This window comes from Thermaerobacter sp. FW80 (assembly GCF_004634385.1).
Taxonomy (GTDB): domain Bacteria; phylum Bacillota; class Sulfobacillia; order Thermaerobacterales; family Thermaerobacteraceae; genus Thermaerobacter; species Thermaerobacter composti.
This window is the reverse complement of sequence record NZ_CP037895.1, coordinates 1-57,671: the sequence shown is the minus strand read 5'-3', so window position 1 is coordinate 57,671 and position 57,671 is coordinate 1. Positions and strand designations below refer to the sequence as shown.

General features: G+C 69.0%; 46 protein-coding genes and 4 pseudogenes (1 of these 50 running past the window's edge). 34 read left to right on the top strand and 16 right to left on the bottom strand.

Annotated elements, in window-relative coordinates:
• Positions 1 to 355, bottom strand: the beginning of a protein-coding gene (locus E1B22_RS00235) for an IS256 family transposase (protein WP_135225854.1). 869 nt of this gene lie to the left of the window's left edge; only the first 355 of its 1,224 coding nucleotides appear in the window; its start codon is at positions 353 to 355; the stop codon falls past the left edge of the window.
• A gap of 531 nt (positions 356 to 886) precedes the next feature.
• On the opposite strand from E1B22_RS00235, the gene E1B22_RS00230 reads away from it, so the two are divergent.
• The 3 genes from E1B22_RS00230 to E1B22_RS00220 all read left to right on the top strand — a co-directional run bounded on the left by E1B22_RS00230 (position 887) and on the right by E1B22_RS00220 (position 3,818).
• On the top strand, positions 887 to 1,843 hold the full coding sequence (locus tag E1B22_RS00230; RefSeq protein WP_135224105.1) for a hypothetical protein: 957 nt from the start codon (positions 887 to 889) through the stop codon (positions 1,841 to 1,843).
• Between the two features lie 98 nt (positions 1,844 to 1,941).
• Positions 1,942 to 3,228, top strand: coding sequence for an IS256 family transposase (locus E1B22_RS00225; RefSeq protein ID WP_135224104.1), 1,287 nt, complete (start codon positions 1,942 to 1,944; stop codon positions 3,226 to 3,228).
• A complete protein-coding gene (locus E1B22_RS00220; protein WP_135224103.1) occupies positions 3,225 to 3,818 on the top strand; it encodes a hypothetical protein in 594 nt (197 codons plus the stop codon). Before E1B22_RS00225 ends, E1B22_RS00220 begins: the two co-directional genes overlap by 4 nt.
• 333 nt (positions 3,819 to 4,151) lie before the next feature.
• Here the strand turns inward: E1B22_RS00220 and E1B22_RS00215 are convergent, their stop codons facing one another.
• Positions 4,152 to 4,634: a PaaI family thioesterase gene (locus tag E1B22_RS00215; RefSeq protein WP_167758798.1), complete on the bottom strand. Its 483-nt coding sequence runs from the start codon at positions 4,632 to 4,634 to the stop codon at positions 4,152 to 4,154.
• Between the two features lie 214 nt (positions 4,635 to 4,848).
• Between E1B22_RS00215 and E1B22_RS00210 the strand changes: the two genes are divergently transcribed.
• The 16 genes from E1B22_RS00210 (at position 4,849) to E1B22_RS00140 (ending at position 24,747) form a co-directional block, all read left to right on the top strand.
• On the top strand, positions 4,849 to 5,253 hold the full coding sequence (locus E1B22_RS00210; RefSeq protein ID WP_135224101.1) for an AMP-binding protein: 405 nt from the start codon (positions 4,849 to 4,851) through the stop codon (positions 5,251 to 5,253).
• On the top strand, positions 5,229 to 6,632 hold the full coding sequence (locus E1B22_RS00205; RefSeq protein WP_135224100.1) for a transposase: 1,404 nt from the start codon (positions 5,229 to 5,231) through the stop codon (positions 6,630 to 6,632). Before E1B22_RS00210 ends, E1B22_RS00205 begins: the two co-directional genes overlap by 25 nt.
• A 233-nt stretch (positions 6,633 to 6,865) precedes the next feature.
• Positions 6,866 to 7,183 (top strand): helix-turn-helix transcriptional regulator, encoded by a 318-nt coding sequence (locus E1B22_RS00200; protein WP_135224099.1) that lies wholly within the window; start codon positions 6,866 to 6,868, stop codon positions 7,181 to 7,183.
• Complete coding sequence (locus E1B22_RS00195) at positions 7,180 to 7,608, top strand: SRPBCC domain-containing protein (protein WP_135224098.1); 429 nt, start codon at positions 7,180 to 7,182, stop codon at positions 7,606 to 7,608. Before E1B22_RS00200 ends, E1B22_RS00195 begins: the two co-directional genes overlap by 4 nt.
• Before the next feature lie 624 nt (positions 7,609 to 8,232).
• Positions 8,233 to 9,405 carry a threonine synthase gene (thrC, locus tag E1B22_RS00190; RefSeq protein ID WP_135224097.1) on the top strand — a complete coding sequence of 391 codons (1,173 nt, stop codon included), beginning with the start codon at positions 8,233 to 8,235 and terminating at the stop codon, positions 9,403 to 9,405.
• 182 nt (positions 9,406 to 9,587) lie between these two features.
• Entirely contained in the window at positions 9,588 to 10,751 is a 1,164-nt protein-coding gene (gene thrB, locus E1B22_RS00185; RefSeq protein ID WP_135224096.1) for a homoserine kinase, read from the top strand.
• A gap of 330 nt (positions 10,752 to 11,081) precedes the next feature.
• Entirely contained in the window at positions 11,082 to 11,435 is a 354-nt protein-coding gene (locus E1B22_RS00180) for a PTS transporter subunit EIIC (protein WP_243123486.1), read from the top strand.
• 66 nt (positions 11,436 to 11,501) lie between these two features.
• Positions 11,502 to 11,912: a hypothetical protein gene (locus E1B22_RS00175; RefSeq protein WP_135224094.1), complete on the top strand. Its 411-nt coding sequence runs from the start codon at positions 11,502 to 11,504 to the stop codon at positions 11,910 to 11,912.
• Positions 11,913 to 12,028: 116 nt separating this feature from the next.
• Positions 12,029 to 12,487 (top strand): hypothetical protein, encoded by a 459-nt coding sequence (locus tag E1B22_RS00170; protein WP_167758797.1) that lies wholly within the window; start codon positions 12,029 to 12,031, stop codon positions 12,485 to 12,487.
• A gap of 98 nt (positions 12,488 to 12,585) precedes the next feature.
• Positions 12,586 to 12,912 carry a hypothetical protein gene (locus E1B22_RS12610; protein WP_167758796.1) on the top strand — a complete coding sequence of 109 codons (327 nt, stop codon included), beginning with the start codon at positions 12,586 to 12,588 and terminating at the stop codon, positions 12,910 to 12,912.
• A 331-nt stretch (positions 12,913 to 13,243) separates the two neighbouring features.
• Complete coding sequence (locus tag E1B22_RS12605) at positions 13,244 to 13,504, top strand: AbrB/MazE/SpoVT family DNA-binding domain-containing protein (protein ID WP_167758795.1); 261 nt, start codon at positions 13,244 to 13,246, stop codon at positions 13,502 to 13,504.
• Positions 13,497 to 13,895, top strand: coding sequence for a PIN domain-containing protein (locus tag E1B22_RS00160; RefSeq protein WP_135224091.1), 399 nt, complete (start codon positions 13,497 to 13,499; stop codon positions 13,893 to 13,895). Before E1B22_RS12605 ends, E1B22_RS00160 begins: the two co-directional genes overlap by 8 nt.
• Before the next feature lie 313 nt (positions 13,896 to 14,208).
• Positions 14,209 to 17,445, top strand: a complete 3,237-nt coding sequence (locus E1B22_RS00155) for a phosphoenolpyruvate carboxylase (RefSeq protein ID WP_135224090.1) — start codon at positions 14,209 to 14,211, stop codon at positions 17,443 to 17,445.
• A 711-nt stretch (positions 17,446 to 18,156) separates the two neighbouring features.
• Positions 18,157 to 19,860: an FMN-binding glutamate synthase family protein gene (locus E1B22_RS00150; protein ID WP_135224089.1), complete on the top strand. Its 1,704-nt coding sequence runs from the start codon at positions 18,157 to 18,159 to the stop codon at positions 19,858 to 19,860.
• Between the two features lie 73 nt (positions 19,861 to 19,933).
• Complete coding sequence (locus E1B22_RS00145; RefSeq protein WP_135224088.1) at positions 19,934 to 21,832, top strand: thiamine pyrophosphate-binding protein; 1,899 nt, start codon at positions 19,934 to 19,936, stop codon at positions 21,830 to 21,832.
• An 878-nt stretch (positions 21,833 to 22,710) separates the two neighbouring features.
• Positions 22,711 to 24,747 carry a M14 family metallopeptidase gene (locus tag E1B22_RS00140; RefSeq protein ID WP_135224087.1) on the top strand — a complete coding sequence of 679 codons (2,037 nt, stop codon included), beginning with the start codon at positions 22,711 to 22,713 and terminating at the stop codon, positions 24,745 to 24,747.
• Here E1B22_RS00140 and E1B22_RS00135 read toward each other — a convergent pair.
• Positions 24,678 to 25,964 carry an IS256 family transposase gene (locus E1B22_RS00135; protein ID WP_135224086.1) on the bottom strand — a complete coding sequence of 429 codons (1,287 nt, stop codon included), beginning with the start codon at positions 25,962 to 25,964 and terminating at the stop codon, positions 24,678 to 24,680. The genes E1B22_RS00140 and E1B22_RS00135 overlap by 70 nt on opposite strands.
• 123 nt (positions 25,965 to 26,087) lie before the next feature.
• Here E1B22_RS00135 and E1B22_RS00130 point away from each other — a divergent pair, with 123 nt between their 5' ends.
• The 6 genes and pseudogenes from E1B22_RS00130 to E1B22_RS00105 all read left to right on the top strand — a co-directional run.
• Positions 26,088 to 26,789: a chitobiase/beta-hexosaminidase C-terminal domain-containing protein gene (locus E1B22_RS00130; protein WP_135224085.1), complete on the top strand. Its 702-nt coding sequence runs from the start codon at positions 26,088 to 26,090 to the stop codon at positions 26,787 to 26,789.
• 247 nt (positions 26,790 to 27,036) lie between these two features.
• Entirely contained in the window at positions 27,037 to 28,266 is a 1,230-nt protein-coding gene (locus tag E1B22_RS00125) for an IS256 family transposase (protein ID WP_135224084.1), read from the top strand.
• A gap of 401 nt (positions 28,267 to 28,667) precedes the next feature.
• Entirely contained in the window at positions 28,668 to 30,284 is a 1,617-nt protein-coding gene (locus E1B22_RS00120; protein ID WP_135224083.1) for an IS1634 family transposase, read from the top strand.
• Positions 30,285 to 30,469: 185 nt separating this feature from the next.
• A complete protein-coding gene (locus E1B22_RS00115; protein WP_135224082.1) occupies positions 30,470 to 31,942 on the top strand; it encodes an IS1182 family transposase in 1,473 nt (490 codons plus the stop codon).
• 232 nt (positions 31,943 to 32,174) lie between these two features.
• Positions 32,175 to 33,647 (top strand): IS1182 family transposase, encoded by a 1,473-nt coding sequence (locus E1B22_RS00110; protein WP_135224081.1) that lies wholly within the window; start codon positions 32,175 to 32,177, stop codon positions 33,645 to 33,647.
• A 126-nt stretch (positions 33,648 to 33,773) separates the two neighbouring features.
• A pseudogene (locus tag E1B22_RS00105) lies at positions 33,774 to 34,022 on the top strand (ATP-binding protein); the annotation flags it as partial.
• 1,150 nt (positions 34,023 to 35,172) lie between these two features.
• Here the strand turns inward: E1B22_RS00105 and E1B22_RS00100 are convergent.
• Both E1B22_RS00100 and E1B22_RS00095 read right to left on the bottom strand, forming a co-directional pair.
• Positions 35,173 to 36,024, bottom strand: coding sequence for a hypothetical protein (locus tag E1B22_RS00100; RefSeq protein WP_135224080.1), 852 nt, complete (start codon positions 36,022 to 36,024; stop codon positions 35,173 to 35,175).
• Positions 36,021 to 36,701, bottom strand: coding sequence for an ABC transporter ATP-binding protein (locus tag E1B22_RS00095; RefSeq protein ID WP_256369290.1), 681 nt, complete (start codon positions 36,699 to 36,701; stop codon positions 36,021 to 36,023). Before E1B22_RS00095 ends, E1B22_RS00100 begins: the two co-directional genes overlap by 4 nt.
• 1,824 nt (positions 36,702 to 38,525) lie before the next feature.
• On the opposite strand from E1B22_RS00095, the pseudogene E1B22_RS12990 reads away from it, so the two are divergent.
• From E1B22_RS12990 to E1B22_RS00085, 3 genes and pseudogenes are all read left to right on the top strand, one after another.
• A pseudogene (locus E1B22_RS12990) lies at positions 38,526 to 38,987 on the top strand (transposase); the annotation flags it as partial.
• Positions 38,988 to 39,072: 85 nt separating this feature from the next.
• Positions 39,073 to 39,387 carry a hypothetical protein gene (locus E1B22_RS12985; protein ID WP_243123897.1) on the top strand — a complete coding sequence of 105 codons (315 nt, stop codon included), beginning with the start codon at positions 39,073 to 39,075 and terminating at the stop codon, positions 39,385 to 39,387.
• Between the two features lie 107 nt (positions 39,388 to 39,494).
• On the top strand, positions 39,495 to 40,325 hold the full coding sequence (locus tag E1B22_RS00085; protein WP_243123476.1) for a transposase: 831 nt from the start codon (positions 39,495 to 39,497) through the stop codon (positions 40,323 to 40,325).
• Positions 40,326 to 40,408: 83 nt separating this feature from the next.
• Here E1B22_RS00085 and E1B22_RS00080 read toward each other — a convergent pair whose 3' ends face one another.
• The 4 genes from E1B22_RS00080 to fadH form a co-directional block, all read right to left on the bottom strand.
• Positions 40,409 to 40,615 carry a hypothetical protein gene (locus E1B22_RS00080; RefSeq protein WP_135224079.1) on the bottom strand — a complete coding sequence of 69 codons (207 nt, stop codon included), beginning with the start codon at positions 40,613 to 40,615 and terminating at the stop codon, positions 40,409 to 40,411.
• Positions 40,616 to 40,647: 32 nt separating this feature from the next.
• Positions 40,648 to 43,341 carry a LutB/LldF family L-lactate oxidation iron-sulfur protein gene (locus E1B22_RS00075; protein ID WP_135224078.1) on the bottom strand — a complete coding sequence of 898 codons (2,694 nt, stop codon included), beginning with the start codon at positions 43,339 to 43,341 and terminating at the stop codon, positions 40,648 to 40,650.
• Positions 43,342 to 43,768: 427 nt separating this feature from the next.
• On the bottom strand, positions 43,769 to 44,521 hold the full coding sequence (locus tag E1B22_RS00070) for a (Fe-S)-binding protein (protein WP_135224077.1): 753 nt from the start codon (positions 44,519 to 44,521) through the stop codon (positions 43,769 to 43,771).
• A gap of 3 nt (positions 44,522 to 44,524) precedes the next feature.
• A complete protein-coding gene (fadH, locus tag E1B22_RS00065) occupies positions 44,525 to 45,319 on the bottom strand; it encodes a 2,4-dienoyl-CoA reductase (protein ID WP_207669882.1) in 795 nt (264 codons plus the stop codon).
• 200 nt (positions 45,320 to 45,519) lie between these two features.
• Between fadH and E1B22_RS00060 the strand changes: the two genes are divergently transcribed.
• Positions 45,520 to 45,768: a hypothetical protein gene (locus E1B22_RS00060; RefSeq protein ID WP_135224075.1), complete on the top strand. Its 249-nt coding sequence runs from the start codon at positions 45,520 to 45,522 to the stop codon at positions 45,766 to 45,768.
• Between the two features lie 165 nt (positions 45,769 to 45,933).
• Here the strand turns inward: E1B22_RS00060 and E1B22_RS00055 are convergent, their stop codons facing one another.
• Positions 45,934 to 47,334, bottom strand: a complete 1,401-nt coding sequence (locus E1B22_RS00055; RefSeq protein ID WP_135224074.1) for an NUDIX hydrolase — start codon at positions 47,332 to 47,334, stop codon at positions 45,934 to 45,936.
• A gap of 205 nt (positions 47,335 to 47,539) precedes the next feature.
• Positions 47,540 to 48,820: a serine--tRNA ligase gene (gene serS / locus E1B22_RS00050; protein WP_135224073.1), complete on the bottom strand. Its 1,281-nt coding sequence runs from the start codon at positions 48,818 to 48,820 to the stop codon at positions 47,540 to 47,542.
• 527 nt (positions 48,821 to 49,347) lie between these two features.
• On the opposite strand from serS, the gene E1B22_RS00045 reads away from it, so the two are divergent.
• The 4 genes and pseudogenes from E1B22_RS00045 (at position 49,348) to E1B22_RS00030 (ending at position 51,619) form a co-directional block, all read left to right on the top strand.
• The gene (locus E1B22_RS00045) at positions 49,348 to 49,863 is read left to right on the top strand and encodes a DUF1572 family protein (protein ID WP_135224072.1); all 516 of its coding nucleotides are present in this window, start codon (positions 49,348 to 49,350) and stop codon (positions 49,861 to 49,863) included.
• Positions 49,864 to 50,052: 189 nt separating this feature from the next.
• A complete protein-coding gene (locus E1B22_RS00040; RefSeq protein ID WP_243123474.1) occupies positions 50,053 to 50,667 on the top strand; it encodes a hypothetical protein in 615 nt (204 codons plus the stop codon).
• Positions 50,625 to 51,188, top strand: a pseudogene (locus E1B22_RS14000) (RNA polymerase sigma factor); the annotation flags it as partial. The gene E1B22_RS00040 and the pseudogene E1B22_RS14000, both read left to right, overlap by 43 nt.
• Before the next feature lie 122 nt (positions 51,189 to 51,310).
• Complete coding sequence (locus E1B22_RS00030; RefSeq protein ID WP_243123484.1) at positions 51,311 to 51,619, top strand: sigma factor-like helix-turn-helix DNA-binding protein; 309 nt, start codon at positions 51,311 to 51,313, stop codon at positions 51,617 to 51,619.
• Positions 51,620 to 53,636: 2,017 nt separating this feature from the next.
• Here E1B22_RS00030 and E1B22_RS12980 read toward each other — a convergent pair.
• From E1B22_RS12980 to E1B22_RS00015, 5 genes and pseudogenes are all read right to left on the bottom strand, one after another.
• Positions 53,637 to 53,804: an SdpI family protein gene (locus E1B22_RS12980; protein ID WP_243123893.1), complete on the bottom strand. Its 168-nt coding sequence runs from the start codon at positions 53,802 to 53,804 to the stop codon at positions 53,637 to 53,639.
• A gap of 80 nt (positions 53,805 to 53,884) precedes the next feature.
• Positions 53,885 to 54,109 (bottom strand): DUF1648 domain-containing protein, encoded by a 225-nt coding sequence (locus E1B22_RS13995; RefSeq protein ID WP_371413501.1) that lies wholly within the window; start codon positions 54,107 to 54,109, stop codon positions 53,885 to 53,887.
• Between the two features lie 265 nt (positions 54,110 to 54,374).
• A pseudogene (locus E1B22_RS12975) lies at positions 54,375 to 54,569 on the bottom strand (metalloregulator ArsR/SmtB family transcription factor); the annotation flags it as partial.
• Between the two features lie 120 nt (positions 54,570 to 54,689).
• On the bottom strand, positions 54,690 to 54,992 hold the full coding sequence (locus tag E1B22_RS12970; protein ID WP_243123892.1) for a PadR family transcriptional regulator: 303 nt from the start codon (positions 54,990 to 54,992) through the stop codon (positions 54,690 to 54,692).
• Positions 54,993 to 55,299: 307 nt separating this feature from the next.
• Complete coding sequence (locus tag E1B22_RS00015; RefSeq protein WP_243123482.1) at positions 55,300 to 55,926, bottom strand: hypothetical protein; 627 nt, start codon at positions 55,924 to 55,926, stop codon at positions 55,300 to 55,302.
• Positions 55,927 to 56,817: 891 nt separating this feature from the next.
• Here E1B22_RS00015 and E1B22_RS12965 point away from each other — a divergent pair.
• Positions 56,818 to 57,189, top strand: a complete 372-nt coding sequence (locus tag E1B22_RS12965; RefSeq protein WP_243123480.1) for a thermonuclease family protein — start codon at positions 56,818 to 56,820, stop codon at positions 57,187 to 57,189.
• The last annotated feature ends 482 nt before the right edge of the window (positions 57,190 to 57,671 follow it).

Genomic DNA, 57,671 nt, shown 5'->3' with positions numbered 1-57,671 from the left:
CCCGGACCAGGTCGTCGACCTTCCGGGTGCTGACCCCCTGCACATAAGCCTCCTGCACCACGGCGACCAGGGCCCGTTCCGCCCGCCGGCGTGGCTCCAGCAGGCTTGGGAAGTAGCTGCCCTGGCGGAGCTTTGGGATCCGCAGCTCGATGGTGCCCACGCGGGTATCCCAGGGCCGGGAGCGATAGCCGTTCCGGTAGGTCTTGCGCGTTTCCGTGCGCTCGTACCGCTGAGCGCCAACGAGTTCGCTCACCTCGAGCTCCATGAGCTGTTGGGCCAGCCAGCGTAGTCCTTCCCGCAGGGCATCGGCTTCCGGCTCCCCCTGGTGTTTGCGTAGAAGCTCGAGAAGTGCCATCCTGAAATCAGCGGTCACCGGTGAGCGGACCTCCCTTCATGGCGGTTCTTGTCCAACCCGAAGGGGAGCCACCGGTGACCTTTCTTGTCAAGGGCCACCAGGCTCGGGCCCTACAGCCCGGCGATTTCCACCACCACCTGGGACACTAACAAAGCAACACCCGTGCCAGCTGCTCCCGCTCGTTAGCAAGGGGCCACTGATACTGTCGTCGCGGCATTTTTCGGCTTCGGAGGGGGGAGGGATTCACCTCAGAGCTAGCCGGACATGTTTCAAGATGAGACACAACCCCGGCCACGTGGTTCACGATGGAACAGCCGTGTCTTGCATACGCCCTGGGGCGAGGGAAGCGGGTGCCGCATCGAGTGACGGAGGCAGGTTGTCTGGTTGAAGTTGAAAAGGATCGTCGGACGAGCGGCTGATTCCCGATTGGAGGAAAAGCTGTCCATACACAGAAACGAAAAAACGATTACCCATATACCCACCCATACCGGCTGGGGCGCCTACTAGGGTGGTCGTCGCGAGGGGGAGAGCATGGGCTTTGGGCTCCGTCAGGAGTTGCGTGCCTCCCAGCGTCTCGTGTTGACTCCTGCCCTTCGCGGGGCACTGGAGATTCTCGCCCTCCCGGTGTTGGAGCTGGAACAAATCGTGGTGCGCATCGCTTCGGAAAACCCCTTCCTCGAGCTCGAAAGCTGGCCCGAAGGGCCGGTGGTCGGGTGGGAGGATCTCCGGCAGGTGTCTGCGTACCAAGCGTCGGAAGCCGGTGAGGGCGAGGAGAACGAACAAGAGCGGGGTCCGCTGTTGCGAAGGCGGAGTTTGAACGAGATCGAAACGGGTGCAACCTGGCCCGATGCCGGGGCGGATACGGTGGATCCGGTGGCAGATATCCCGGCTCCCTGGCCATGTTCTCTTTACGCGTACCTCCACTGGCAATTAGACCTTGAGCCGTTGCCGGCGAGCGTCGTGATGCATGCCCGGATCATCATTGACGCCCTGGACCCCTGCGGGTTTCTCACGGAAGATATCGAACAAATCGCTGCACGGGCCAGGGTTGAGCCAAAGCATCTCGCGGAGGCTCTCGAAGTAGTGCGGCGCCTAGACCCGCCTGGGGTCGGCGCTAGGGACGCGCGGGAGTGCCTGCTCTTGCAACTGCGTCGCCGTCGCGAGGAGGCCCAGGCGGGAGGGAGCGCCTGGCGTGCGGGGTCGGCGGCGGACATCGCCGAACGGATACTGGCCGAATTCGCGGATCTGCTGGTGCAACGCCGGGGTAGCTTGCAGCGCCTGGCCCGGGAGTTACAGGTATCCCTTCACGACCTTGGTGCCGCCTTGGATCTGTTGCGAACCCTGCGCCCCTTTCCCGCCGCCGGGCTGGTCAGCGAGCCGGTCCCGGTGGCGCAACCCGATCTGACCGTCCAGCGTGCGGGGGACGGGAGTCTTAACGTGTGGGTCAACGGGGACGCACTGCCGAAGGTTCGCTTCAGGAGAGGGTGACGTCCTAAACTGTCTGTAAACGCGAAGCGGTCTGGGCTACCATCGGTGGCGTCGGAAAACTCGCCCCAGCTGGGGCACACCGAGGAGGACCCAGACCTATGTCCAGGATACCACCCAGCCAGCAGTTGGCGGAGCTGGCCCGGCAGCTGGCCGCGCAGGCCCGGGAGGGTACTGAGGTCGAGGACCTGACCCATGCCCTCGTCCGCCTGGGCGCCCGCAAGCTCATCCAGGAGCTGCTGGAGGCAGAGGTCACGGAGCTTTTGGGGCGCGGACGCTACGAGCGGCGCGAGCCTGGCCAGGAAGGCGCCCGCAACGGCTACAAGCCGCGGACGCTGCGTTGCGCCGAGGGGCGGCTCGAGATCGACGTCCCCCAGGTGCGGGGCATGGAGGGACTGTGCCAGCCCACGCTGTGGAGGGCCCTCAAGCGGCGGACGGACGTGCTGGAGCGCCTGGTGGTGGAGATGTACGCCCGGGGCCTCTCTACCCGGGACATCGAGGATGCGCTGGCGGAGCTGGCGGGCAGCGAAGCGCCGCTTTTGAGCCGGTCCACCGTGAGCCGGATCACCGAGGCGCTCCACGAGGAGTTCGAGGCCTTTGCCCAGCGGGACCTGTCAGGCCTCGACGTGGTGTACCTGTTCGCCGACGCCATCTACGAGTCGCTGCGCCGGCAGGCGGGCTGCCGTGAGGGCATCCTGGTCACCTGGGCCATCTTGAGCGACGGCAGCAAGGTGCTGGTGCACCTGAGCCTGGGCAACAAGGAGCGCTACGAGGACTGGCTGGAGCACTTCCGGGATCTGGTGCGCCGGGGGCTGAAGACGCCGCTGACGGTGACGACGGACGGGGCGCCGGGGCTGATCCAGGCGGTGGAAGCCATGTGGCCGGAGGCGGAGCGCATCCGCTGCTGGGTGCACAAGATGCGGAACGTGCTGGACAAGGTGCCGGAGGAGGCGCGGCCCGTGCTCAAGCCCTACCTGGAGGCGATCCGGGACGCACCGGATATCGAGCAGGGCCGGCGGCTGGTGGCCGAGGTGGTGGAGCGGTTCGGGCGGGAGTATCCCTCGGCCATGCGGAGCCTGCAGGAGGACCTGGAAGCGAGCCTGGCGCACCTGCGGCTACCCGCCGCCCACCGCAAGCATGTCCGGACCACCAACCTGGTGGAGCGCAGCTTCGAGGAGGAGCGGCGGCGCGCCAAGGTGATCCCGCGGTTTCGGAGCGAGCGGGAGTGCCTGAAGCTAGTCTTCGCCGTGCTGTGGCGGGCGAGTGAGCGCTGGCGGCGGGTGCAGTTCAGCGAGCACGAACGAAAGCAGCTGGAGCGCTACATCGAGGAGCGGCAACGGCAAAGAGCGGCGCAGAAAGAGGTTTCACCCGCTGCCACCGTGGCATGACCCAGACCGCTTTTACAGACAGTTCGGGACTTGACCTCAGGAGAGAGTATGCTCGGAGGGTGATGAGGGAGCTAACTGATCCTCGCGAGCGGGAGGCGGTCCGGAAGTGGCTGGAAGAGGCCCGTTGGGTGGAACAGGGCCTGATCCGAAGAAACTTGACACTCCAGCGACTGGGCGAGGTCCTGCTGGTCTTGCAGCCCGAATTCTTCGCGGCGGGCCCCCGGTACCTCCGACCGATGCGGCTCGATGACGTCGCCGCCCGATTGCACTTGCACAAATCGACGGTATCACGGGCCATCCGGGGCAAGTACATCCAGACTCCCCACGGCATGTTCCCACTGGCAAGCCTGTTCAGTGCCGGGCTGGACTCTCGCGGGGAGGAATCGGCCATTTCAGCGCGGGTGGTGAAGGAACGGATCCGTGCCCTCATCGCGGGAGAGGATTCCGCCCGGCCGTTCAGCGACGCTTTCCTCCAAAAGATTTTGGAGCGAGAGGGGGTGCGGATTTCGCGCCGCACTGTGGCCAAATACCGCGCGGAGCTGGGCATCCCGCCGTGCCACCGTCGCGTGGGGCGCGGTAAAAAAGGCTAATGTACCCGGTGAAACCGGTGGACAGAGTTACAGCTGGCTGACCAGAGCTCTGGCTTTGATGTCAATACGAACATCTTGTTCGGCACCCTTCGATCCTAGACGGTTGGGTTCCATCTTGCCGCTTTGCCAGCACGGCGGCAATCACATCCTCCCAAGTCCCTTGAGCGATGGTGTTCCAGTACTGGCCCCGACCGCCGTCGCGATCTGCCACCCCGACTGCGATGGTGTCCTGACGGACGTCCAGGCCCACGAACTTCGTGATATCCTCCACGCACCTGCGAAACGGGGCCGGCCTCGTTCATTGTGACTAGTCGGGCGAATCCAAACCCATTGTTAGGAAGCACTCGTGTCGCCGCCCCCGAGCCGCTGGTCCGCCGTTCCCACGGGTCTGGGGAAGATCCGATACGTCGAGATGGCCTTGGTGCACACCTCTCCCGCCGGGCCGCGGATCTCGGTTTCCACGGTTCCGATGGTCCTACCCCGGTCGAGAACACGACTTTCCGCGACGATGACGTCCCCATAGGCCGGTTTCAGGTACTGCACATGCATATTAATGGTGACCTGGGACCAGTCGGCTTCCGTCCACGTCGTCATCAGCGTCAACCCGGCGCTGATGTCCACCATGTAGGCGAGGATCCCGCCGTTGACGGCCGCGGTTCCCCCACCACCCCGGTGGTGGGGCGCCACGCTGAGCTCCATCCGGCTGTAGCCAGAACCTACTTCTGTAAACCGCAGGCCGGCCCACCGGATGTACGGCATCTCATTGATGACGTCCAGGGTTTCCCGGGTGAACTTCCTCAGGGGGAAGGCTCCCATGATCGGCTCCGACCTCCAAACCCACCCTCGCATGCCGGGAAGGGCAGGCGACCCGCGTAGGCCTGCCCGGCGTCCCGGTACAAGTCGGCTGACGTCATCGGACTTCGGCTAACCGAGGCCGAAAACCTGCCACTAATTCTTCCGACCGGTCGGTAGGAATGCTCCCGACGGCACCGAATATTTGCACCCAACACATTCTGGGGGTGTACCGTCCATGGGACGTACGGCTTCTGGAGCCGGAGAGGGGTTGGCCCTCAACCTGATCCAGCGCGTCTGTGTGGGCGACATCCTGACCCGCACGGCCCAGCGGTACCCGGACAAGGTGGCCATCGCCGACCTCGACGGGGGAGTGTCCCTGACCTACGCCGAGCTGAACCACCATGCCAACCGGGTCGCCCGCTCGCTGCTCGGGCTGGGGCTTCGTCATCAGGACATGGTGGCGATCATGTCCCGCAACACGTGGCAGTTCGTCGTCACCTACTTCGCGTGCGCCAAGGAGCCTGTTTCACGAACCCAGGTATTTCCGCAGGACTGCAGCCCCGGGAGGTTAAGTGAAAGCATCGGTTGGAATTCGCCATCGCCTGAGGTGTTCCTATGGCCTACAACTTCCGCCCGGTGAACCGCGACCAACTGTACCTGCTCCCACCGAGCCTTCGCGACTGGCTGCCCGAGGACCATCTGGCCTGGTTCCTGATCGACGCCGTCGAGCCGATGGACCTGCGGGCCTTTTACGAGAAGTACCGCGCCGACGGTTGGGGCGGAGAGAGTTACGACCCGACCATGATGGTGACGCTGCTGCTGTACGCCTACTGCGTCGGCGAGCGGTCCAGCCGGCGGATCGTGCGACTGTGCCTCGAGGACGTGGCCTTCCGGGTGATCACCGCCAACCAGAAGCCGGATCACGTGACCATCGCCCGCTTCCGCCAGCGCCATGCACGGGAGCTGGCCGCGCTGTTCACCCAGGTGCTGCGGCTGTGCCGCGAAGCGGGGCTGGGGAAGGTCGGCGTGGTGGCACTGGACGGGACGAAAGTCAAGGCCAACGCCTCGCTGGCGGCCAACCGAACGTATGATGTGATTCGCCAGGAAGTGGAGAAGATGCTCCGGGAGGCGGAGGCCACGGACCGGGAAGAAGATGCGCGGTACGGCCCCGGGCGCCGCGGGGATGAGTTGCCGGAGGAACTGCGCTCCCGCCAGAGCCGGCTGGAGCGGCTGAAGGCATGCAAGCGGCGGCTGGAGGACGAGGCGGCCCGGGAAGCGGCCCGGCAGCAGGCCCGCATCGACGAACGGAAAGCCCAGGAGCAGGCGACCGGCAAGAAGCGGCGGGGGCGGAAGCCGAAGGCGCCGGATGCCTCGGTGGATCCGGCGGCCAAGGCCAACGTGACGGATCCGGACAGCCGGATCCTCAAGACCCGGCAGGGCTTTGTGCAAGGGTACAACGCCCAGGCGGTGGTGACCGAAGACCAGCTCATCGTGGCGGCGGCGGTGACGCAGGACGCCAACGACGTGGGCCAACTGCACCCGATGCTCCAACAAGCGCAAGCCAACCTCCAGGCAGCAGGTGTGGACAAACCCATCCGCGCCGTGGTGGCCGACGCGGGGTACTGGAGCGAGGCGAACGTGAAGCAGGCGCCGGTCGAGGGGCCGGAACTTTTCCTGGCGACGAGCAAGGAGTGGAAGCAGCGCCAAGCCTGGAAGGACACACCCCCTCCGCGAGGCCGCATCCCCAAGGGGCTGAGCCTGCGGGAGCGGATGGAACGCAAGCTGCGGACCCGGCGAGGACAGGCGATCTACGCCAAGCGCAGCCAGACCGTGGAGCCGGTGTTTGGGCAGATCAAGACCGTGCGAGGCGCCGACCGGTTCCTCCGTCGGGGTCTGGCGGCGTGTGACAGCGAGTGGAAGCTGTTCTGCCTGACCCATAACTTGCTGAAGCTCTGGCGGAAGGTAACGAAGGGGTCCGCATCCTCACCCTTTGGTTGGATGGCGGCCGCGTTGGCGTAGAAGGGTAACGACCGGGCCGCCGGCCTACCCCGTCCTGACCGTCAGCCCACGGGACATGGCCGAATCGACCCGGTACGTTCCCACTAGGCCCGATCTCTCAGGGTCGGTGCAACAGGCTCATATGCGTGGCCGCATTGTAGCGTCGACAACATGCCCATTTCCGAAGTTGCGGTGGGGAAGGGTGAGATAAAGAGGTCTTGACCAATTGGTAACCAAGCGGTTACCATTGAGCCATGGATCTCGATCGCGCGTTCGCGGCCCTGGCGGACCCGACGCGGCGCCACATCGTCACCGTGCTCCGGTCGGGGCCGCAGGATGTGGGCACCCTGGCAAGACCGCTCCCCATCAGCCGGCCGGCGGTGTCGAAGCACCTGGCCGTCCTCGTGGCTGCGGGCTTGGTCGAGGTCGAAAAGTCGGGGCGGCGCCGGCTCTACTGCCTTCATCCGGAAGGGTTTGCCGAGGTGCGCAGGTGGCTGGACCAGGTGGCCAGGACCTGGGACGTCGCCCTGGAGCGCTTCCGCCGCCACGTCGAGGGGGACGGTGAGGGATGATTCGACGCACCGTTGTCGTCCGCAGGCCCGTGGAGGACGTCTTTGACCGCTTCACGGCCGGCATGGGGCACTGGTGGCCGCTGGAGCAGTTCTCCTACGGCGGCGACCGCGCCGGCGACCTGATCCTCGAAGGCCATGCCGGAGGCCGGTTCTACGAGCGGTTCCGGGACGGCGAAGAGCACGAGATCGGCCGGGTCCTGGTCTACGATCCGCCCCACCGGGTGGTGTTCACCTGGAACCAGGCCAACTGGGCCGGGTCCACCGAGGTCGAGGTCCGGTTCCATCCCGAGGGTACCGGCACCCGCATCGAGCTGGAGCACCGGGGTTGGGAACAACTCGGCGAGGCGGGCACCGGGACGCAGCAGGCCTTTGATGGCGGATGGGGTGTGATCCTCGATCGGTTTGCGTCCTGGGCGTCTCCCTGAAGAAACCGGCCGGAACCGAGGGAAGGTAGACCGACCAGCCGGGCGGGGTGCTGGTGGCTAGGAAAGGCGCGTCACCTTCGGCCTCTTGACCTGGGTCCGGCCAGACCCTATAATCCCGCAAAAGCGTTCCCGAAGCCGTCCGGGCCGAGGGAATGCGTCATCTCGGCATGCGCGATGACCGGAACGAGTAGGCTCGTCGACCGATGTTCAGAGACGGGGGTCGTGGCTGAGAGCCCCCGCATCGGAGCGGGCCGAAAACCCTCCGGGAGCCGCCGGTGAAACCCCGGTGGGGGAGTAGCCAGGCGGGGCAGCCCCCCTTACGGGCGACGAGAGGATCCACGGGAACCTGCGCCGGTGTCTGCGGCGTGTTCGCCCCGGTGATGACGCGGCTCGGGTGGCCGGTTCGTCCGGTCCGGTGGGCAGGCGCGGTGGCTGGGGCGCTGCGGGCTGGTGCAGCAGGACCTGGGGATCAAATAGGGTGGAACCGCGCGAGCACGGCCTCGCGTCCCTAATGGGGCGCGAGGCCGTGCGGTTTTATGGAGGCCGAATGGTTCCGGCCCGAGTACGCAGGGTTCGGGATCGACCGAGGGGCCGGGTCCTCTGCCGGGAGAGGGGTTCGACGACATGCATCGCGACCTTGGGACTCTCAGCGACATCCCACGCCAGGGGATCATCGCCCGTTACCGCGACTGGCTGCCGGTACCTCCCGGCGCGGAGCCGATCACCCTGGGAGAGGGCGACACACCGCTGATCCGGGCGGATCGGTTGCTGGAGCAACTGCCGCCCGACCGCCGCCCGCCGGGCCTGTTCCTCAAGTTCGAAGGGGCCAACCCGACGGGATCCTTCAAGGACCGGGGCATGACCATGGCCCTGACGTGCGCCCGGGCCCGGGGCGCCCAGGCGGTGATCTGCGCTTCCACGGGCAACACGGCGGCGGCCGCGGCCGCCTACGCGGCCCGGGCGGGCATGGACTGCTGGCTGGTGCTTCCGGCGGGGGGCGTGGCCGCCGGCAAGGTGAGCCAGGCCGTGGCCTGCGGGGCGCGGATCCTCCCGGTGCGGGGAAGCTTCGACGACGCCCTGGCCGCCGTGCGACAGGTGGTGGCCGAGCGGCCGGACCTGGTGCTCGTCAACTCCCTGAATCCCGATCGCCTGGAGGGCCAGAAGACGGCCGCCTTCGAGGTGGTGGACCAGCTGGCGGCCCGCGGTGAGGACGAACCGGCGGCCGTGTTCCTCCCCGTCGGCAATGGGGGCAACATCACCGCCTACCACATGGGGTTCGCCACCTATGCGGCGGCGGGTCGGCTGGGGCGCCTGCCGCGACTCTACGGCGTCCAGGCCGAGGGGGCGGCCCCGCTGGTGCGAGGCCGGCCCGTGGACCGGCCGCAGACGGTGGCGTCGGCCATTCGCATCGGCCGGCCGGTGTACGGGGACCGGGCCCTGGCGGCGGTGCGGGAGACCGGGGGCCGGGTGCTGGCGGTCAGCGACGAGGAGATCCTCGTCGCCCAGCGGCTCCTGGCCCGGCTGGAAGGCGTCTTCGTCGAGCCGGCCTCGGCGGCCTCCGTGGCGGGCCTGCTCAAGCTGGCCCGGGGGGACGAACCCGGCTGGGAGGTGCCCGAGGGGCCCGTGGTGTGCGTGCTGACGGGGCACGGCCTGAAGGACGTCGACACCGCCCTGCGGGCGGCGCGGTCCGGCGACGCCGGGTCAGCGGACCTCGCCGCGCTGGAGGCGGAGGCCCTGGAACCGGATGCCATCGTGCAGCGATTGCTGTCGGTGCCCGCGGGAGGTCAGCAGGAATGAAGGGTTCACGAGGGAAGGGTTCACGAGGCGTGGGAGTCCACCGTGGACGGGTCGGAGCGGGGGAGGCGGTCGGGCGACCGTCGGCGGATCGCCCCCCTTCGCCGGGTCGGCGCATTGATGCCGACGCCTGGGGGGCCACGCCCGAGGCGCCCGCCCAACCCGTCGTGGGGCAAGGACCAGCGATGTCGAGGCGGTCTGCGAGGCGTGGTGAAACGGGGACGGTACCGGGCGACCACCCACCCGCGCGAGCGGTCGCGTGGGCGCGGGCGCCGGCGACCAGCGCCAATCTGGGGCCGGGGTTCGACTGCCTCGGCATGGCCCTGCCGCGATGGGAGCTGCGGGCCTGGTTGACCCCGGCCGAGGTGGACCCGCGGCGGTGGTCCTGCACGGAACACCAGGTCCGGTGGAACCTGCACGGTCGCGGCCCAGCTGCCGCACCGCCCGAGGAGAACCTGGTGGTGCGCGCCATCTGTGCCGCCTTCGCCCGGGCCGGACAGGCCCACCCGCCCGCTTGGCGCCTGGCGATTCGCAGCACGATCCCTCCTGCTCGTGGGCTCGGCTCAAGTGCCGCGGCGATCGTCGCCGGGCTGGCGGTCGCCAATCAGTGGTTACGCCGGGCGGGACGGCCCCTGACGCCGGGCGAGCTGCTGCAGCTGGCAGCGGACCTCGAGGGCCACGCCGACAACGTGGCGGCAGCCCTCCTGGGTGGGGTGGTGCTAGCGTGGCGCGAGGCGGATGCTGCCCAACGCTGGCGCGCGACGTCCCTGATGCTCGCCAACCGCTGGCTGGCGGTGCTCGCCATTCCGGCTGTCAGCGGCTATACCCACGAAGCCCGCGGTGCCCTGCCCGCCACGGTTAGCCACGGCGACGCGGCCTTCAACGTGGCGCGGGTGGGTCTGTTGGTGGCCGCCCTGACCGCAGGGCGCGGTGAGCTCTTGCGGCAGGCCATGGAGGATCGTCTCCACCAGCCGTACCGTATGCGGTTGTTCCCCTGGCTCAGCACTTTGATTCAACGGGCCTTGGCCGCGGGTGCCGACGGCGCTTGCCTGAGCGGTGCCGGTCCGAGCGTCCTCGCGTTGGTGCGCCCTGAGCGCGCGCGGGGTGTGGCCCGGGCGCTGGCTTCCGGCCTTGCCGCCGCGGGTATCGACGGGCGTGTAGTCCTGTGTCCGGTCGGCGGGCCGGGATGCCGGTCGGGTCTCGTCGTGCGTCGGGCGGCCCGGCGCCCACCTGAGGGTCGCCGAGCCCCGAGTCGGGGCGACGATTTCGTGCCTGAAAGCCAAGGTTTGGCCGCCGGCCTCGCGTGCTTGGATGGGCCTGCAGCCGCTAGGGTGACAGGGCCGGCGTGAGCGGGTGCCCCCCCAGTCCGTAGCCAGGGTGCACGAATGACGGTGTGGCGCTTGCTATTTGTGCTTCCTGGCTGCACAGATCTGCACATATTTGTGCATGTTTGTGAAGTCACTGCCGATAAGACTTGATGACTCGATCGCGTACCATGCTGCCGCGTACTATGCCCTTGGCGTGCCATGTCTTTCGCGCGGCCGTCTTGCTCTCCTTCACCCGCCCGTGTCCAACCCATCGATGCCGCTGGCCATGCGGCGGCTCTCACCCCTGCCTGCTCCCGCAGGCATGAGCCGGTTCGATGACCGCAGGCCGTCGCCCCTGGGATGGTGGGCGGGATGCTGGCGAGCAAGCTGGGGGCAGGCTTCCCCGGTGGGATCGTGGCAGGCTTCCTGGCCGGCTACCTGGCGGCGTGGCTGGTGCGGGCGATTCGCCTCCCGCGTACGCTGGAGGGCCTGAAGCCGGTGCTCCTCGTGCCCGTCCTGGCCACAGGGGTGACGGGCCTGCTCATGATCTACGTGGTCGGTAGCCCCCTCAAGGCCGTGATGAATGCGTTGACGGCCTGGTTGCAGGGGTTGAGTGGCGGTAACGCGATCCTCCTTGGCCTCGTGCTCGGAGCCATGATGGCCTTCGACATGGGTGGGCCGGTCAACAAGGCAGCGTATACCTTTGCTACCGGGCTGTTGGCGTGAACGGGCGGCGATTCGCTGGTGTGCGAGGCGTTTTTTGTCTTGTACACTGGAGAAAGGAGGGGGAGCATGCCGATGCCGGCTCCGGAGGAGGCCGCCACGAAAGAGCCCGAGGCGGGCGAGTCCCAGGCGGGATCCGGAAAGCCCCCGGTCGACGGGACCTGGCTCATCCTGCAGCGCCTGGAGGATCTCCAACGCCAGCAGGACGGCCTGGAACGCCGACTGGAAGCGCGGATCGAAGCGCTGGAATCGCGCATGGAAACGCGTTTTCGGGAGTTCGGCCAGCGAATCGATGCGCTCCAGCAGCGGGTCGAAGGTATAGAGACCCGCCTGGAGGTGCAGGGGACCGAACTCCGCAACCTCGGCACCCTGGTCGCGTCCCTGGCCGATGAGCAGCGGTGGATGCGCCGTTGGATCATCGGCCTGCTGGCGGGCCTCGTTCTGGCCATTGCGGGACTGGCCTTCGGGCGCGCCCTGTAACGGTCCACCGAAACCAGCACGTGGCCACGTTGCGCTGGGAGACCCGAGCCTTTTCAGGCGCGGGTTTTTTGTTTCTGCCCCCGCGGGCCCGCCTGGGCCGGGGCACGCAAATGTTGATGACGGTTGGCGTGTACGCTCCCGCCGGCGAGGCCGCTCGTCGCGGGATCTACGAGGCGGCGTCTCGGCGCTTTCGCCTCCCGCTCTGGCAGCTTGTGTGGGGTGCCGTTCGCACGTCCTCGGCCGGGGACCTCGACTGCGAGGCGGTCGAGTGGGACATCACGCAGATCCGGTCCGACGAAGGATGGACCGCCATCGTCCTTACCGGGCCGTGGAGTGAGGGCTCCTTTGCTGTCGGCGCGGTCGCGGACGGGGCCGTTGTCGTGCTCCGTACGGGGGTGGGGCCCGACGGGATCGGCGAGGCGCTCAAGGATGTAGCGCCGTTCGCCGATCAGGTCGAGGGCCAGAAGGGGGCAAAGCGAATCCTCCTTCGCGATAATGCCATCGAAAACGCCGACGCTGCTTGCACCACGGTGGGGGCCGTCGTGACGGCCTGCCGCAGCACCGGTGCGGAGTAGGCGGCCGGAAGGGTGACGGGCCCTGAGTCGTTGTGCTCGGGGCCCGCGCATTCTCCCTGGAGGTGATCGCGATGCCACGTTCGAGGATGCGGTCGGGTTTGGGTGTCGTCCAATTCCAGACGCTGGTGCGGGGGGTCCTGGTCTCCACGGTGGCCGTACCGGACCACCGGGTGGCCGAAACGCTGGTCGTTCCGCTCGACCAGCGGGGCCGCCCTTGCTGGGGCGCGCCGCTTGTCGAAAGGCGGTACCCCGAACGGATCGATGTGGCGGGGCTTGAGGCCGCGCACGCGGCGATGGTCGCCGCGGTGGAGGAGGGCCGCTACGATGCCCCGGCGGAAGGGGCGGCGCGTCGTGCTCAGCCTTCTCCTTCTGGCGCATCCCGGGTAGGCCGGGGCAGTGTACGCGGTCGTGCGTTCGCTCTTTGACTCGGTCGAGTGGGCCGCTGTCCGGAAGGCGAAGGAGCCTTCGAACGGCCAGCCGGGCTGGTGTTCCTGCACCCCGAAGGTCCCGGGCGTTTGGTGGGCTTTCGGGCAGGGCAGATCCGGCGGGCGGGTCGTCGTCGCCGTGACGGGCGATCGGCGGGTCGCCGTGGTCTCAGTGCGCGGCGATGCCGTGGGACAGGCCGTGACTGCTTTGACAAATGCCGCTTTGTGGGAACAGGAGAGCCCGCGTGGCCAAGCCGACCCGGGTCACCCCGCGCACGAGGTTCAACAAGTGCTCGTGTGTAATACTATCTGCGGTGGGAGTGATGCTGCGGTGCCCGTGTCCCGCATCGGGCCGAAGGGTCAGGTGGTCTTGCCCAAGTCGGTCCGCGAGGCGCTGGGTGTTGCGCCAGGTGACCGTGTGGTCTTCAGCCTGGAGGGCGGTCGGGTGGTGCTCCTGTCCGTGCCTGCCCGGACCGCGGCGGAGCTGCGCGGGATCCTCCGGGTGGAGCGGCCGGTCGATCTGAAGGAGGCCCGCCGGGCCTACCAGGAGCACCTGGCGGAACGCTTCGGGGCGGCCGAGGTCGATGGCTGAGACGGTCCACGTGGACGCCAACGTCATCCTGCGGCTACTGCTGGGCGAGCCGGAGCCCCAGGCGCGGGCGGCCGAGGCGCTGTTCGCCCGAGCGGCGCGGGGCGAGTTCCGTATCCGCATCCATCCTGCCGTGCTGGCGGAGGTCGTCTACGTCCTCACCTCGCCGCGGGTCGCGGGGCTGCCCCGCAGGCGCGTGACGGACGCGCTGCGGGCGTTGCTGACCCTTGACGGCGTTGAGGTCCCCGACCTCGAGCCTACGCTGGCGGCCCTGCGCCGCTTCGAGGAGACGAGCCTCGACTGGGTGGACTGCCTGCTGCTCTCCTACGGGCCGGAGCTGCCCGTGTACACGTTCGACGAAGCCGTGATCCGGGCCGGCGGGCGCACACCTTGAGGCGTGACGCCTCGGTGGGAGAACCGTTGGCCACGGCACCTCCCCTACCGCCGCCCGAAGAGGAGTACCTGCAGGCGCTGCAGGTGGGGCGCGGCCTTTCGCCCAGCACACTTTTCGAGTACGCGCGATCCCCTTTGCCGCTGCTGATCCGCTGCGCGTGATCCCCTCGATCATGGCGGGGTCGGCCATCGTGGGAGCCACACCGGCGTCGCCCGCTTGCAAGATGGCCTCGCTACTCTTGCATCCATCGGCTCGTTCGACATAATGAGGGAAAACGCCCTCCCTGCACCCTCTGGCGACGGAGGCTGACGCCATGGCCGGGCGCACACCCGCGTTCCGCAGTGCAGAAGACCTGTATCCCATGTTGAAGAACGAAGTGGACCTACTGGGCCGAGCGTTGGGCGAGGCCATCCGCCGCCTCTCCGGCGAGCGGCTCTTCGCGCTGGAAGAGGCGATCCGCGCCCGCACGAAGCACCTGCGCCAGCATCCCGACGACGAGGCGGCGCGGGAGGCGCTGCGGGGCCAGGTGGGGAGCCTCTCCGTCGCCGAGGCGGAGGGCCTGATCCGCGCGTTTTCTACCTATTTCCACTTGGTCAACCTGGCCGAGGAGCGGCACCGGGTGCGGGTGAACCGGCAGCGCGAGCGGGCCAGCACGCCCGACCGGCCGCGGCCGGAGTCGCTGCTGGCCCTGGTTGGCCAGCTCAAGGCCCGGGGCCTGGGCTACGACGACGTCGTGAGGCTCCTGTCCTCGGCCCGGCTGGTGCTGACCTTCACCGCCCATCCCACCGAGACCCGGCGGCGCACCCTGCGGCACCACCTGCTGGAGCTCGATCGGACCCTGGACCGGCTCGAGCGCGGAGAGGCCGAGCTCGCCGAGGTGGTGGCGCGGGTGACGCTCCTCTGGACCACCCGCGAACTCAGGCCGGCCCCGCCGCGGGTCGAGGACGAGGTCCGCGGCGGGCTGTACTACCTACCTACCACCTTGTGGGAGGCGGTGCCGCGGCTGATGGACGCCCTCGAACGGGCGGTGGCCGTCCACTACGGGCGGCGGCCGGTTCTTCCCCCGCCCCTCGCCTTCCGCAGCTGGATCGGCGGCGACCGGGACGGCAACCCCTTCGTGACCCCCGCGGTGACGGCCTGGGCCCAGGGCTATGCGCGGGCCGAGATCGCCCGGAAGTATGCCGAGGGTCTGGCGGCCCTGACCCGGAATCTCTCGGTGGCGGAGGAGCGGGCGTCGTTGCCGCCCTTGCCGGGGGCGCGGTGGAGCACCGTCGGCGGCGAGGCGGCGGCCGGCGCAGTCGCGGACGGCCCCACCAATGGCGCTGGCCAGACCGGCGGCGCTCCAGGGGGCAAGACGGGCGGCCGCCCCGACGCGAAGCCGAACGGCGCACCAGGCGCTGAATCGGGCGGGGATGCAGCCGGCGAAACCGGTGACGTGCCCCACGCTGGCACGGCCCCAGGCCCCGATGGCGAAGCGGTCGCCAGCGGCGACGGTGGGCGGGACCGGTTTCCCGGCGAGCCCTACCGCCGCTTCGTCGATCGTCTGCAGCGCCGGTGGGCGGCCCGCACGGTACCGGAAGCGGTCTGGGGCGAAGTCGACTCGCTGCGCCGCCTCCCCGCAGGCGATGCGGCCCAAGCCCGGACGGTACCGGAAGCGGTCGGGGGCGGAGCCGACGGGACGGCCCTGCCCCCGGCGGTGCCAGCCGACGAGGCTCCGGAGGGGGAGGCCGAGCCCGTCGGGACGCGCGCCGCGGCGGACGGGGCCACGGAGAACGGGGGCCGACCGGTCCAATCCCAAGCGGCGGTGCGTTCGGCCGGGGATCTGGCCGCGTCCGGGGATGGGGCCGTGTCCGAGGATCTGGCCGCGCTCCTCCACCAGGTCGAACGCGGCCTCGAGGCCGCCGGTCTCGGCGAGGCGGCGGCGTCCCTGGTGCGTCCCTTGCGCTGGCGGGCTCAGGTCTTCGGCGAGGCCATGGCGCCGCTGGACCTGCGCGAGCACGCCGACGCCCACGGCCGCGCGGTGGCGGAGCTGCTGGAAGCCGGCGGCGTGATGGCGGCCGCCACCTACCTCGCCCTGGACCCCAAGGCGCGGGAGGACCTCTTGACCCGCGAGCTCCGCAGCGCCCGCCCCCTCGCGCCCGTCGGGTACCGCCCCCGGACCCGCGAGCTGGCCGTGGCCCTGGAGGCGCTGCGGGTCTGGCGGGATCGGGGCGCCTACATCATCAGCGGTTGCCGGGGCCCCGCCGACGTGTTGGAGGTGTTCGTGCTGGCCCGGGAGGTGGGCCTGTACCGGCCGGGCCGGCCCCTGCCCTTCGACGTGGTCCCCCTCTTCGAGACGCTGGCCGATCTGGAGGCGGCGCCGGCGGCCATGGAGCGGCTGCTGCGCAATCCCGTCTTCGGCGCCCACGCCCGGGCCCGCGGCGGTTGCGAGGTGATGATCGGCTACTCCGACTCCAGCAAGGACGCCGGTTACCTGGCCGCCAACTGGGCGCTCTATCGGGCCCAGGAGGGCATCAGCCGGGTGGCCCGAGCGGCGGGGGTGCCGGTGTCCTTCTTCCACGGCCGCGGCACGTCGACCGCCCGCGGCGGCGGAGGAACCGCGGGGCGCGCCATCGCCAGCCTCCCGCCGGGCACCGTGGGCTCGCGCCTGCGGCTGACCGAGCAGGGCGAGGCCTTGGCCGACCGCTACGCGCACCCCGAGCTGGCCCTGCGCAACCTGGAGCAGCTGCTGTACCACTTCGTGCTCGCCGCAGCCCGCGACGTGGCTCCCCCGGGATCCCCTGCGGCAGCATCCCACCCGGGGGCCGAGGGGGCCGTCGTCTCCCCGGACGAACGCGGCGGCGCCGCACCGGTCTCGGAGGTACCCGCCGCGTGGCGCCAGGCCATGGACCGGGCCGCGGCCCGATCCGCCGAGGCGTATCGCCAGCTGCTGGCGGAGCCGGGTTTCTTCGAGTTCTTCGAGCACTTCACCCCGATCCGGGAGATCGCGGCGCTCAAGATCGCCTCCCGGCCCGTTGCGCGCACCGGGCGCGCCCGGCGGGTCCAGGACCTGCGGGCCATCCCCTGGGTGATGGCCTGGACCCAGGTGCGCCTCCTGCTGCCGGGCTGGTACGGGCTGGCCGAGGGGCTCGCCGAGGTGCCCCCCGAGCTGCGCCAGGCGATGTTCGCCGGCTGGCCCTTCTTCCGGTCCGTGCTGGATGGCGCCGCCCTGGCCCTGGCCAAGGCGGATCTGGCCGTGGCCCGCGAGTACCTGCGGCTGGTACCCGAGCCGCTGGCGAGCCGGTTCTTCCCCCGCCTGGAGGAGGGGTTCCTGCGCACCCGCGAGCTCCTGGAGGAGACCTTCGGCGGCCCGCTGCTGGCCCACCACCCCGTGCTGGCGCGCCAGACGGCGCTGCGCAACCCCTACGTGGACCCCATCAGCTACCTCCAGGTGGAGCTGCTGGCTCGCTATCGCCGGGCGCCCGAGGGCGACCCCGAGCGGCCCGCGCTTGAGCGGGCCCTGCTGCTCTCCATCCTGGGGATCGCGGCCGGCCTGCGCAACGCGGGGTGAGGCGTCGCGGCCCGGCACCACCTCCGGGCGCAGGTTCGCCGGGGGAGACCCGCAGGGTCGGGGAACGGGGCGCGCCTGCGCCTGGCATCGGTCCCACCGATTCCCGTGCCGAGACCGTCCGTTTGCCCGCACGGCCCGTCTCCCACCGGGAACGCTACGGTTCGAGGAGGCGAACGGCGCAGCCGGAGGCATCAAGGGGGCGACCCGCGGACCCGGAGGCGTCGCGAAGGCGACCTGCGCAACCGGGGGCGTTGAGGGAGCGACCAGTGCGACCGGAGGCGTCGGGAAGGCGACCCGTCCAACCGGGGGCGTCGAGGAGGCCCCCGGCGCGGCCGGGGGCGGCGGAAGGCGACCCGTGTAACCGGGGACGCTGAGGGAGCGACCGGCGTTACCCGAGGCGTCGAAGGCGCGATCGACGCTCCCGGAGCCGTCGAAGGAGCGACCGACGCTACCGGAGGCGTCGGGAAGCCAAGCCGCGCGACCGGATGCATCCACGAGGCAGACGGCGGACCCGCCCGACCGAGGGCGTCCACGAGGCAGGCTGGCGATGCCATCGGGCGCGTTCGCGCCACCTCGACGCGGGGCACGCCGACGCCGCCGTGGGACCGCCGGCAGGGCGTTGCGGCCGGGTTCGTCCGGACGCCGGACGCCGGACGCCGGAAGCCGGACGCCGGAAGCCGGAAGCCGGAAGCCGGAAGGGGGAGCGGGGGCATGCTGGCCGCCTTCGCAGGCGCGCTGCTGGCCCTGGTGGTCCTGCTGGCCGCCGGGGTCGGAGCGGCGGTGTGGCTCGGGCCGCCGCTCTTGCGGCGCCTGTTCAACCGCATGATGGTCGCGGTCCTGAGCGGGCCCCAGGACCGCAACCAGATGCTGCAGTGGATGGTGCTGGCCCGCAACACCGACCCCGAGCAGATGCTGGCCATCATGCGGCGCGCCGAGACGGGCAAGCCCTTCACTCGCCCCTACGGGGCCACCCGGCCGTGGATGCAGTTCGAGCAGCTGGTCTTCGTCCCGGCCCAGATCGGCCGGCTGCCCCGAGGGGAGCCCGACGTGGACACCCGGGTCACCATCGGCCCCCAGGCGGCCCGGCCCCTCCACCTGAAGATCCCCATCCTGATCACCGGCATGGCCTACGGCCTCGCCCTGACGCGGGAAGCCAAGGTGGCCCTGGCCCGGGCGTCGGCCATGGTGGGCACCGCCACCAACTCCGGGGAGAGCGGCTTCCTGGCCGACGAGCGGCGTCACGCGCGGCACTACATCGTCCAGTACAACCGGGGCGGATGGAACGTCCGCCCCGAGCAGCTGCGCCAGGCGGACGCCATCGAGATCCAGTTCGGGCAGGGCGCCGACGCCTGCGCCCAGGAGTCGACCCCCTGGGACATGCTGGACGAACCGGTCCGGCGGCACCTGGGCCTACGCCCCGGGGAGGACGCGGTGATCCACACCCGCTTTCCCCAGGTGGCCTCGCCGGACGACCTGGCCCGGCTGGTCGAGGAACTGCGCTGGATGACGGGCGGCGTACCCATCGGCGTCAAGCTCTGCGCCGGCGACCTGGAGGCCGACCTGCGGGCGGCGGTGGCGGCGGGGGTCGACTTCATCAGCATCGACGGGGCCAAGGGCAGCACGGGCAAGGGGTATCTCTTCACCATCAACGACTTCGGCCTGCCGGTCCTCTACGCGATCCCCGAGGCGGACCGCATCCTGCGGGAGCTGGGGGTGCGGGACCGGATCACCCTGATCGCCTCGGGGGGCCTCCGGGACGGGGCGGACTTCCTCAAGGCCATGGCCCTGGGCGCCGACGCCTGCTACGTGGGCACGGCGATCCTGCTGGCCATGGTGCAGGCGCAGATGGTACGCCTCATGCCCTACGCGCCGCCCTATGAGCTCTTCATCGCCAAGGGCCGCTACACCCACCTGTTCGATGGAGAGCAGGCGGCGATCCACGCTGCCAACTACCTGAAGGCCTGCGTCCAGGAGATGGTGGAGGCGGCCCGCGCCCTGGGGCACGCCCGCCTGGCCGACGTGGGCAAGGGCGACTTGCGGGCGTTGACCCGGGAGGTGGCGGAGATCACCGGCGTGCCCCTGGCGTACCACCCCCGGACGGCAGGGCTGGAGCGGCTCGAGGGGGCGCCGGCGCTCCGGCCGCCGGCGTTGGAAGGGGCACCCATCCCGGTCGGATCGGGCCCCCATCGGGCGGCCGGGCCGCAGGCCACCCCGGACGAACCAGCCGCGGCCGGCGGCCCGCACGGACCGGCCGGCGACACCGCGTCCCCGTCCGCCGCACGACGGGCCGCGGCGCGGAGAGGGGACGACGGCACCGCGGGGACGGGAGGCGGAGCGGGGACGTCACCCGAGGTGCCGCGGGACGGAACGGACGAACGGGCCGGTTCGTCCGCAGAACCGGCGCCGGTATCCTGAAGGCGGCGCCGTCGCCGCCGGACGCCCCGCCCGGTAGCCAGGAGACCACGACGCGAAGGGGGCGAACCGCAGGATGCCAGCCCGTCGCATGACCGTCGCCGACTACGTGGCCGCCGAGCTCGCCGCCTGGGACGTGGCCTGCGTCTTCGGCGTGCCGGGCGACGCCGTGATCCCGCTGCTGGAGGCGTTGCGGCAAAACCGGCGGCCGCGCTTCATCGCCGCCCGGCACGAGGGGGCTGCGGCCCTCATGGCCTCCGCCTACGCCAAGCTAAGCGGCCAGCTCGCCGCCTGCTGCAGCGACGCCGGCCCCGGCGCCGTGCAGATGCTGAACGGCGTGTACGATGCCGCCATGGACCGGGTGCCACTGCTGGTCATCACCGGCGGCCTGCCCACGGCGAAGACGGCCACCCACTGGCCCCAGGACGCCAACCTGGACCTGGTCTACACCGACGCCACGGTCTTCAACCACACCCTGGCGGCGGCCGGCCAGGCGACCCGCATCCTGCCGGCGGCCCTGCGGGGGGCCTGGGAACGCTCGGGGCCGGCCCGGGTGGGGCTGCCCGTGGACCTGCAGCGGGAGGAGCTGGCCGACGCGAAGCCCACCGGCAAGCCGGGCTACCTGCAGGAAGAACCGACCCCCGACGCCCGGGACGTCGACGCGGCCCTGCACCTCTTGCGGACGGCCATGAAGCCGGTGATCCTGGTGGGCCGCGGCGCGCGGGCCGCTCGGGAGGCCGTGCTGGCCCTGGCCGAGGCGCTGGATGCCCCCATCGTGGCGACCCTGCCGGGGCTGGGCGCGGTGCCGGCGGAGCATCGCCACTACTGCGGCGTGCTGGGGGAGGCGGGCACCCAGGCCGCGGCGGACGTGCTGGGCGCGGCCGACGTGGCGCTGGTGGTGGGTTCGACCTGGTGGCAGCCGGCCTTCGTGCCCCGGGGGCTCAAGGTGATCCAGGTCGACACCCGGCGCGCCCACCTGGGCATGACCTTCCCCGTGGAGGTGGACCTGGCCGGGCCGGCGGAGACGGTGGTCTCGGCCCTGCGGGACGGCATCAGGCCCCAGGCGCGGGACAGCTGGCACGCCTTCTGGGAGCGGGCCCGAGCGACCTGGCACGCGGAGCTGCAGGAAGCCGATGCGGCGGCCCAGGGCCGGGGCGCGGGTCCCGGAACCCGGGTGGGTGGCCGCGGTGGGGCCGCAGGCCGTGGCGGCCGGGCGGCGGAGGGCGTGCACCCGGCGGCGCTGATGACCGTCCTCTCCGGCGTCCTCGACCCCGAGGCGGTGATCTGCGTCGACACCGGCCAGCACACCTACTGGTTCGGCCGCTACTTCTTCCCCGATCGGCAGACGGTGCTGGTGTCCGGCCACTGGCGGACGGTGGGGTTCGCGTTGCCGGCCGCCATCGGCGCGGCCCTGGCCGCCCCGCGCCGGCCGGTGGTGGCGCTGGCCGGGGACGGCGGCCTGGGCATGACCCTGATGGAGTTCACCACGGCGGTGCGGGAGCGGCTGCCCATCGTGGTGATCTGCTGCAACGACGGCCGCTTCGCGGAAGAGGAGGAGCTCCAGGACCGGGCGGGGGTCGAGCCCTTCGGCACCCGGTTCGTCAATCCGGACTTCGCCGCCTTTGCCGAGGCCGCGGGCGGGGTGGGGATCCGCGTGGAAAGGGTTCGCGACCTGGAACCGGCCCTGGAGCGAGCCCTGCGGGTCGACGGCCCGGTGCTGGTGGACGTGCGGGTGGCCCAGGTCACCTACCCGCGGCCCGAACCCGTGGCGCACCGGGATCCGTGGGCGGCGCGGACGGAGACGGAGACCCGGGAGGCGGCCACGGGGACGCCGTCCGACGAGATCGGCCGCTACGGGGATCCCCGCCAGGAGGGACACGGCAGGGGTCATCCCGGGGCCACCGGCCGCCAGCCCCGGCGCGAGCCCGTGACCCGGCGGCTCTGGGGCCGCGGGCGGCAGCCGGAGCGGGTCTAGCCAGCCGGAGCGGGTGCCCGAGCGGGTGTGCGGGCGCCCGAGCGGGTGTGCGGCGGGGTGCTGGCCGCCGTGGGCCCCGGAACGTCACGGGTCGCTACGCATGCCGGCCGGTTCACAGGGGGACGGCCGACCGGATCCTGCCCTAGCCCGCTAGGCGCCGCCGCCCCAGGTAGCCACCGGCCGTCAGGGCCGCGCCCAGGACCGCCACGCCGGCCAGGACCGTTGCCAGCGACCGGGCGGATGAGGCGTGCGGCGCCCCACCGGCCGGCGCCCCGACCTGCGTTCCGGACGTCTCCTTCGAGCTGAGGGTTTGATGGATACGCTCACCACCGCGCACCGGCTGTCCGAACACTGGGCATCGGCGATCCCCGCCGGCCGGCCGTCGAGCTCGATCACGAACCGGTGCACGCCCTGGGGTTCGGTCGACTGGTCCCGGGGTCGCCGTATCTCCCTCCTGGACGAACCGGCTGAAGGCGTCCACCCGGTACCCGGCGCCGGCGGCGTGCCGGGCAGGCCACGACTCGCTGCGGCACGGCCACCTCGCTGCGGCACGGCCACCCACCTCTCCCACGCGGACGGACCGCCTCCCAGCGGCTGCCTCCGAAAGGCTCATCGCTTGCCGTTCGCCGTTCCCCACGGCTCCACTCCACGCCTGCAGCATGCGTCGATGATTCGCGCGCTCCGTACCCGAGCACGAGGCGCCCTTGACGCGGATGGGACGGTGACCCTCCAACGGCTGCCGCGGAAATCGACGAGGGGCCTCGACATCGTTCGTGCCGTGGGTGTGACCGGCTTGTCCTACAATCGTGGCAACGACCGTCGTGGCAACCGTCCACCGCCGTCGGAGCTTGTCCCCCGTGGAAGAACCGGCTGGAGGGATGCGCAAGGACCGAGGATGCAGGCCGCGTGACTCCCGCGTCCAGAGTCGGTTCACCTTCAGCTATCGCCTCGGCGCCGGGGTGCTGGCCCTCCTGCTCATCGGGTTGACCTGGGCCCAGGCCCTGGCGGAGGCGGGGACCGCGGATCCCCCCGTCCAGAGGGATCCCGCCGTGGAGAAGGTGGTCACGTTCCGCCTTCCGTCGACGGCCGTCCTCTCCCGGATCCAGGAGATGGGCATCGCCGTCGAGGCTCCCGTCCTCCAGGACGCCCAAGGGCGCCTGCTCATCGACCTGGTCGTCACGGACGAACAGGCCCGCCAGCTGGCCGTCCTCGGCTTGCAGCCGGTGGGTGCGGCCGAGGGCGGACCGCAGGGCCGGGGCGGCGGTGCCGGGGCCGGTTCGTCCGGATCCGCGAGCCCCGGGTCCCCGACGAAGACGGATGCGGCGCCCAGCCGTTCTGCCGGAGCCGGTACGGCACCAGCCGCCGCGGCCGCCGCGCAAGAAGAGCCCATCCGCATCCTGCGGGCCGACGGCTTCGAGAACTACGCCGGCCCCTTCGTGTCGGTGGAGGCCCGGGCGGCAGCCGGTGCCCAGGCGGTGCTCGACGTCTACGATGCGGGGAGCGGGGAGCACCTGGGCACCATGACCCCCTTCGTCGACGCGGGTGTGTACATGTACCACACCCTGCTGGTCCCCGTGGCATCGCTGCCGGACGCCATTCGGGTGACGGGCGCGGACGGGGCGGAGGCCCGCGCCGCCGTCGAGCCGTGGCCCTCCGAGGAGGCGCGTTTCTCGTTCGCTGGGGACTACCGCACGGGCTTCGTCGACCACTACATGGATCCCACCGAGATCTACGCGCGGCTCGAGGCGCTGGCCCGGGAGTTCCCCGACCTGACGGAGATCATCGAGCTGCCGTACCGCACCCACGGGTACCGCCGCCAGGCCATGGGGGTCACGGGTGCCACGGCGTCGCGGGCCATCGTGTGGTACTCCAAGGCATGGGGGCATGAGGGCGGCAACGGGCTGCGGGTCCTGCTGGAAGATCCTGGCGAGCCCAACCGGCCCCTGACCGTCCGCTACGAGGCGGCGACCCGCACGGTCCACGTGTCCCTGGCCACCGGTCCCGACGGCGCGGTGACCAGCACCGCCGGCCAGGTGATCGAGGCGGTGAATGCCGATCCCGATCTGCCGGTCCAGGCGTTCCCGTACCGGACCGCCGAGCCCTCCGGCATCGTCGCGCCGGAAGGGCCCGTGGTCCTCAGCGACTACCTGCGGGCGCCGGATCACGTCTCGCGGGATCCCTTCACCGTCAAGGTGCTGCGCATCGGCAAGCGGCGGGACGGCTCGCGCACCGGCGTGTTCATCTACGCCCAGGAGCACGCCCGGGAGTGGGTGACGCCGCTGGTGGCCCTGGAGACGGCGGCCCGTCTGCTCTACAACTACCGGACCCACAAGCCGACGCGGGAACTGGTGGACAACCTGGACATCTTCATCCTGCCGTCGGTGAACCCCGACGGGGGCCACTACTCCTTCTACGACTACAACCTGCAGCGGAAGAACCTGGTGAACCACGGTGGACCCGCATACAAGGATCCCGCCCTGCGTAACCAGTGGGGGGTGGACCTGAATCGCAACTTCGCCGTGGGCAGCGTGCACGACGGGTACGTCGGCGGCAGCACGAACCCGCTGAGTTCGACCTACGCCGGTCCCGCGCCGCTGTCGGAACCCGAGGCCCGCAACGAGGTCTGGCTGGTGGAGAACTTCCCCAACATCAAGTTCGCGATGAACGTGCACAGCCACGGTGGATATTTCATGTGGCCGCCGGGGGCGTACAAGGTCCCCGGGCGCATCCCCTTGCCGCGCCCGACCCTGGGGGAGGAGACCTTCTTCTGGCAGGCGGGCGAGCGGATCCTCGACGCCATCGAGCCGATGGTCAAGTCCCGAACTGTCTGTAAAAGCGGTCTGGGTCATGCCACGGTGGCAGCGGGTGAAACCTCTTTCTGCGCCGCTCTTTGCCGTTGCCGCTCCTCGATGTAGCGCTCCAGCTGCTTTCGTTCGTGCTCGCTGAACTGCACCCGCCGCCAGCGCTCACTCGCCCGCCACAGCACGGCGAAGACTAGCTTCAGGCACTCCCGCTCGCTCCGAAACCGCGGGATCACCTTGGCGCGCCGCCGCTCCTCCTCGAAGCTGCGCTCCACCAGGTTGGTGGTCCGGACATGCTTGCGGTGGGCGGCGGGTAGCCGCAGGTGCGCCAGGCTCGCTTCCAGGTCCTCCTGCAGGCTCCGCATGGCCGAGGGATACTCCCGCCCGAACCGCTCCACCACCTCGGCCACCAGCCGCCGGCCCTGCTCGATATCCGGTGCGTCCCGGATCGCCTCCAGGTAGGGCTTGAGCACGGGCCGCGCCTCCTCCGGCACCTTGTCCAGCACGTTCCGCATCTTGTGCACCCAGCAGCGGATGCGCTCCGCCTCCGGCCACATGGCTTCCACCGCCTGGATCAGCCCCGGCGCCCCGTCCGTCGTCACCGTCAGCGGCGTCTTCAGCCCCCGGCGCACCAGATCCCGGAAGTGCTCCAGCCAGTCCTCGTAGCGCTCCTTGTTGCCCAGGCTCAGGTGCACCAGCACCTTGCTGCCGTCGCTCAAGATGGCCCAGGTGACCAGGATGCCCTCACGGCAGCCCGCCTGCCGGCGCAGCGACTCGTAGATGGCGTCGGCGAACAGGTACACCACGTCGAGGCCTGACAGGTCCCGCTGGGCAAAGGCCTCGAACTCCTCGTGGAGCGCCTCGGTGATCCGGCTCACGGTGGACCGGCTCAAAAGCGGCGCTTCGCTGCCCGCCAGCTCCGCCAGCGCATCCTCGATGTCCCGGCTAGAGAGGCCCCGGGCGTACATCTCCACCACCAGGCGCTCCAGCACGTCCGTCCGCCGCTTGAGGGCCCTCCACAGCGTGGGCTGGCACAGTCCCTCCATGCCCCGCACCTGGGGGACGTCGATCTCGAGCCGCCCCTCGGCGCAACGCAGCGTCCGCGGCTTGTAGCCGTTGCGGGCGCCTTCCTGGCCAGGCTCGCGCCGCTCGTAGCGTCCGCGCCCCAAAAGCTCCGTGACCTCTGCCTCCAGCAGCTCCTGGATGAGCTTGCGGGCGCCCAGGCGGACGAGGGCATGGGTCAGGTCCTCGACCTCCGTACCCTCCCGGGCCTGCGCGGCCAGCTGCCGGGCCAGCTCCGCCAACTGCTGGCTGGGTGGTATCCTGGACATAGGTCTGGGTCCTCCTCGGTGTGCCCCAGCTGGGGCGAGTTTTCCGACGCCACCGATGGTAGCCCAGACCGCTTCGCGTTTACAGACAGTTTAGGACGTCACCTCGAGCGATGGCGGGACACGGTGATCCTCCCCGGCCAGACGGGTCCGGTCATCGACGTGCTGTACTCGGCGGCGGGGAACTCGGCCGATCACTTCTGGTACCGCCACCGGGTGTTCGGGTGGGACTTCGAAGTCGGAGCGTATCGCTTTGAGGGCGGCCGCTGGCGCTCCCAGGGATTCCAGCCGGCCTGGCCGGAGGCGTTCGAACAGGCCATGGAGTTCGCCAACGGGACGATGGAACTGCTTCGCGTCGCCTTGGACTACCAGAACGACCGGCAACTGCCCCGCTCCTGGGTCGAGATCATCCCGGAGGAGGGGACCCGGTCGGCGGCGGGCGCCTTGGGGGAGGGGGATCGCCAGGAGGTCCGCTTCGAGGAGGACGGCGACCAGACCCTGGTGTTCACGGGTCCCGTGCGGCTGCGGTTCCACACCAGCGAGCCGGCGGACGTGTACTACACCCTGGACGGCAGCCGGCCCACCCTGGAGTCCACCCGCTACGAAGCCGCAGGGGTACGGGACCGGCCCGCGGACCTGCGCATCGACCGGACGACCGACGTCTCCTTCTTCGCCGTCGACGTCAAGGGCCTGGTGGAGAAGAACTACCAGCCGGACGGCCGGGGTCGCAACTACAACCGCCTGCGGATCGTCATCGAGGATCCGGCTGAGGGGCGCGGCCCGGCAGGGGTGGGAAAAGAAGGCCAGATGGCCGGAGCGGGCCGGTAGGCCTGGGCGAGGGTCGAGTCGAGCAGGATGCCGGCCGATCTGCCGGCCCATGAGAATGGACGCAATGGGAATGGACCCATGGGGTTGGACCAGCGCGGGGGCGGTCGCGGCGGGGGTTAAAGTCCCGGGTAGTGGTGGACTTTCCGGCCAGGGTTTAGGCGTGGCTGGTGGCCGTTGACAGCAGCGGTCACCGGCGGCTTCCCTTCGGGTTGGACGAACCCGAGCACGAAGGGAGGTCGGACCACCGGTGACCGCTGACTTCAGGATGGCACTTCTCGAACTGCTGCGCCAGTACCAGGGCGAGCCCGAGGTCGACGCCCTGCGGGAGGGCCTGCGCTGGCTCGCCCAGCAGCTGATGGAGGTCGAGGTCAGCGAACTCATCGGCGCCCAGCGCTACGAGCGCACCCCGTCGCGCACTACCTACCGAAACGGGTACCGCCCCCGGCGCTGGGACACGCGCGTGGGCACCATCGAGCTGCAGATCCCGAAGTTACGCCGCGGCAGCTACTTCCCCAGCCTCTTGAAGCCGCGGCGGCGCGCGGAGCGGGCCTTGCTGGCCGTGGTGCAGGAGGCCTACGTGCACGGGGTGAGCACGCGCAAGGTGGACGAGCTGGTCCAGGCGCTGGGCGTCGGGGGCTTGAGCAAGAGCGAGGTCTCCCGCATCTGCGCCGAGCTGGACGAGCACATGGAGCGCTTTCGGAACCGGCCGCTGGAAGGCGAGTACCCCTACGTGTGGCTGGACGCCAAGGCGGTGAAGGTGCGGCAAGACGGACGGGTGGTGAACATGGCGGCCGTGATCGCCGTGGGTGTGCGGGAGACAGGGGAACGGGAGGTCCTGGGGTTCGACGTGGGCGCGGCCGAGACGTACGAGTTCTGGCTGGACTTCCTACGTCGCCTGGTGGCCCGGGGGCTGAAGGGCGTGCGGCTGGTGATCTCGGACGCCCACGAGGGCCTCAAGCGAGCCATCGGTGAGGTGCTGGCAGGCGCCACGTGGCAGCGGTGCCGGGTGCACTTCATGCGGAACCTGCTGGCGCGGGTGCCCAAGCACGCCCAGTCCATGGTGGCAGCGCTGGTACGGACCATCTTCGCCCAGCCGGACCGTGCCTCGGCTCGGCAGCAGCTGGAGCAGGTGGCGGCAAACTTGGAGCGGCGGTTCCCCCAGGTGGCGAGCCTGCTGCGGGAGGCCGCGGAGGAGGTTTTGGCCTACATGGACTTCCCGCCGGAGCACTGGCGGGGGATCCACTCGACGAACGTCCTGGAGCGGCTGAACCGCGAGCTGGCGCGGCGGTGCGACGTGGTGGGCATCTTCCCGAACGTGGCGGCGGTGCTGCGCCTGCTGGGTGCGCTGCTGGAGGAGCAGCAGGACGAGTGGCTGGTGCAGCGGCGGTACTTTAGCCAGGCGTCGATGGCGAAGCTCAAGGGCGGTGACGCGTTGGGGAGTGACTCGGTGAGCGCCTTGGCTGTTGCAGCGAGGTAAGCCCATGGAACCCGAGGGGGAGCCGCTTTTCCACCACTTGCCGGGACACGGCCTGGTCCGCAGGCAGCATGCGTTCAAAGAGCAGCTCATCGAAGAAGTTTCGCTGTCGATCCAACCTTCCCAGCATGGTGCATCGGCCCCGGTTTCGGTATCGTCTCCCTAGGGTTTTTCGCTTTGCGTCCTGCCAGTCCTTGCCGAAAAAGCAAAGGAGTTTTTCAGAGCCCTCCTCCAGGCTCGGGTTTGACAGTTGACGGCCCTTCTCGGTGCCACGCCGCCCCAGGAACCCGCATGAATCAAGGGGTTTCCATGGGGCGGCGGTTCTTTGGGGTCAAAAGTGTAGTGCCACGTGTATTCGTGAAACACTTGTATGGTAAGCACGAGCATGCTATGATGGTTGTGCCATGTTCATCCGCCAGAAGACCTTCAAGAACAAAGACGGCTCCACCCGCACCTACCTCCAACTCGTCGAGAGCGTGCGCCAGGGCGGCCGCGTCCGCCAGCGGGTGGTCGCCACCCTGGGCCGGCTGGAGGACCTTCAGGACGGCCGCCTCGATGCCCTCATCGAGAACCTAGCCCGCTTCTCCCAGAACACCTGGCGTCGGCTGGAGGAACAAGCCGAGCGCTTGAACGTCCGCTGGTCCAAGCAGTGGGGACCGGCGCTGATCTTCGAACGGCTGTGGCGCGAAGCTGAACTGGACAAGGCCTTCGCGGCCCTGCTGGAGGATCGCCAGCTGGCCTTCGACGTGGCCGAGGCCGTCTTCACCATGGTGCTCAACCGCCTCACCGACCCCTGCTCCAAACGCGGACTCGTCCGGCAGTGGCTGCAGGGCGTCTACCGGCCCCAGGCCGAGCAGCTGGAGCTGCATCACTACTACCGGGCGCTGGACGTCCTGGCCGAGCATAAGGAAGCCCTCGAAGACCGCCTCTTCGCCCGGGCCCGCGACCTGTTCTGGACCGAGGTCGACGTGGTGATGTGGGATGCCACATCCACCTACTTCGAAGGCCGCGGGCCGGAGGGCTTGGCCGCCTACGGCTATTCCCGCGACAAGCGCCCGGACCGCCCCCAGCTGGTGGTCGGCGTGCTCATGACCCGGGACGGCTACCCCATTGCTCACGAGGTCTTCCCGGGCGACACCGCCGACAAGGCCACGGTGGAGACCGTCCTTGACGCGCTCAAGAGGCGTTTCCACCTACGCCGGGTGATCTTCGTCGCCGACCGGGGCATGGTCAGCCGCCGGATCCTGCACGCCATCGAGGAAGCCGGCATGGAGTACATCGTCGTCATGCCCTTGCGGCGCCACCGCGAGGCCGAGGCCGTGCTGAGCCAGCCAGGGCGCTACCGCGTGATCGACGAGCAGCTCCGCATCAAGCAGGTGATCCACCAGGGCCAGCGCTACATCCTCTGCCACAATCCCCTCCAGGCCGAGCACGACCGCCACGCCCGGGAGGCGGTCCTCGCGCACCTGAAGCAGCGGATCGAGCGCGGCCAAGCCAAGGATCTCCTGCGGAACCGCCTCGTGGCCCGTTACCTCAAGGCCCTGCCCCAGGGTGCGTTGGTGGTTGACGCGGACGCTGTGAAACGGGCCGCCCGCTACGATGGGAAGTACCTGCTGCGGACCAACACCGACCTCGACCCGGAGGCCGTGGTGCGGGCGTACAAGGACCTCTGGCGGGTCGAGCGCGCCTTCCGCACCCTCAAGTCCGCCTTGGACCTGCGGCCCATGTTCCACTGGACGGAGCGGCGAGTCCGGGGGCACGTCATGGTCTGCTTCCTGGCGCTGGTCCTGGAGAGCCTCTTGTTGCGCAAGCTCCGCCAGCAGAACCCCGATGTGGGCTACGAGGACGTGCTCCACGATCTCTCCCAGCTGCACGCCGTGGCCGTGGAGCTGGACGGCGAGGCCTACCTCACCCGCACCGAGCTGGTCGGGCAGGCCTACGAGGCCTTCAAGGCCGTGGGCCTGCGGCCCCCCGCTCGGGTGCAGCCGCTGCCACGTCCCGAGACGACCCCCGCCGGGTAGTGTAGTGGTACGTAGTCCCCGTGTGCCCAAGAAAGCCTTCTGTCTTAAGGGTTCTCAAGGATCACGGTGTCAAAGTCGAGTCAAGGAGGGCTCTGAAAAACTCCTTTGCTTTTTCGGCAAGGACTGGCAGGACGCAAAGCGAAAAACCCCTATGGAGACGATACCGAAACCGGGGCCGGTGCACCATGTTGGGACGGTTGGATCAGCAGCGGAACTTCTTCGATGAGATCCTCTTCAACCACATGCTGCCGGCGGACCATCCCCTCCTGGACATCGACCGGGCTGTCGATTTCTCGTTCGTGGAGGAAGAGACGGCCGATCGGTACAGCGCCGATCAAGGCCGGCCTTCGTATCCGCCGGAGCAGCTGGTGCGCATCCTCTTCCTGGCGGTGTGGGCCAACCTGTCGGACGTGCAGGTCTGCCAGCAGCTGCGCTACAACGTCCTCTATCGCTACTTCTGCCGCCTTGGCTGGGAGGACGCGATTCCCGACGACACGACGCTGGTGCGGTTTCGGCAGCGGTTGGGGGAGGCGCGGTGGCAGCGGCTGCTGCACCGGCTGGTGGAGCAGGCACGAGCGAAGGGGTGCCTGAAAGGCCGCTGGCTGGTGATGGACTCCAGCCCGGTGGTGGCCCATGCGGCCGCCCGCACACGGGTGCAGCTTTTGCGGGAGGGGCGGCAGCGGCTGCTGCAAGCCGTCCGGCAGGCGGCGCCGCCGGTGGCGAAGGAACTGGAGGCGCTGGCCGAGCCGGTGCCGGACGCGACCTATGAAGATCAGGATCAGCTGCTGCAGGCGGAACAGGAACGGACGGAAGCCTTGCTGGCGGCGATCACGTCGCGGCAAGCCGCGAAGGCACCGGCGGTGCGACGCGTACGGAAGCAAGTGGAGCGGGTGCTGAAGGACGAACGGGTGGCGAGCTACGCGGACCCGGAGGCGCGTTGGGGACACCAGCGCCGGGAGAAGCCTTTTTTCGGCTACAAGATGCATCTGGCGACGGATGAGACCGGCTTTGTGCTGGCGGCGACGGTGACGGCGGGGAACGCGAGCGACCTCGAAGGGGCGCCGGCGCTGGTGGAACAAGCGCGCGTCCAGGGGCTCCGGCCACGGCGGCTGGTGGCGGACAAGGCGTATGACGCCACGAGGTTGAGGGAGGATCTCGTTCGGCAAGGCATCCGTCCGTACATCCCCCAGCGGACGCAAAGGCAAAGGCTGCCCAAGCAAGGGTTCACGTACGACAAGCGCCGCCGGCAGTGGATCTGTCCCGAGGGCCACCGCTCCATCGGCCAGAGCCCGCACCAGCGCGGGGGGTGGCTGGTGTACTTTTCCGAGCGAGCCTGCCGCGGCTGCCCCCGGGCGGGGCGTTGCCTGAGCCGGAGCCAGACGCGGAAGGTGCTGTACTGGCATCCGGGTACGGAAGCGAACCGGCCGCGGGGGCTGAAACGGGCCTTGCGGGTGCGAACGGTCATTGAGCGCACCTTTGGGGAGGCCAAGCAGTGGCACGGCCTCGGGCGAAGCCGTTACCGGGGACGGGAACGGACGGCGATTCAGGTGCTGCTCACCTGCCTGGTGCTCAACGCCAAGAAGATGGCTCGGCGATTGCAAGACGCACGTGGTAGTGGACATGGGAAGAGGCGGGCCATGGAGTGGGCGGCCGCTTGAACGGGTCCGTAGCAAGCCGGGCCACCTTGCAGCGCCGATCACCCGTAGTGCCACGTATCCCATCCAATCGTTGGCAACCCCCTTCGGCCCCATGGGTTGAGCTTTCCGCCGGTTTTTCAGAACTCTCGTCAAGAGGGCTCTGAAAAACTCCTTTGCTTTTTCGGCAAGGACTGGCAGGACGCAAAGCGAAAAACCCCTATGGAGACGATACCGAAACCGGGGCCGGTGCACCATGTTGGGACGGTTGGATCAGCAGCGGAACTTCTTCGATGAGATCCTCTTCAACCACATGCTGCCGGCGGACCATCCCCTCCTGGACATCGACCGGGCTGTCGATTTCTCGTTCGTGGAGGAAGAGACGGCCGATCTGTACAGCGCCGATCAAGGCCGGCCTTCGTATCCGCCGGAGCAGCTGGTGCGCATCCTCTTCCTGGCGGTGTGGGCCAACCTGTCGGACGTGCAGGTCTGCCAGCAGCTGCGCTACAACGTCCTCTATCGCTACTTCTGCCGCCTTGGCTGGGAGGACGCGATTCCCGACGACACGACGCTGGTGCGGTTTCGGCAGCGGTTGGGGGAGGCGCGGTGGCAGCGGCTGCTGCACCGGCTGGTGGAGCAGGCACGAGCGAAGGGGTGCCTGAAAGGCCGCTGGCTGGTGATGGACTCCAGCCCGGTGGTGGCCCATGCGGCCGCCCGCACACGGGTGCAGCTTTTGCGGGAGGGGCGGCAGCGGCTGCTGCAAGCCGTCCGGCAGGCGGCGCCGCCGGTGGCGAAGGAACTGGAGGCGCTGGCCGAGCCGGTGCCGGACGCGACCTATGAAGATCAGGATCAGCTGCTGCAGGCGGAACAGGAACGGACGGAAGCCTTGCTGGCGGCGATCACGTCGCGGCAAGCCGCGAAGGCACCGGCGGTGCGACGCGTACGGAAGCAAGTGGAGCGGGTGCTGAAGGACGAACGGGTGGCGAGCTACGCGGACCCGGAGGCGCGTTGGGGACACCAGCGCCGGGAGAAGCCTTTTTTCGGCTACAAGATGCATCTGGCGACGGATGAGACCGGCTTTGTGCTGGCGGCGACGGTGACGGCGGGGAACGCGAGCGACCTCGAAGGGGCGCCGGCGCTGGTGGAACAAGCGCGCGTCCAGGGGCTCCGGCCACGGCGGCTGGTGGCGGACAAGGCGTATGACGCCACGAGGTTGAGGGAGGATCTCGTTCGGCAAGGCATCCGTCCGTACATCCCCCAGCGGACGCAAAGGCAAAGGCTGCCCAAGCAAGGGTTCACGTACGACAAGCGCCGCCGGCAGTGGATCTGTCCCGAGGGCCACCGCTCCATCGGCCAGAGCCCGCACCAGCGCGGGGGGTGGCTGGTGTACTTTTCCGAGCGAGCCTGCCGCGGCTGCCCCCGGGCGGGGCGTTGCCTGAGCCGGAGCCAGACGCGGAAGGTGCTGTACTGGCATCCGGGTACGGAAGCGAACCGGCCGCGGGGGCTGAAACGGGCCTTGCGGGTGCGAACGGTCATTGAGCGCACCTTTGGGGAGGCCAAGCAGTGGCACGGCCTCGGGCGAAGCCGTTACCGGGGACGGGAACGGACGGCGATTCAGGTGCTGCTCACCTGCCTGGTGCTCAACGCCAAGAAGATGGCTCGGCGATTGCAAGACGCACGTGGTAGTGGACATGGGAAGAGGCGGGCCATGGAGTGGGCGGCCGCTTGAACGGGTCCGTAGCAAGCCGGGCCACCTTGCAGCGCCGATCACCCGTAGTGCCACGTATCCCATCCAATCGTTGGCAACCCCCTTCGGCCCCATGGGTTGAGCTTTCCGCCGGTTTTTCAGAACTCTCGCCTGATCTCGGCCCGTTATGAACGGGGCAGCATCATCTTGACCAGTAACAAGGGCTTTGCCGAGTGGGGCGAAGTGTTGGGTGATTCGGTGATCGCCACCGCCATCCTCGACCGGTTGCTTCACCACAGCCACGTCATCAACATCCGGGGCGAGAGCTACCGGCTTCGGGAGAAGAAGCAGGCAGGACTGTTCGGCGGGACCCCACCCCGAAGGGAGGTGATGCCACAGGACGGCTCTGCGGAGTAAGTGACCCAAAGGGGTGGGTCAGTTTCCAACCGGCGCCAAGTGGGTCACTTCTAGGTCGGCGTTGACAGCATTCAACAAAATGTGCATTTGATGAAACAACTATTTAGCCGCTGAGGGGCCCTTCCTTCCGGGCCGATCCATTCCCCCCTACCCGTGGAAGGCAGTCCGCATGCCGGATCGGTCCCCCGGCGCTCGGCCGGCCCCCCGCCCGGCTGGGCCGTGACTCTGGGCACAAGCGACACGGGGGGGCCTTGAGGAGGTAGAACCAGGCGGTCGGAACAGGCGACTGTGCTGAATCTCACATTAACCCTAGGGTTACAGGTCGCATTTTCGGAGTCGACTGTAACCCAGGCCTACACTGCTTCCAATCCACACAACGCTAAGCAAGATCAGGCCGATCCAGTCCGCCTGTGTCAGCCCGTCCATGCTGGCATTGAGACGGGCACCGACTAGTGGCCGCCCATACCTCACGATAGCGGGCAGTCGGGTACCAAGGACCGTCAACGTGTACGCCGCGAAAAGGGTCACGACAGTGGGAATGCCTGGCCGATCCCAGTAGACGGACAGACATGCCCGTACACCCGTAACCCACCAAACCGCGGCCAGGACATTCGCCCCTATCCATGCACCCAGGGCAAGCCCCGCGTGGCTCTCCAATCCAGCGTTACTGATCCCTGCCGGTACCGAGGGAGAAGTCGCAGAGACAACAATGCCGGCGACGACCCACCTTATCAGAAATACCGCACCCACGAACAGCGCACCCACCAGGAAATGTGCCAACAACCTTCCGAACCAGAAGACACAACGATTACCCGTTCGCACCAAGGCCATCCGCATCCATGCTCTCGCTAACGCTGAAAAAGGCTCCCCAGCACCAACGAGAAAACTTGCTGGCATCATCAGCCACCCGATCACCACAATCATTGGCGCATTCTGACCAGGTCCGGCCAACGAGAGTGCCGCAAGCCGCCAAGGTATTTCGATGACGTCCATACCCAAAGCTGACAGGTCACTGTAAATGCCGGCCACGGCTACAACAACATTCACGGCAAGCACGCCAAGCCACGTCCGTCTCCGGCTAAGCACAAGGCACTCCACCCAAACTGCACGCCAGAAAGACGCACTCAACACCGCCCACCTTGCCCTTCCTTCAGAAGTCCTGTCGCACAACACGCACATACCCGAGGACAGCCGCCAGTAACCACAAGCCCATGAAGAACAGCAACGACGTACCAATCGTGAAAAATCCTGGCACCCTATTACTAATCTCCGCATGGGCACCCAACGCCAAATGCAGTGTTGGTGCCCACACCGCAGCCCACGGCCACGCCAGCCACACCCCATACGACGTCCCAGCCATAACAACGCCGCAGATCCACGCAATCACAGGCTGCCGTGCCCAGAACGCAATAACCGCCACAACTGTACCAAGACTTATCAACCCCACGCTCATTAATCCCAACATTTCCAGCATTATCAATCCTGGTGGTATGTCTAACTGGTCTACCGCAAGACCCCCAGGATACGTCCACTCTGACACATGTACGAGAGTACTCCACGACACTTCCACTGTTGCTGCGACAGCACTGGTAATAAGGACTATAATGACTAAGATGCTGAGATACATCAACACGGCAAGCGCTATACCACCAAGCTTGCCCACCCACCATACCAACCGATACTTATATCGACTCCAGCTTAGATAGCCCCAGCCATGCCAGTCTCGTGTAATCGCGTCAGCAACTAGCGCAAAAAAGCCCACCGGCAATAGAACCATGGCCTTGAATGGATCATTGAAGACCGCAAGCATCAGATCCCACTGGTTCGCCTCTCCAATCCCCCATTTGCTGTTAACAAAGTCGAACACAACCAGCACGCTTACGACCAATGCACCGGCCGGCATCAACCGCCAGCGCTTATCGGACGCTAGCACCACACTATTGTGGTCAATTGCACGCCACACGGTACGCCCCGCAGCTAAAGCCCACTCCAGCGACCTCACTTCAGACCCCCATCCGCTAGCCGGCCATCCACTAGTCTTAGAGTCCGCGATGCGATTGCCGCCACCTCATGCAGTTCGTGCGAAGTCAAGAGAATTGCCACACCGTACTCGCGCCTTTGGCGAAGCATCTCTAAGAACTCCTCTGTAAATTCTGGATCAAGCCCGTTCGTTGGTTCATCCAACAACAAGATCTTTGGCTCTTCCATAATGGCCTGGGCGATGCCGAGACGTTGCCGCATGCCCATTGAATAAGCCCTGACCGGCCGGCGGTCGCGCGGATCTAGCCCCACTGCGCGCATGGCGGCTTCAATGGCCGCCTCGCCCACCCGTCCGCGTAATGTCGCCAGTAAGCGTAAGTTGTCCCTTCCCGACAAGTACGGTAAGAACCCCGGCGCCTCTATCATGAGTCCAACTTCCGGAAGCGGCCCAAGCAGACCCGCCTTAATCACCTGGCCACCTGTGACCACTTCGCCCTCATCAGCGTATGCCAAGCCGCTAACGATCCGCAACAACAACGATTTGCCTGACCCATTAGGCCCGATAATAGCAACAATCTCCCCATACGACACCTCAAGGTTTACACCTTTTAAGATCGGTCGTCCCTCAATTGCCTTATGTACCTCAGTGAGCCGAATAGCTACGCCTTGTCCCCCATTCTTAGTCAATGATATCCCCACCCTTTGTATGCAAGAACCCGAAATACGTACCGGCTATCGTGATGGCAATTACAGCGCACCACAGCATAGGGATAGCCCAGTCCGGCAATCGCGGTTCGCCAATTTGGACAAACGGCCCTGACAATACCAAAGGCGAATAGTGCCAGCCCCCAATGAATGGCTGTCCCAAAATAAAACTCAACGCCATACAAATAAGCCACGGTGCTGCGAGTACTAGATAAATGTTTTCCGTCCAAATTGATAGGAGTAGCGAAAGGTTTGCCCACGCGAGGGGTGGCAGCACTAGGATTAGGACCAGGATTGTAAGGTATACTATAGGATTGGTGAAGAATAGATCATGAAGGTAAGTCGGAAACGGTTCGACAACAGCATAAGTGGCCCTTGGATCATAAATCGTGAGCTGCCCGTCGACTTCACGCCAGGGTGGTAGTTGACTTGGCAACCATGCGAAGGCCACAGCAAGCGACACGCACAATGCTGACAATACAATGATAGCCGTATACAGGTTTACGGCCAACAATTTCCCCGTAATGTAGCGCCTGCGACCCACACGCGATACCATAAGTCGTATCATGCCGGTACGCCGGTCCCAGGCAAGGGTATCACCCAGAATGAGTGGGCCGATTAGAGCCACGACACCCGGCCACAGAGACACGGGGCCGCCTCCAATGGCCACAAGAAAGGCGACGTATGCACTTAGCGTATCCATCGGGCTGAAGTAGCGTCCGCTTTGGTGGTCTAGATAGCCCGCCAGAAGGGACACGACTATTAGAGCTACAGCGAGTGCAGTTTGCCAGCGTTTTAGTACACGAATCCATTCCGACCGGAGTAGCAACTGGCGTACCCCCAAAGTCTTCGGTTGTGAAAGCGAGACGGAGTAGCACAACGGTGGCGACACAAAGGGTCGCCACCCTTGTGCCTGTCTACGGCGCTAACTATGCGTCACGGATGCCACCGACCAGTGACTGAAACATTCACCGGGACCCACCACTCGGTGGTGAATCCCAACCGGATCGATTGACCTGCAGACACGTTACTAACGAAGACGTTGTCCCGTCCGGGATACAGTGGCTGGTCTCCAGTAATGGCCTGTCCGGCATAGTTAGCAACATAGGCCCACACGTCACCAGCATAGCCTCCACCAACGCTATCAGTATGGTTTATCTGTTGGCCCCCCGAAGCAGGCCGGGCTGCGTTGTATGTGTCGCCAGCGAGTTTAGGTACCACAACGCTATAATACACGTCGTTACCGTGGGCAAGGGCCGTAGCGCCTAAAAGAGCTACAAGGAGCGCTGCGAGTGCGATGATGCCCCAGCTCGTCGCTGCGTTACGCACTCGCAACCCCTCCCTATACATGGTCGAGTCCCTCAGGCGAGTGGTAGCATGTTTCATTCGGACGTAAACCGCCGCTTTGCCTTGTTTCGGTAGGTACCCACTGCCTTGCGTAGCTATCCAGGGGAGATTTGTTATGTGCCTTCCCCGTTCGTAGCTATGTCCAATGCCTCGTGATTGCACCGCAGTTCATTCGTCACGCGTCTCCCCCGGTTTGCGTACCACCCCCCTGCGGTGTCCTGGAACGCTCCAGCATGTTTTGGCCGCGGCCATGGTCAAAAGCGGCTTAATACCCTTACGGGCTTGGGCCAATTCCCGCAGTTCTGGAGCGGACACGCGCCCCCTCACGTGGGTTTGACCGGGGAAGGCAAATGGGCCTAACCCCCAGGACTCAGGGGAGTTCTCCGCGTGTACGACTTGCTTTCGTCGTACGCCGGTAAGGTCCTGCTGGCCAACCCCCTGGAGCTGAAGCGCTTGGGAGCAGGCCGGCACATGGATCGCGGGGATGCCGAACGGCTGGCCAAGATGCTGGCCCTGGGGATGGTGCCGGCCGTGTGGGTGCCACCGCGGGAGGTCCGCGACGTCCGGTGCCTTTTGCAATACCGGGACCGGTTGGTCCGGAACCGGCGGCGGTACCTGACCCAGGCCAAGTCCGTGTTCCAGCGACACGGGCTCCCCGTTCCCCGGAAGGTGGACCCCCGGCAGTGGCTGGATCGGGACGAGGTAAACCGGCTGCCGCAGGCGGAACGCGTCATCCTCCTCAGCGCCCTTCGACAGTTGGAGACCGTGGAGATCGAAATTCAGGCCATTGAAGCGGAGATCGCGCGACAGGTGGCCGACCAGCCGGCCGTTCAGCTCTTGCTGACGATCACGGGGGTGGGGCTCCTCACCGCGGCCACCATCTGGGCGTACCTGGGGGATCCTCTCCGCTTCCGAACGGCGAAGCAAGTGACGCGGTACGCTGGCCTGAACGCGTCCGTCCACCAGTCCGGCGAGCAGGACCACCGGGGACGGAATCAGCCGGAATGGATGCAAGCTTTTGCGCACCGCCCTCGTCGAGGCCGCTCTCGCGGTGGCGCGTCACGATCAGGGCCCCTTGGGGGCGTTCTTCCACCGGAAGCAGCGGCAAATCGGGCATCACAAGGCCGTCGTGGCCTTGGCCCGCAAGCTCCTCATCGTCGCCTGGCGCATGCTCCTTACGGGCCAGCCCTACCGGGCGGCCAAGCCGTTGCTCGTGCAGCGGAAGCAACGCCGCCTGCTGAATGTAGCGCAGGCTGCTGTTGATTGGGATGCGGTGACCAAGGCCCTTTGGCCTGAGGACATCAAGACCCACCGTCGGCGAAAAGTCGCTTGATCGCTGGGGGCTTGACTTCGAACACAGGTGACCACCGTGACAACCTAATTGTTGACCACCCCGGCATCGGATTCAGAGGTTACGGCCCCGGGCGCCGTGGGGATGAGTTGCCGGAGGAACTGCGCTCCCGCCAGAGCCGGCTGGAGCGGCTGAAGGCATGCAAGCGGCGGCTGGAGGACGAGGCGGCCCGGGAAGCGGCCCGGCAGCAGGCCCGCATCGAGGAGCGGAAGGCGCAGGAGCAGGCGACCGGCAAGAAGCGGCGGGGGCGCAAGCCGAAGGCGCCGGATGCCTCGGTGGATCCGGCGGCGAAGGCGAACGTCACGGACCCGGACAGCCGGATCATGAAGACCCGGCAGGGCTTTGGGCAAGGGTACAACGCCCAGGCGGTGGTCACGGAGGACCAACTCATCGTGGCCGCGGCGGTGACGCAGGACGCCAACGACGTGGGCCAACTGCACCCGATGCTCCAGCAGGCGCAAGCCAACCTGCGGGCTGCGGGCGTCAACAAGCCCATCCGCGCCGTGGTGGCCGACGCGGGGTACTGGAGCGAGGCGAACGTGAAGCAGGCGCCGGCCGAGGGGCCGGAGCTGTTCCTGGCGACGAGCAAGGAGTGGAAGCATCGTCAGGCGGTGAAGGATGCACCCCCTCCGCGAGGCCGGATCCCCAAGGGGCTGAGCCTGCGGGAGCGGATGGAACGCAAGCTGCGGACCCGGCGAGGGCAGGCGATCTACGCCAAGCGCAGCCAGACCGTGGAGCCGGTGTTCGGGCAGATCAAGACCGTGCGAGGCGCCGACCGGTTCCTCCGTCGGGGTCTGGCGGCGTGTGACAGCGAGTGGAAGCTGCTCTGCCTGACCCACAACTTGCTGAAGCTCTGGCGGAGGGTCAGGGAGCGATCCGCCACCTTGCCCTTTGGATGTACGGAGGCGGGCTTGGCGTAGAAGGGTCACGATCGGGCCGCCGGCCTACACAGTCCTGACCGTCAGCCCATGTGACATGAGCGAATCGACCCGGTACGTTCCCACTAGGCCCGATCTCTCAGGGTCGGTGCAACAGGCTCTTGTGGCACCGTGATCAGAAATCCCGCCAGTCCGGCCACCACACCGGAAGCATCAGACTGGCTCAGGTACCACAGCGTTGCCACCAGGTAGACGCTGTCGCCAGCATTGGTGATCAAGCGGCCCAAAAACAATAGCAAGAAGGCCTTATTCGTCAACAACTCCCGGTACAACTTTCGTCATCCTTACCGTCATGCACAAGAGATCATTGCGTTCCGTAGATCACGGCGTGGACGTGTCGCGGCCCGTGGACCCCCACCACCGGGTGCAGCTCGATGTCCGACGACTTGCTGGGACCTGTGATGAAGGTGACGTTCTGGGGGGCGGTGGTGGGGTCGGCGACTCCGTATCGATCGATAAGGCCGGCGATGGCCTCGGCCAGAGTGGGCACCATGACGGCCGCGGGCACCAGGATCAGCAGGTGTTCAGGGAGCAGGCTCACCGCCCGGCCCCGGCCCGGACCGTGCACCACCGCCACGGTGCCGCTGGCGGCGACGGCGAAGTGGGCCACCACGATGCCCAGATTCGCCGTGGCCGCCGCCTCACGCAGGCTCAACGGAGCATGCCGCGGCCGGTCTTCCCGCCAACGGGCGATCTGGCAGCCGGCTTCTTCCAGGGCGTGAAGCACGCCTTCCAGGACCGGCCCGGCGCCCTCCGGCAGGTCCGGGGCGGCGGGGTCCCAGGCCACCACCCGGCGCAGGCTGCGGGACCGGACGAATGCGGCACAGGCGGCCGCGCAGGCCGCCGCAACGGCTTCGGGCGTTCCGCCGTGGACGCGGGTCCAAGTGCCGTGGACAGCCTCCAACTCCCGGCCAAAGCGCTCGGGCCAGCCGGAGGGGTCGGGGCCCGGGTGGTCCGCCCGCGGCAAGCCGGCGGTGGGACCGGACGCCACCACGGGGAAGGGGGTGGAGGCAGGTGCAGCGGGCGCCAGGCACCGAGCCATCGCCCGGCCCGGGGTCCGGGGCTCGGACCCGGCCTCGGATCCCTTCCCGGATCCGTTCTCAGGCCGGGACCCGTCGTCGAACCGGGCTCCGGAGCGGGGGTGCGACGGCGCCTCGGCCGTACCTTGGGACCGGGTCGTCGGCGCGGGCTGCGGCTGGATCGCAGCTGCGTCCCTGGCCGGTGGGCCGGCTTCGGCGGAGGCGGGCGTGAGGGATGGACCGCGGTTGCCCCCGGGCTCGGCGTCCTGGGACCCTGCGGGGCCGGGATCCACCTCCCGGGCTAGGGCGGCCCAGCGAGCATGGAAGGGCCGGGAGGCGACGGCCGGGAAGTCGCGGGAGGCCGTCCAGGCACCCAGGGGGCCCGGCTCGCCGCGGAGGACGGCCCCGACCATTAGCCCGGCCGCCGGTTCGTCCCTGGTGTGGGATTCCGCATCGAGCCACGGCACCTGCACCCACGCGGCCAACCGGGCCGCCAGCCGGTACCGCCGCGGGTCAGAAAAGACCCACCGCCACAGGCGGAAGGCCCATCGCTCCGCGTGGTCGTGGAGGCCCTTCGTGCCCGCCGCTGTGGCGTCGTCGTTGCCGGTGGGCGCCTGACCGGACCGCCCCCGGTTCACCACCTCTTCCCGCAGGTCGACCAGAAGATCGTGCAGGGGGATCATCACCGGGCAGGCCTCGTGGCAGGCGCCGCAGAGGCTGGAGGCATAGGGCAGGTCGTCCCAGCCGTCCAGGCCGCCCAGCAGCGGCGTGATCACCGCCCCGATCGGCCCGCTGTAGACGCCCCCGTAGGGATGGCCCCCGATCTGCCGGTACACGGGGCAGGCGTTCAGGCAGGCGCCGCAGCGGATGCAGTGCAGGGCCTCCTGGAAGCGGGTGCCCAGCAGGTTCGACCGCCCGTTGTCGACGATGACCAGGTGGAACTCCTCGGGTCCGTCGGCCTCGCCGGGACGCCGCGGCCCGCCCACGAAGGTGGTGTAGACGGTGATCTTCTGGCCGGTGGCGCTGCGGGCCAGGACCTCCAGGAGCACGGCCAGGTCGGCCCAGGTGGGCACGACCCGCTCCATGCCCATGACGGCGATGTGGATCCGGGGCAGGGAGGTGACCATGCGGCCGTTGCCCTCGTTGGTCACCAGCACAACGGTGCCCGACTCCGCCACCAGGAAGTTGACCCCGGAGATGCCGACGTCGGCGCGGAGGAACTTCTGGCGCAGCTGCTGGCGGGCGAAGGCGGCCAGGGCGACGGCGTCGTCGGGGAGGGGGCGGCCCGCCTCGCGGCTGAAGATCTCCCGGATCTGCTGCTGGGACAGGTGCACGGCCGGCGCCACGATGTGGGAGGGCCGGTGACCGGCCAGCTGGATGATGTACTCCCCCAGGTCGGTCTCCACCACCTCGATGCCCGCCGCCTCCAGGTGGGGGTTCAGATGGATCTCTTCCGTCACCATCGATTTCGACTTGACGACCCGGCGGGCGCCGGCCCGGTGGATGATACCCAGGATCGCCTCTACCGCCTCACCCGCCGTCGCCGCCCGGTGGACGTGGCCGCCCCGGGCCTGGACCGCGGCGATGGCCTGGTCCAGGTACCGGTCGAGCTGGGCGATGGTGCGGGCGCGGATGGTCCGGGCCCGCTCCCGCCACTTGAGGGGATCGCCCAACTGGGCCAGCGCCTGCTCGCGGCCGTAGTGCTGGCGGTAGGTGGCGCGGGGGACGGCGACGCGGAGGAAGTCGTCCCGCAGGGCCGCGGCGGCTCGCTGGTGGAAGGGCTCGGCGGGGGGACGGTGGGAGAGGCTGGCGGGTTGCGTGGTGCTGCTCAGGGCGGGGCCATGGCTGGGGCCGTGGGCGGGGCTTGGGGTGGCGCCGGCCGGGCCGCCGGAACTGCCGGGCGTGTTTCCGAGGCTGCCAGCCATGCTGCGAGTCGGCGCCGTTCCCGCCTGATGGTGATCGAATGGTGCGCTGTGCATGGCCGGTTCCTCCCCTCGGTGCGTCACTGTTGCGTTGCGGTACGCCGGTCAAGGGTGAACCTGGCGGACGAACCCGGCGGGCACGGGCCAGGGCCGGGGCCAGCGAACCCGCGGCCGTGGGGCCGTTGCGGGGACCCTGGGTGGGGACCCTGGGGCTGCACCGAGGAAGCCCCCGACCGCCTGGCGTCGCCCCAGGTTGCTCCGGCCCGGCCGCCGGGCCCCACGATAGCCGGCGTCCGTCACCACCGGCTGTTTCCGTGGCAGTGACGCCGCGACAGTCACACCGCGGTGCTCACCCTGCCGAACCACGATGGTATACGGGCTACCGCCCAACGGTCCCGTGGCGGCGGCAGGCCCTCCACCTGCAGCCGGCATCGCCGGGCAGGGGCGATACCGGGCCCGGGCCCCCGGGCCACGCTGGCTTCCCCTACGCCGTCCACCGGGCCGGCCTCGTCACCTCGTCCAGGAGCTGGGCCAGGTGCAGCACCCGCACCGGCCGGCCGAGGCGCCGCAGCCGCCCGCCGATGTGCATGAGGCACCCCACGTCGCAGCCCACCAGCAGTTGCGCCCTTGTCTCCTCGATGGCCTGGACCTTGGCGTCAACCATGGCCGTCGAGAGCTCCGCCATCTTCACGGCGAAGGTGCCGCCGAAGCCGCAGCACTCGCCGGGGTGGGGCAGGTCCACCAGCTCAAGCCCCTCCACCGCCCGCAGGAGCGCCAGGGGTTCCTCCACGAGGCCCAGCCCGCGGGCCATGTGGCAGGACCGGTGGAAGGTGGCGACGGCGGGGTAACGAGCGCCGAGGTCCGTCCGGCCCAGGACGTGGACGATGAACTCCGACAGCTCATAGACCCGCTCGGCGAAGGCCGCGGCCCGGGTGGCCCACTCCGAATCGCCGGCAAACAGGCGCGGGTAGTGGTGGCGGATCATTGCGGCGCAGGAACCCGACGGAGTGACCACCGGCACGTCCGGTGCCTCCCGCTCGAAGACCTCGATCAGGTTGCGGGCCACGTCCCGGGCCTCGGCGGTGTAGCCCGTATTGTAGGCCGGTTGGCCGCAGCAGGTCTGCCCGGCGGGGAAGGTGACCTCGACGCCCAGCCGGCGCAGCAGCCGGACGGTGCTCTCGCCCACCTCGGGGAAGAACAGGTCGCACAAGCAGGTGATGAACAGGGCGGCGCGCACGGTTCATCGCCTCTGGCCCTTGAACACGCCCCGCCCCAGCCACTGCCCGCCGTCGATGGTCAGCACCTCGCCGGTGATGAACCCGGCGTAGTCGGACACCAGGTAGGCTGCGGCATGGGCGATCTCTTCGGGCCGGCCCATGCGGCCCAGGGGGATGGAGCGCAGCACCGCCTGGCGGGCCTCTTCCGTGGGCCAGAGCTGGGGTGCGGCACCCGTGCCGTCGACGGGCCCGGGGGCGATGCAGTTGACCCGGATCCCCTTGGGCGCCCACTCCACGGCCAGGGTGCGGGTCATGGCCAGAACCCCGGCCTTGGCCGCCGCCGAGTGGACCGTGCCGGGCCCGCCCGTCCAGGCGTAGGTGGCGATGATGTTCAAGATGTTGCCGCCCCGGCCCTGGGCGATCCAGTGCCGGGCGACGGCCCGGGTGCAGTAGAAGGTCCCGTGCAGCACGATGTTGACGACGGCGTTCCAGCCGTTGACGGAGAGCTCCTCGGCAGGGCACACGAAGTTGCCGGCGGCGTTGTTGACCAGGATGTCGATCCGGCCAAAGCGGTCCAGGGCGGCCTGGACCATCCGGTCGACCTGCTCCGGGTCGCGGACGTCGGTGGGGACGGTCAGGGCCTCGCCGCCCCGCTCGGCGATCTCGGCAGCGGCCTTCTCCAGGTTCTCGGGCTTGCGGCTGGCGAGCACCACCCGCGCCCCCAGACGGGTGAACTCCAGGGCCATGGCCTTGCCGAGGCCGGTTCCTCCCCCGGTGATGATGGCGACGCGGTCCTGTAGCGTGCCTGGCGGCAGCACGCCGGTTCCCCTCCCCTGACGCAGGTTCTTAACAGACATTCCCTTTCGGGAGGCCGGATGCCTGCTGGGCGCCGGGCCGCAAGATCCCGTCGCCCACGGGCGTAGTAGAGAGTAAGGGGCCCTTACGGGGGAGGCACCTCATCCGCCTGGGCCTCGACCTGGGTCCGGCTCGGGACGGTGCGACCCTCCGGACGGTCAGCGTGCAGGGGCTCGTTCTACCGGCAGGGGCTGGCGCGGGTGGGAAGGGCGGCGAGGCGGCCGGTGAGAGCCTGGATGGCGGCTTCGCAGCGAACGCCATCGGCGGGACGTACGATGGCCAGAACCGGCTGGTGGAAGTATGGCTCGACTTTCCCCGTCCGCTCCCCCGGGGTGGAGAGGTGGTTGTGCGGCTGACGAACCCGACAACGGTGGTGGAGGGTCCCTGGACCGTTTCCATTCCCCTGCGCTAGTCCCCCGCGCGAGCCGGGTGAGCGGGCGGCGCGGCTGCGGCGCCCCGGCCGCAGCGCCCGGGCTGGCCCCCTTGCCGGTGCCGGCTGACTTGTCTGTCGATTCGGCCGCCGGAGACGATGGCGCGGCCCCATAGATCTGGGAAGGATACCTATATGGACAGGAGCCTATGGGAAGAACAAGGCCCGGGCCTGTCGTACGGCCGCCTGCATCCGCTCCCGGTCCCCCGCCGAGTACACCGACGCGAACTGCTCGGGGGTCAGAAAGAGCCGCAGCCAGTGATCCGGTGACGGTACGAAGGGCAGGACCTGTTCCACCATGGCCGCCATCAGCACGATATAGGTCGGCTCGGAGTAGTAGTTCGAGCGAAGAGCGCCCAGGTACTCCACCTTGCTCAGGGTCACCCTGGCTTCCTCCAGGGCTTCCCGCCGGGCCGTTTCCTCCAGGCTGCGGTCGCCCCGCTGAACGTGGCCGCCGGGGATGTCAAAGCCCCGGGATTGCAGGGTGACCGCGACCTTTCCCTCCCGGGTGAAAGCGATGACCCCCACGCTGGTGACCTGCTCGAAGGGGGGTATGAACTCTTTCGGCAGGGGAGTCAGGGTGACCCGGTGGCGGCTGGCCGGCAGCAGGTCGGTGCGCCGCCGGTCCTGCGCCGAACGGGCCCGGTCACCGGCGTTCCCGGCACCGGTCGGGTGGGGCGCGTTCCCCAAGGCGTCTTCCTTATCGTGGGTCTTATCGTGATCGTGGGTCTTATCGTGGGTCACGCCACGTATCACGGGTGCATGGGCTGGACGGTCAGGGCGACGTACGAGGAGGATACCCTGTTGCCCGTCGGCGATGACCCGCACGGTCCGGCCCACCAGCGCCTGGGCCGGAAGCCAGGCGACGGACATGTAGCCGAAGCGGTCCCTGGGGACCCCCGGGGGAGGCAGCCGGTCATGCCGCGGGGCGAGATGGAAGCCGTCCTCCGCATCGAGCACCACGACCGGCCGGCCCTGACGCAACAGGGCAGCCAGTCGCCCGTTCTCCCACAGGGGCCGGCGCCCGGTGAGCAGGATCGCGGCGGGATGGCCGCTCCGATGGGGGTCCCGCCCGCCGGTGGCCGGTTCGTCCGGGTGGCCATGCCAATCATCGACGCAGGCCACGACACCCTCGCAGTCGAAGGCACCCCACACGAACCGCGTCTCGCTCCACTTCGCATACCATGCCGCTCCCCGGGGCCACCGTTCTTCCAGGGTCCAGGGGGCCGGGCGCGGCGTGGCCCGCTCGGTGCAGCGCCTGACGGTCAACTGGTGGTTGTCGAACTCCAGCTCGGCCAGAACGGACCGGGACCCCAGGGACGGGTACCTCGTCCGGTACCAGCTCCGGAGATCCCCGACCAGCTTGTCCAGGTCCAGCAGGTTCTCGATGTACGAAGCATTGCGGTCCCAGCGCGTGGTCTCCCGGTAGCGCACGGCACCGTCCGAGACCTCCAGATAGTAAACCTCGCGGCCCCAGTGGACCTCGAGGGCGATGGTCTCGGCGGTCACCGCGGCGACCAGGGTTGTCCTGCCCGTGGAGTGGTCCATGGATTGGCGTGCTCCTCTCCCGCCGCGGCGGGTCACCGGTCCGGACCCACCGGCAGCCCACCGGCGCCTGCGGATGCCTTCCGTTCGGGGTGGCGGGTGCCGGGCGGGGCGCTGGGCGTCTCTGCAAGAGATTCCCTGCCGCGGCGCCGCCGCCTGCCGCCCTCCCCCGGGACTGCCCTCGGCTGCCGTTGCGCTGCCGTGACACTTACGCAATCCGGGGGGCCAGCGCCTCCAAGCCGCCCATGTAGGGCCGGAGTGCCTCCGGGATGCGGACGCTGCCGTCTTCCCGCTGGTGGATCTCCAGGAGCGGGATCAGGATCCGGGGCGACGCGACGGCGGTATTGTTCAGGGTGTAGGCGTACCGGACCCGCCCGTTCCTGTCCCGGTAGCGGATGCGAGCGCGGCGCGCCTGGAAGTCGTGGAAGCTGGAACACGAATGGGTTTCTCCGTACCGGCCGCGGCTGGGCATCCAGGTCTCGATGTCGTGTTTCAAGACCTGTCCCTGTCCCATCTCGCCCGTACAGACTTGCACGACCCGGTAGGGTAGTTCGAGGGCCTGCAGGATGTCCTCGGCATTTTTCAGGAGTTCCTCGTGGTAGCGGCGGGAGGCGTCGGGATCGGCCTCGCAGATGATCACCTGCTCCACCTTGAAGAACTGGTGGACCCGGTAAAGGCCGTGGACGTCGCGGCCCGCGCTGCCGACCTCGCGTCGAAAGCACGGGGAGAGTGCGCAGTAGCGCCGGGGCAATTCGTTCTCCTCGAGGGTCTCATCCATGTGGTAAGCCACCAGCGGGACTTCGGCGGTGCCGACCAGGTTCAGCTCGTCCCGCTCGAGCCGGTACACCTCCTCGCGTCCCAGCGGGAAGTACCCCGTGGCCGTCATGGCCTCGTCCCGGACCAGCACCGGTGGTGCCAGCAACGTATAGCCCCGCCGAAGCAACAGGTCGACGGCGAATCGGAGGACGGCCCATTCGAGGAGGGCCCCCTCGTTCTTCAGGAAATAGGCGCGGGAACCCGCCATTTTCACCGCCCGCTCCGTCTCGATGATCCCCAGCAGCTGCCCGAGTTCCATGTGGTCGCGTGGCGGGAAGGGAAACGAGGGCGGCTGGCCCCACCGGCGGACCTCGACGTTGTCTTCGTCGGATGAACCTACCGGGGACGAGGGCGCAGGCGGGTTTGGCAGGCACAGCAGGAGGTGCTGGAGCCGGTTCTGGACGTCCCGCAGCTCGGGTTCCAGCTGTGCCAACCGCTCCTTGAGCACGGTCGCGCGGGTGAGGGCCGCGTGACGCTCCTCCGGGGGCAGGCTACCGATCCTCTTGGATAGGGCATTGCGCTCCGCCCGCAGGCGCTCGACGACGGCGAGGAGCTCGCGCCGGCGCCGGTCCAGGGTGACCGCCAGGTCTACCGTTTCAGGGTCGAAGCCCTTGAGTCGGGCCGCTTCGCGGATGCGCTCGGGATCCTTGCGAAGCAGTTCCGGATCGATCACGATCGTCTCCCCCTTCGGCACTGCAAAAAAGAGACTCCCGCCCTTCCGGGCGGGAGTCGTCCCGCGGTGCCACCGGACTTGACGCCGTGACGGCGCCCCCTCGTGCCGCGTATCGGGCGGCAGCCGGCCGCCTTCCCACCAGGCATGTGCACGCGACGGCGCGCGAACTGCATCCGTGGCTCGGCGGCGGGCTCCCGGGCGGATTCCCCAGGCGCGGCCTACCGGCTTCCACCGTCCCGGCTCGCTGGGAGGCGCGCTTCCCGGGTACTCTTCCCGTTCATCGCCTTCGGAAATCGGAGATGGCCAGACCCCGTTGTCTGTCACGACGTTAACAAGGATCCAGCGAGCGGGTCAACGGACCGAGGGCTCTAACAATAGGAACCAAGAAGAAGGGGGGCCGGGAGGCGCAGGAACCGCCCGGCACGATGTGCAACGAACTCTATACGCGCGCCCTCGTTCGGAGCCCGGCGCCACGCCGCCGGCCGGCAGGCGAGGTGCGTGATCCCCAGCCCAGGGAGGGAAGGCCCGTGCATGACCTGGTGGACGGCCCGGGGGTGGCGGAGGTCTACCTCGAGGCCGTCAAGAGCCGGTTCCGCTACATCAAGGACCTCGCGGAGCGGGCGCTGGCGCAGGTGGACGACGACGCCCTCGCCTGGTCCCCCGGCGGGGAGTCCAACAGCATCACGGTGCTCATCAAGCACTTGAGCGGCAACATGGTCTCCCGGTGGACCGACTTTTTGACCTCGGACGGCGAGAAGCCCGATCGCGACCGGGATGCCGAGTTCGTCGAGGAGCGGCTGCCCCGGCAGGAGCTGATGGAGCGCTGGGAGAGGGGGTGGCGGGCGCTCTTTGCGACGCTGGATGCCCTGAGGCCGGACGACCTGCTGCGGACCGTGTTCATCCGCGGCGAGCCGCACACGGTGATCGACGCCATCGAGCGCCAGCTGTTCCACACCTCCTATCACGTGGGCCAGATCGTCTACCTGGCCAAGGCCAGGGCTGGCGAGCGGTGGCAGAGTCTCACCATACCTCGAAGGCGATGATCGGAAGCGACTGTCCCTGCCCGTTCTTTCGGCCAGGGCCATTGCCTGACCCGTGCCCCCGGACCCCCGCACGGCTGCCCCGGTAAGCGGAGGGAGATGACTGCAGACTAGGCTACAGGGAATGGATTCACGCCGCACCGTGACCGTACGTGTGCCGTGTCTCGGGCGGCCCGTCGGGGGGGAGAGGGGGTGGTTCTCCTGCTGCTCGCCGGTCTTGCCGGGGTGTTGGGGGTGGTTGGGATCCGGCGATCGCTGGTCGACCGGGTGCAGGGCCATGGCCTGACCCGTCACCTGCTACGATTTCCGTGGTTCCACCGGGATACGGGCGCTGGCGGGTTCTTGCTGGCATCGAACCTGTTGCTGTTCGGCGCGGCGCTGGCGTTGCTGTCGGGCGTGGTTCGGCTACGGATTCCGTATTGGCACCGGCTCGTCATGGTCGGTGCGGTCGTTACCAGTGTGTACCTTTGGCTATGCACAGCCGCCGCCTGCGGGGTGAGGGGCCGCGACAGCGTTCGGGTGGCACTCCTGGGCAGCAGCCCGTATTTGTTTCTGGCGGCCGCCTTTTCCTACCGGCTCGCGGATCTCAAGCCGGCGTACCCGGGAGACGACCTTGTCATGGCTACCGTGGGCCTGATCAACTGCGGTGCTGGTGACCGCCGTCGCTTTAGCCACCTGCCTCCTGATCGTGGGTTTTTCGGGGCGCGCACTCGGCTGGCCTTACGGGTGGCAGGCGCACGGCCGGTCCCGCCCCGCCCCGTCCCATGCCACCGACCGGATCCTTCCCTCGCAAGAAGACTCCGGTGACCACCGTAGTAACGGGTGAAGGGTACTCTGCGAGGAGGCGACGGGCCATCTCCCATCGGCCGGCGGGGGGCTCGACCCCACCACCATTCCGCATTCGATCCAAGGCACCGCAAAGCGTCATGGCGTCATCTGAAGGCGTCACGGAGTCACCGGAAGGCGTCACGCACGCGCAGGACCCCACCGCATGTCCGGACGGTGCCGGCCCAACCCCGGTGGCCCCGACCCCTGCGGCCACCGTCCCGGCGGGCCTGACCGACGACTTTCCACCGGACCTGGTCGACCGGATTCGCCGGGGAGACCCGGACGCCGTGGCGGAGATGGTGCGGCGTCTTGGGGAATCCGTGCTGTACCTGGCCCGGCTCATCCTCGGGCCCGCGGGCACCGACGCCGACGCCGAAGAAGTCGCGGCGGACGCCCTGGTGGCCGCCTGGCAGCGGGCGGCCGAGTTCGACCCGGCGCGCGGCCGGTTCAGGACCTGGGTCTTCATGCTACTCAAGTACGCGGCCCTGGACCGGCGCAGGCAGCTCAAACGCGAGCTGCGCCGTCGCAGCGGGTGGCTGCACAGGGCCGGGGCCGGCCCGGGAAGGCGTCCCGGTCCGCGTCGCACGCTGGCGGCCCGGCTTGGTCCAGCCTTGACGAAGGCTTGCCTTCGGGCGGCCACGCCCTGGTCTCACCGGCGGACCCCGCCGAGCTGGTGGCGGCGCGGGACGAGGCGGTGCGGCTGCGCATGGCCCTGGAGTCCCTGTCCCCGGCGGAACGGGACCTGCTGATCCGCCGGTACTGGATGGAAGAACCCATCGAACGGATGGCGCGGGAGGCAGGCATCTCGCGGAACGCCATGGACAGCCGGCTCTGGCGAGCGCGCCAGGCCCTACGGAAGGCGCTGGTCGAACGGGCGCCAGCGGCCGGCAGGCGGCCGGCATCCGCCGATAGGAAAGGAGATCCCACATGACGCGGCAGCGAATGGACGCAGCGGGGACCGGCACGGGGGAAGAGGGGGGCGGCACGTACACGGAGCCATCCCGGTGTGAAGCTGCTGCGCCTGGCGCGGGACCGGCGAGGACCCGACTCCACGGGCGATGGAGAGTCGGTGCGCGTGACTCCCCGCTGGACCGCTGAGGAAGCCGCGTTCCTGCAAGAGCTGGGCATTCCCCCTAGCCGCCTGGAAGCGGTAGGGGATCTGCTCCTCGAACGCGTGGCGGCCTCCGCGCCTGCGGCGCCGGCAGGGAGCCTGGAGCGGCTGCAGGAGCGTGTCGCCGCCCGGGTGGCCATGGGCGCGGAGTCCAAGGACGGCCTGGCCAAACAGGGCGCCGGCTCACGTCGGTCCTTCCGGGACCGGCCTGTGGCTCAGGGTGCTCTCGCCAGCTCCCGCCATGGCTCGTGGCCGCAGCGGTCCTGGCCGCGGCGGGCCTGCTGGTCTGGACGAACCCGGCCGTGGTCCAGGCCGCGTTGGAGCACATTGCCCGGTGGCTGCCGGGGGCCGGGTTCGTCCGCGAGGAAGGGGCCAAGGTCCGGGCGCTGCGGGAGCCTGTCACGGTGCCGCTGGCTTGGCTCGGCCCCGGCCCGGACCGCCTGACCGTCGAGTCGGGTGGCGCTACCGGAGCTGACCGAGGTCCGGATCCGGATGGGTGGCGACGGCGCCAGCGGAACCCGGGGCGGCACCAACCGGGAGGGGGAGGGGAGCGGGACGGGAGCGATGAGCTCATGCACGGATGGGCCCTGCAGCTGCCCGATGGAACGGTCCTCACGCCAAGGTGGTGTCGTGGGGGCCGGACGACCCCTGTACCTGTGTTCCCTCCCCTCCCGACGGGGATCGCAGAGGTGACGCTGGCCCACGAGCCGGACCTGCGGCTTCCCCTGGTCCTCGTGGATGGGCTCGTGCCGGCAGGGCGGCCATGGATCCGGATGCCTGGTCCAGCGCCCGGGCGGGGCTGCAGCTCGGCGTTCCCCACCTGGTCGGGGGACGGGACGAGGTGGTCCTCCATCTAAGGTGGGCCACGGCCGGTTCCGGCGCATCGCGGCCGGACGGTGCCGGCGCCGTCCCGGACGCGAGCCAGGGGCCGGGTGAAGCCGGCGACTCCGGGCAAACAGCCTCCTGGCACTTGGTCGGGGTGGAGGACCTGCGCCTTGCGGGCCCGCTGGTACCCGGCTGGAGCTTGCCGACGTGCAGGTGCCCCACGGCTGGGTTGACGCCCCCACCTTCCAGCTGGTGGCACGCTTCCGCGGGTCCTTCCGTCCTGGGTCCGATCGCTGCACCTGTCGGCCTCCCGCATCCGCGTGCTCGAGCCGGGGCTGGGGTGATGCGGATCCCCTGGACAACTGGCGCCCGGCAGCACCCGCGTGTCGACCGGCGCGTCGGGTGGGCCGTGGACCGTTGCGGTCAAGGAAGTAGCTCGGCCCGACCGGGCCGGATCGTGTTGAACCTGGACCTGGGGCCGGCGCAGGACGGGAGGGTGCTCGAGCGCGTATCCGTCACAGCGAGCGTCATCCCTGAAGGTGTGGCGGAAGTCTCCCCCGGAGCGGAGGCGGGCTGGATACCGGACGGCGTGGCCACCGAACACGACCCCACACCGGCCAGTTGGACCGAGTGCACTTGACCTATCCAGTCCTTCTTCCCCGGGACGGGGTCCTCGTGGTCCGTTTCGCCACCCCGCAGTCAGTGGTGGACGGCCCGTGGTCGGTGGAGATCCCTTGCGGTGACGGCCCTGCCGGGCCGAGGCACCCCGCCACTGGGACGAACCGGCGGCGGGGTGCCAGGCTGGGCGAGGGAAGAGGGGCCCGGGCAGATCCGGCGCCAGGATCGGGTACGGGTCGATCGACCCGCACCCGTTTCCCATCCTTGCGGTCCTCGCGCGTTCCGGGCCGGCCACCCGGCTTGCCCGTTCAGCCCATGTCGGCGCCGTTCAACCGCCAGAGCAGATACGAGTAGACCGTCGTTCCCATGGTGACCCCGATGACGCTGGCCAGGATCACCGGCACCGTCCAGCTGGGCGGCAGGAAGGCGGTCGTCGCGATGGCCAGCCCCGCGAGGATGAACAGCCAGCCCCGGCACGATGGGTCTTGCGCCACACCGCCTCACTGGACAGCGTCCACGGCGTGCGGATGCCGAAGAAGAAGTTGGGGCGCACTTGACCCATGACGTTGCCCATGATGATCAGCATCAGGCCGACGCCAAGACCGATGACCCGGTCGACGGCGACGGGGATGCCGAGGCCGGTCATGAGGACCACCGCGTGGACGCCCAGCAAGAACAGGACGGTGATCTGCCGGACCAGCCGGTAGGCGCCTGCGAACCGGGGTAGTTGGCGCGGCGCGGGTCGATGGACGGAAGAACCTTCAGCAGAAGGTACGTGCCCGCCGCCGTCGCCCAGCCGAACCACGCTGCGAAGGCCCTGGGAGCCCATCCGTCTGGCTGCCCGGCTGCGTTCCAGTGGATCACCATCTGATCCGGGAGGCGCGGGTAGACCCCGGCGGTCGCCAGGGCCGCCAGGGCGAGGAGCAGCCATTCCAGAACGTCGCGACCGCGGTCGTCCCGGTCCGGCCCCTGGCCGTCTTGCGGCGGAGCCGCATGCCCACCGCGCGAGGACATCGCGGGGCCGCCGGCTTCCGGGCCGGACCCGGAGCCGTGCGAGGTCACGCGGGCCCGCCAGGTCCATCAGCCATGCGATCACCTCCTGGAAGACCGTGGTGTTGAGGGAGTACGCCACGTGCTGCCCTCGCCGCTCGTCCAGCACCAGCCCCGCATGCTTAAGGAGGCTCAGGTGGTGCGAGATGCTGGCCTGGGTGACCGGGAAGTGCGCGGCGATCTCCCCTGCCGTCAGGTCGCGGTCGCGGAGCAGCCGCAGGATGGCCCGGCGGGTGGGGTCGGCCAGGGCTTTGAAGACCAGCTGGGGCTCACCCACGCTGTGCCTCCTTGAGGCTGTTTTTAGAAGTTTGTCTAAATATTAAACTACGTATCGTGAACCCATCAAGGGGTGCATCCCTTGGTCGCGGGTTCGCGGGGGTCTGGCCCGGTGAGGCGGTCAAGAGGAGGTCCCTTCGGGGGGGCGGCCCGGTGGTGACGGGCGGGGCGCGGTCAGGGGCCCGGACCCCCACGGAGGGGGATGGCGGGATCGGGGGCGGAATCGCCGCGTCCGCAGGCCGGGTTGGCTGCGCGGGCGGCGGGCTGGCCCGTCACCACCCCGTCCACGCCCCGTGCGAACCGTTGCCACTCGTCCCCACCGATGAAGGGCCTGATGGCCCTGGGGCAGGATGCGATAGTACTTCCGCGGTGGCCCTTGCGGTGAGGGCTCGAAGTATCCTTGGACGAACCCGGCCCGCTCCAGGCGGGCGAGAACGGGGTAGATGCTCCCTCGCTGACGAGGTGCAGCCCGCGCCGGCCGAGTTCTTCCACCATCTCGTAGCCGTAGCGGGGTCGCTCGGCGATCAGGGCCAGGAGCAGCATGTCCAGGACGCCTTTGAGCAGCTGGCTGCCGCGGGTTTCATCGCGACCACGGTCGCGCAAGGCTCGGACACCTCCTCCGGCAACGGTCTGGGCCTCGTTCGTGCGCCAGGACCCGGTGGCCGGCCCCGGCGGCCGGTGCATGACCCGGGCGACCATGGTGGCCTGATCCGGGTGCTGGCGTCGTCCGCCTACGGGAGGGAGGCCGGTGCCCGCGGCCGGGTGGGGTCGCGGAGGATCGCAAGCCCGTTGATCACGAGGCAACCCACCATGACGAGCACCGCCTGCCACCGGGGGATCTCGAGGAGGACCCACTCGGGTACCCAGGGCATGGCCGGGCTCAGGACCAGCATGCCGACGAAGGTGACGGCGGCACCCCACCCACAGGCGGCCGTAGCGCTCCCTGGCGCTGTTGGCCAGCCAGCGCGCACCCAGCCGGGGCGAGAACAGGATCCAGACGCCCGTTGCCATCCACAGCACCTGGACGAGGTGAGCCGCCTCCACCGCGACGACCGGCTGGACCCAGACGGCCGGTAGCAGCGTGATGAAGACCGCCGCCGCGACGATCTGCGCCGCCAGCACAGCGCCTGCCATCGGGGCTGGTGCCGGCCCGGGCGCCACCACTCCTCGGCGAACCGGGCGACGTCGCCGCCGATCACGGCCTCGACGGATTTGCCGGCCGCCACGGCTTGCTCGAGGTGGGCCCGCAGCTCGGCGGCCATCTGATCGATCTGCGCCCGGGGAAGGCCGGCGGCGACCCAGTACACGATGCACGAGTCGACGGCCTCGGTGACGGGGTTCTTGGGTCCCTGCGCCATCGTCCAATCCTCCTGGCCATGGCGTATCTTGTACCGCAAGGTACTGCGTCGAGCATAACAGAGGCTATCATGTTTTGCAATATAGTCGCGGCCGCGAGGCGACGCAGGGCTGGGGCGCGGGGCGGCGCAGGGGTGGGGTGGGTTGCGAGGCCGCTCACGGGTGGGTCGCGAGGCGGCTCAGGGGCCGAAGTGGCCGCCGGTCCGCCGGCCGCACGCGTGAATGGGCGCGGCCCACGCCCCTTGACGCCGGTGGCGTCAGCTGCGGACAACTAACGGTGGTAGGCCGCGGTGGCGATGGTGGGATGCCGGTGGCCGACGCCTGTGGGGACTGCGACCTGTGCAACGAATGGTGGCGGTGACGATGGTGGGATGCTCGACCTTGCACCGAGGTCAGCGGGGGCTGGGCCAGGCCGACGACCCGTGGGCGATGGGCCCCGGGAGGAGCGGTCGAGCGATGCGTGATCTGGCGGTGTGCAAGCTGGGAAGGTGCGGCGTGCCGGCGCGGGCCCGTGCCAAAGCCGCGGCCTGCTGGTCGCGTTGGTCCTCGCCGTCGCCCTCGGAGCGGCTGGGTGCGGCACCGAGACGGAGCCGGCCACACCGGCGGGTCCCGGCTCGTCGGGGGTGGCGCCGTCCGGCGCGATGCGGCCGCGAACGATGGGACCGGGGCCACGGAGCCAGCCGCGGGTGCCGCCGGCGAAAGCGCCGAAGGGTCCACGGGCACCGGTGCGAAAAGGGATTCGTCGCCGTCCTCGGGGCGGCTGCAGCCCGCCGCGGAGCGTCAGCGTCCGGGACTCACCCGCGCCCGGGTGGTGGACGTGATCGACGGCGACACCCTCGAGGTCGAGCCCCTGGGCGGTGCGCCGCTGCCCTCGACGCGGGTGCGGCTGATCGGTGTCAACACCCGAGGTCCACGGCGAGGTCGAACCCTACGGTCCGCATGCGGCCCGCTTCACCCGGCGGCATCTCGCGGGCCGGGTGGTGTGGCTCGAGAAGGACGTGTCGGAGACGGACCGCTACGGCCGCGCCCTGCGCTACGTTTGGCTGGTCGAACCGCCTGAGCGGCCGACGCCGGCCCATGTGCGGGAGGGGATGTTCAACGCTATCTTGCTCCTGGAGGGCTCCGCCCAGGTGGTCACCTACCCGCCGGACGTGCGATACGCGGACCTGTTCGTCCGGTTTCCAGCGCGAGGCCCGGGAGGCGGAGCGCGGCCTGTGGGGCCTGCGGGCTGCGTCCGGCGGAAGGTATGGTGCCGGCGCGGCTGACGGCGGCTCGTCGCAGCCGGGATCCGGCGCGATCCGGACGGCGGGAGCGCGGGATCCCGCCCCCGTCGGCCGACGCGGAGGGTGCGATCCCGCCTATCCCGATGTGTGCATCCCATCGCCGCCGCCGGATCTCGATTGCGGGGACATCCCCTACCGCGACTTCCGGGTGCTGCCGCCCGATCCGCACCGGCTCGACGGCTGGGACCGGGATGGCGTCGGATGCGAGCGGTGATCGCCGTCGCGACCGCTGGGGGACCGGTGTCCGATCACGGCGGGCATCCGAACGCGGGGCCGGTCCCATGAAGGTTGCGACCGGGGGTGGAGACGGCCCACGCCAGGGCCACACACACCCCCAAGAGGTCGAGGGCCCATATCGGACGACCAGCGTGATCATGCAGTCGCATCCGTCGTGCCGCCACACCCCCAAGAGGTCGAGGGCCCACATCGGTCTGCGGGCCTGGGTCCGGTCGATGCGATACCCC

What these genes read in the sequence shown, in the direction of transcription:
- E1B22_RS00230 (WP_135224105.1), top strand. Translation starts at nt 887, where the DNA reads ATGGGCTTTGGGCTCCGTCAGGAGTTGCGTGCCTCCCAGCGTCTCGTG.
- E1B22_RS00225 (WP_135224104.1), top strand. Translation starts at nt 1,942, where the DNA reads ATGTCCAGGATACCACCCAGCCAGCAGTTGGCGGAGCTGGCCCGGCAG.
- E1B22_RS00220 (WP_135224103.1), top strand. Translation starts at nt 3,225, where the DNA reads ATGACCCAGACCGCTTTTACAGACAGTTCGGGACTTGACCTCAGGAGA.
- E1B22_RS00215 (WP_167758798.1), bottom strand. Translation starts at nt 4,634, where the DNA reads ATGGGAGCCTTCCCCCTGAGGAAGTTCACCCGGGAAACCCTGGACGTC.
- E1B22_RS00210 (WP_135224101.1), top strand. Translation starts at nt 4,849, where the DNA reads ATGGGACGTACGGCTTCTGGAGCCGGAGAGGGGTTGGCCCTCAACCTG.
- E1B22_RS00205 (WP_135224100.1), top strand. Translation starts at nt 5,229, where the DNA reads ATGGCCTACAACTTCCGCCCGGTGAACCGCGACCAACTGTACCTGCTC.
- E1B22_RS00200 (WP_135224099.1), top strand. Translation starts at nt 6,866, where the DNA reads ATGGATCTCGATCGCGCGTTCGCGGCCCTGGCGGACCCGACGCGGCGC.
- E1B22_RS00195 (WP_135224098.1), top strand. Translation starts at nt 7,180, where the DNA reads ATGATTCGACGCACCGTTGTCGTCCGCAGGCCCGTGGAGGACGTCTTT.
- thrC (WP_135224097.1), top strand. Translation starts at nt 8,233, where the DNA reads ATGCATCGCGACCTTGGGACTCTCAGCGACATCCCACGCCAGGGGATC.
- thrB (WP_135224096.1), top strand. Translation starts at nt 9,588, where the DNA reads ATGTCGAGGCGGTCTGCGAGGCGTGGTGAAACGGGGACGGTACCGGGC.
- E1B22_RS00180 (WP_243123486.1), top strand. Translation starts at nt 11,082, where the DNA reads ATGCTGGCGAGCAAGCTGGGGGCAGGCTTCCCCGGTGGGATCGTGGCA.
- E1B22_RS00175 (WP_135224094.1), top strand. Translation starts at nt 11,502, where the DNA reads ATGCCGATGCCGGCTCCGGAGGAGGCCGCCACGAAAGAGCCCGAGGCG.
- E1B22_RS00170 (WP_167758797.1), top strand. Translation starts at nt 12,029, where the DNA reads ATGACGGTTGGCGTGTACGCTCCCGCCGGCGAGGCCGCTCGTCGCGGG.
- E1B22_RS00160 (WP_135224091.1), top strand. Translation starts at nt 13,497, where the DNA reads ATGGCTGAGACGGTCCACGTGGACGCCAACGTCATCCTGCGGCTACTG.
- E1B22_RS00155 (WP_135224090.1), top strand. Translation starts at nt 14,209, where the DNA reads ATGGCCGGGCGCACACCCGCGTTCCGCAGTGCAGAAGACCTGTATCCC.
- E1B22_RS00150 (WP_135224089.1), top strand. Translation starts at nt 18,157, where the DNA reads ATGCTGGCCGCCTTCGCAGGCGCGCTGCTGGCCCTGGTGGTCCTGCTG.
- E1B22_RS00145 (WP_135224088.1), top strand. Translation starts at nt 19,934, where the DNA reads ATGCCAGCCCGTCGCATGACCGTCGCCGACTACGTGGCCGCCGAGCTC.
- E1B22_RS00140 (WP_135224087.1), top strand. Translation starts at nt 22,711, where the DNA reads ATGCGCAAGGACCGAGGATGCAGGCCGCGTGACTCCCGCGTCCAGAGT.
- E1B22_RS00135 (WP_135224086.1), bottom strand. Translation starts at nt 25,964, where the DNA reads ATGTCCAGGATACCACCCAGCCAGCAGTTGGCGGAGCTGGCCCGGCAG.
- E1B22_RS00120 (WP_135224083.1), top strand. Translation starts at nt 28,668, where the DNA reads ATGTTCATCCGCCAGAAGACCTTCAAGAACAAAGACGGCTCCACCCGC.
- E1B22_RS00115 (WP_135224082.1), top strand. Translation starts at nt 30,470, where the DNA reads ATGTTGGGACGGTTGGATCAGCAGCGGAACTTCTTCGATGAGATCCTC.
- E1B22_RS00110 (WP_135224081.1), top strand. Translation starts at nt 32,175, where the DNA reads ATGTTGGGACGGTTGGATCAGCAGCGGAACTTCTTCGATGAGATCCTC.
- E1B22_RS00075 (WP_135224078.1), bottom strand. Translation starts at nt 43,341, where the DNA reads ATGCACAGCGCACCATTCGATCACCATCAGGCGGGAACGGCGCCGACT.
- E1B22_RS00055 (WP_135224074.1), bottom strand. Translation starts at nt 47,334, where the DNA reads ATGGACCACTCCACGGGCAGGACAACCCTGGTCGCCGCGGTGACCGCC.
- E1B22_RS12980 (WP_243123893.1), bottom strand. Translation starts at nt 53,804, where the DNA reads ATGGGTCAAGTGCGCCCCAACTTCTTCTTCGGCATCCGCACGCCGTGG.
- E1B22_RS13995 (WP_371413501.1), bottom strand. Translation starts at nt 54,109, where the DNA reads ATGGTGATCCACTGGAACGCAGCCGGGCAGCCAGACGGATGGGCTCCC.
- E1B22_RS00015 (WP_243123482.1), bottom strand. Translation starts at nt 55,926, where the DNA reads ATGGCGCAGGGACCCAAGAACCCCGTCACCGAGGCCGTCGACTCGTGC.